This is a genomic window from Streptomyces sp. TRM49041 (genome assembly GCF_008271805.1).
Taxonomy (GTDB): Bacteria; Actinomycetota; Actinomycetes; order Streptomycetales; family Streptomycetaceae; genus Streptomyces.
In genome coordinates this window covers 56,433-111,047 of the sequence record NZ_VSRY01000171.1, presented here as the reverse complement: position 1 = coordinate 111,047, position 54,615 = coordinate 56,433, and the positions used below count along the sequence as shown (strand labels likewise).

At 71.9% G+C, this 54,615-nt stretch carries 55 protein-coding genes and 5 pseudogenes (2 of these 60 running past the window's edge); 38 read left to right on the top strand and 22 right to left on the bottom strand.

Annotated features, from left to right (window positions below; genetic code table 11):
- Both FVS66_RS31715 and FVS66_RS31710 read left to right on the top strand, forming a co-directional pair.
- Positions 1-593: the 3' portion of a LacI family DNA-binding transcriptional regulator gene (locus FVS66_RS31715; protein ID WP_149184704.1), read on the top strand. 436 nt of this gene lie to the left of the window's left edge; 593 of the gene's 1,029 nt are visible here — the last part of the coding sequence; its start codon lies beyond the left edge, outside the window; the stop codon is at positions 591-593.
- Between the two features lie 235 nt (positions 594-828).
- On the top strand, positions 829-1,125 hold the full coding sequence (locus tag FVS66_RS31710; protein ID WP_149184703.1) for a DUF3303 family protein: 297 nt from the start codon (positions 829-831) through the stop codon (positions 1,123-1,125).
- Positions 1,126-1,328: 203 nt separating this feature from the next.
- On the opposite strand, the gene FVS66_RS31705 is transcribed toward FVS66_RS31710, so the two are convergent.
- The gene (locus FVS66_RS31705; RefSeq protein ID WP_399226701.1) at positions 1,329-1,721 is read right to left on the bottom strand and encodes a VOC family protein; all 393 of its coding nucleotides are present in this window, start codon (positions 1,719-1,721) and stop codon (positions 1,329-1,331) included.
- A gap of 377 nt (positions 1,722-2,098) precedes the next feature.
- Positions 2,099-3,001 carry an NAD(P)-binding domain-containing protein gene (locus tag FVS66_RS31700; RefSeq protein WP_149184702.1) on the bottom strand — a complete coding sequence of 301 codons (903 nt, stop codon included), beginning with the start codon at positions 2,999-3,001 and terminating at the stop codon, positions 2,099-2,101.
- A 136-nt stretch (positions 3,002-3,137) separates the two neighbouring features.
- On the opposite strand from FVS66_RS31700, the gene FVS66_RS31695 reads away from it, so the two are divergent.
- A complete protein-coding gene (locus FVS66_RS31695) occupies positions 3,138-3,503 on the top strand; it encodes a helix-turn-helix domain-containing protein (protein WP_149184701.1) in 366 nt (121 codons plus the stop codon).
- A 10-nt stretch (positions 3,504-3,513) separates the two neighbouring features.
- Here the strand turns inward: FVS66_RS31695 and FVS66_RS31690 are convergent, their stop codons facing one another.
- The gene (locus tag FVS66_RS31690) at positions 3,514-3,996 is read right to left on the bottom strand and encodes a hypothetical protein (protein ID WP_149184700.1); all 483 of its coding nucleotides are present in this window, start codon (positions 3,994-3,996) and stop codon (positions 3,514-3,516) included.
- Between the two features lie 334 nt (positions 3,997-4,330).
- Between FVS66_RS31690 and FVS66_RS31685 the strand changes: the two are divergent.
- Positions 4,331-4,898 (top strand): annotated as a pseudogene (locus tag FVS66_RS31685) (flavoprotein).
- A gap of 137 nt (positions 4,899-5,035) precedes the next feature.
- Positions 5,036-5,266: a helix-turn-helix transcriptional regulator gene (locus FVS66_RS31680; RefSeq protein WP_149184699.1), complete on the top strand. Its 231-nt coding sequence runs from the start codon at positions 5,036-5,038 to the stop codon at positions 5,264-5,266.
- Between the two features lie 52 nt (positions 5,267-5,318).
- Here FVS66_RS31680 and FVS66_RS31675 read toward each other — a convergent pair whose 3' ends face one another.
- Together FVS66_RS31675 and FVS66_RS31670 are read right to left on the bottom strand one after the other, a co-directional pair.
- Positions 5,319-5,507, bottom strand: a complete 189-nt coding sequence (locus FVS66_RS31675; protein ID WP_149184698.1) for a hypothetical protein — start codon at positions 5,505-5,507, stop codon at positions 5,319-5,321.
- Positions 5,504-5,665: a DUF397 domain-containing protein gene (locus tag FVS66_RS31670; protein WP_149184697.1), complete on the bottom strand. Its 162-nt coding sequence runs from the start codon at positions 5,663-5,665 to the stop codon at positions 5,504-5,506. Before FVS66_RS31670 ends, FVS66_RS31675 begins: the two co-directional genes overlap by 4 nt.
- 36 nt (positions 5,666-5,701) lie before the next feature.
- Between FVS66_RS31670 and FVS66_RS31665 the strand changes: the two are divergent.
- Positions 5,702-6,589 (top strand): annotated as a pseudogene (locus FVS66_RS31665) (transcriptional regulator); the annotation flags it as partial.
- Here the strand turns inward: FVS66_RS31665 and FVS66_RS31660 are convergent.
- The 4 genes from FVS66_RS31660 to FVS66_RS31645 all read right to left on the bottom strand — a co-directional run bounded on the left by FVS66_RS31660 (position 6,570) and on the right by FVS66_RS31645 (position 11,276).
- On the bottom strand, positions 6,570-7,232 hold the full coding sequence (locus tag FVS66_RS31660) for an HAD family hydrolase (protein WP_149184696.1): 663 nt from the start codon (positions 7,230-7,232) through the stop codon (positions 6,570-6,572). The pseudogene FVS66_RS31665 and the gene FVS66_RS31660 sit on opposite strands and share 20 nt — an antisense overlap.
- Before the next feature lie 537 nt (positions 7,233-7,769).
- Positions 7,770-9,236 (bottom strand): catalase, encoded by a 1,467-nt coding sequence (locus FVS66_RS31655; protein ID WP_149184695.1) that lies wholly within the window; start codon positions 9,234-9,236, stop codon positions 7,770-7,772.
- A 233-nt stretch (positions 9,237-9,469) separates the two neighbouring features.
- Positions 9,470-10,384, bottom strand: a complete 915-nt coding sequence (locus FVS66_RS31650; protein ID WP_149184694.1) for a 2-hydroxy-3-oxopropionate reductase — start codon at positions 10,382-10,384, stop codon at positions 9,470-9,472.
- A 34-nt stretch (positions 10,385-10,418) separates the two neighbouring features.
- Positions 10,419-11,276, bottom strand: a complete 858-nt coding sequence (locus FVS66_RS31645; protein WP_149184693.1) for a TIM barrel protein — start codon at positions 11,274-11,276, stop codon at positions 10,419-10,421.
- A 129-nt stretch (positions 11,277-11,405) separates the two neighbouring features.
- Here FVS66_RS31645 and FVS66_RS31640 point away from each other — a divergent pair, with 129 nt between their 5' ends.
- The 7 genes from FVS66_RS31640 (at position 11,406) to FVS66_RS31610 (ending at position 17,344) form a co-directional block, all read left to right on the top strand.
- Positions 11,406-11,660 carry a hypothetical protein gene (locus FVS66_RS31640; RefSeq protein ID WP_149184692.1) on the top strand — a complete coding sequence of 85 codons (255 nt, stop codon included), beginning with the start codon at positions 11,406-11,408 and terminating at the stop codon, positions 11,658-11,660.
- Positions 11,661-11,713: 53 nt separating this feature from the next.
- Positions 11,714-12,034 (top strand): helix-turn-helix domain-containing protein, encoded by a 321-nt coding sequence (locus FVS66_RS31635; protein ID WP_399226736.1) that lies wholly within the window; start codon positions 11,714-11,716, stop codon positions 12,032-12,034.
- 145 nt (positions 12,035-12,179) lie between these two features.
- The gene (gene uraD, locus FVS66_RS31630; RefSeq protein ID WP_149184690.1) at positions 12,180-12,695 is read left to right on the top strand and encodes a 2-oxo-4-hydroxy-4-carboxy-5-ureidoimidazoline decarboxylase; all 516 of its coding nucleotides are present in this window, start codon (positions 12,180-12,182) and stop codon (positions 12,693-12,695) included.
- Positions 12,692-13,081 (top strand): hydroxyisourate hydrolase, encoded by a 390-nt coding sequence (gene uraH / locus FVS66_RS31625; protein ID WP_149184689.1) that lies wholly within the window; start codon positions 12,692-12,694, stop codon positions 13,079-13,081. Before uraD ends, uraH begins: the two co-directional genes overlap by 4 nt.
- A gap of 8 nt (positions 13,082-13,089) precedes the next feature.
- Positions 13,090-14,013 (top strand): factor-independent urate hydroxylase, encoded by a 924-nt coding sequence (gene pucL / locus FVS66_RS31620; protein ID WP_149184688.1) that lies wholly within the window; start codon positions 13,090-13,092, stop codon positions 14,011-14,013.
- 180 nt (positions 14,014-14,193) lie between these two features.
- Complete coding sequence (locus FVS66_RS31615) at positions 14,194-15,582, top strand: 8-oxoguanine deaminase (RefSeq protein WP_149184687.1); 1,389 nt, start codon at positions 14,194-14,196, stop codon at positions 15,580-15,582.
- Positions 15,583-15,982: 400 nt separating this feature from the next.
- Positions 15,983-17,344, top strand: coding sequence for a nucleobase:cation symporter-2 family protein (locus FVS66_RS31610; protein ID WP_149184798.1), 1,362 nt, complete (start codon positions 15,983-15,985; stop codon positions 17,342-17,344).
- Between the two features lie 31 nt (positions 17,345-17,375).
- Here FVS66_RS31610 and FVS66_RS31605 read toward each other — a convergent pair whose 3' ends face one another.
- Both FVS66_RS31605 and FVS66_RS31600 read right to left on the bottom strand, forming a co-directional pair.
- Positions 17,376-17,969 carry a 3'-5' exoribonuclease domain-containing protein gene (locus FVS66_RS31605; protein ID WP_149184686.1) on the bottom strand — a complete coding sequence of 198 codons (594 nt, stop codon included), beginning with the start codon at positions 17,967-17,969 and terminating at the stop codon, positions 17,376-17,378.
- Between the two features lie 43 nt (positions 17,970-18,012).
- The gene (locus tag FVS66_RS31600; RefSeq protein WP_149184685.1) at positions 18,013-18,615 is read right to left on the bottom strand and encodes a TIGR03086 family metal-binding protein; all 603 of its coding nucleotides are present in this window, start codon (positions 18,613-18,615) and stop codon (positions 18,013-18,015) included.
- Positions 18,616-18,743: 128 nt separating this feature from the next.
- Between FVS66_RS31600 and FVS66_RS31595 the strand changes: the two genes are divergently transcribed.
- A complete protein-coding gene (locus FVS66_RS31595; protein WP_149184684.1) occupies positions 18,744-19,115 on the top strand; it encodes a hypothetical protein in 372 nt (123 codons plus the stop codon).
- Between the two features lie 112 nt (positions 19,116-19,227).
- On the opposite strand, the gene aceB is transcribed toward FVS66_RS31595, so the two are convergent.
- Both aceB and FVS66_RS31585 read right to left on the bottom strand, forming a co-directional pair.
- Complete coding sequence (gene aceB, locus FVS66_RS31590) at positions 19,228-20,850, bottom strand: malate synthase A (RefSeq protein ID WP_149184683.1); 1,623 nt, start codon at positions 20,848-20,850, stop codon at positions 19,228-19,230.
- 241 nt (positions 20,851-21,091) lie between these two features.
- Positions 21,092-21,772: a nucleotidyltransferase family protein gene (locus tag FVS66_RS31585; protein ID WP_149184682.1), complete on the bottom strand. Its 681-nt coding sequence runs from the start codon at positions 21,770-21,772 to the stop codon at positions 21,092-21,094.
- A 132-nt stretch (positions 21,773-21,904) separates the two neighbouring features.
- Between FVS66_RS31585 and FVS66_RS31580 the strand changes: the two genes are divergently transcribed.
- Both FVS66_RS31580 and FVS66_RS31575 read left to right on the top strand, forming a co-directional pair.
- Positions 21,905-23,827 carry a serine/threonine-protein kinase gene (locus FVS66_RS31580; protein WP_149184681.1) on the top strand — a complete coding sequence of 641 codons (1,923 nt, stop codon included), beginning with the start codon at positions 21,905-21,907 and terminating at the stop codon, positions 23,825-23,827.
- 6 nt (positions 23,828-23,833) lie between these two features.
- The gene (locus FVS66_RS31575; RefSeq protein WP_149184680.1) at positions 23,834-24,139 is read left to right on the top strand and encodes a DUF5955 family protein; all 306 of its coding nucleotides are present in this window, start codon (positions 23,834-23,836) and stop codon (positions 24,137-24,139) included.
- Between the two features lie 107 nt (positions 24,140-24,246).
- On the opposite strand, the gene FVS66_RS31570 is transcribed toward FVS66_RS31575, so the two are convergent.
- Both FVS66_RS31570 and FVS66_RS31565 read right to left on the bottom strand, forming a co-directional pair.
- On the bottom strand, positions 24,247-24,879 hold the full coding sequence (locus FVS66_RS31570) for a response regulator transcription factor (RefSeq protein WP_149184679.1): 633 nt from the start codon (positions 24,877-24,879) through the stop codon (positions 24,247-24,249).
- Entirely contained in the window at positions 24,876-26,429 is a 1,554-nt protein-coding gene (locus FVS66_RS31565) for a sensor histidine kinase (RefSeq protein ID WP_149184678.1), read from the bottom strand. Before FVS66_RS31565 ends, FVS66_RS31570 begins: the two co-directional genes overlap by 4 nt.
- Before the next feature lie 112 nt (positions 26,430-26,541).
- On the opposite strand from FVS66_RS31565, the gene FVS66_RS31560 reads away from it, so the two are divergent.
- Together FVS66_RS31560 and FVS66_RS31555 are read left to right on the top strand one after the other, a co-directional pair.
- Positions 26,542-27,633: an ABC transporter permease gene (locus tag FVS66_RS31560; protein WP_149184677.1), complete on the top strand. Its 1,092-nt coding sequence runs from the start codon at positions 26,542-26,544 to the stop codon at positions 27,631-27,633.
- Positions 27,630-28,310, top strand: coding sequence for an ABC transporter ATP-binding protein (locus FVS66_RS31555; protein ID WP_149184676.1), 681 nt, complete (start codon positions 27,630-27,632; stop codon positions 28,308-28,310). Before FVS66_RS31560 ends, FVS66_RS31555 begins: the two co-directional genes overlap by 4 nt.
- A 155-nt stretch (positions 28,311-28,465) precedes the next feature.
- Here FVS66_RS31555 and FVS66_RS31550 read toward each other — a convergent pair whose 3' ends face one another.
- Positions 28,466-29,275 (bottom strand): IclR family transcriptional regulator, encoded by an 810-nt coding sequence (locus tag FVS66_RS31550; protein WP_149184675.1) that lies wholly within the window; start codon positions 29,273-29,275, stop codon positions 28,466-28,468.
- A gap of 293 nt (positions 29,276-29,568) precedes the next feature.
- On the opposite strand from FVS66_RS31550, the gene allB reads away from it, so the two are divergent.
- The 5 genes and pseudogenes from allB (at position 29,569) to FVS66_RS31525 (ending at position 33,668) form a co-directional block, all read left to right on the top strand.
- Positions 29,569-30,981, top strand: a complete 1,413-nt coding sequence (allB, locus tag FVS66_RS31545; RefSeq protein ID WP_149184674.1) for an allantoinase AllB — start codon at positions 29,569-29,571, stop codon at positions 30,979-30,981.
- Positions 30,982-30,986: 5 nt separating this feature from the next.
- The gene (gene alc / locus FVS66_RS31540; protein WP_149184673.1) at positions 30,987-32,123 is read left to right on the top strand and encodes an allantoicase; all 1,137 of its coding nucleotides are present in this window, start codon (positions 30,987-30,989) and stop codon (positions 32,121-32,123) included.
- A gap of 194 nt (positions 32,124-32,317) precedes the next feature.
- Positions 32,318-32,950 carry a dihydrofolate reductase family protein gene (locus tag FVS66_RS31535; protein WP_149184672.1) on the top strand — a complete coding sequence of 211 codons (633 nt, stop codon included), beginning with the start codon at positions 32,318-32,320 and terminating at the stop codon, positions 32,948-32,950.
- 88 nt (positions 32,951-33,038) lie between these two features.
- Positions 33,039-33,218: pseudogene (locus tag FVS66_RS31530) on the top strand (response regulator transcription factor); the annotation flags it as partial.
- A gap of 9 nt (positions 33,219-33,227) precedes the next feature.
- Positions 33,228-33,668, top strand: coding sequence for a PaaI family thioesterase (locus FVS66_RS31525; protein ID WP_149184671.1), 441 nt, complete (start codon positions 33,228-33,230; stop codon positions 33,666-33,668).
- A 26-nt stretch (positions 33,669-33,694) separates the two neighbouring features.
- Here the strand turns inward: FVS66_RS31525 and FVS66_RS31520 are convergent, their stop codons facing one another.
- Positions 33,695-34,711, bottom strand: coding sequence for a Gfo/Idh/MocA family oxidoreductase (locus FVS66_RS31520; RefSeq protein ID WP_149184670.1), 1,017 nt, complete (start codon positions 34,709-34,711; stop codon positions 33,695-33,697).
- Positions 34,712-34,813: 102 nt separating this feature from the next.
- On the opposite strand from FVS66_RS31520, the gene FVS66_RS31515 reads away from it, so the two are divergent.
- From FVS66_RS31515 to FVS66_RS31490, 6 genes are all read left to right on the top strand, one after another.
- Positions 34,814-35,587, top strand: coding sequence for a GntR family transcriptional regulator (locus tag FVS66_RS31515; protein WP_187645779.1), 774 nt, complete (start codon positions 34,814-34,816; stop codon positions 35,585-35,587).
- A gap of 131 nt (positions 35,588-35,718) precedes the next feature.
- Positions 35,719-36,738 carry a substrate-binding domain-containing protein gene (locus FVS66_RS31510; protein ID WP_149184669.1) on the top strand — a complete coding sequence of 340 codons (1,020 nt, stop codon included), beginning with the start codon at positions 35,719-35,721 and terminating at the stop codon, positions 36,736-36,738.
- Positions 36,735-37,790, top strand: a complete 1,056-nt coding sequence (locus FVS66_RS31505; RefSeq protein WP_149184668.1) for an ABC transporter permease — start codon at positions 36,735-36,737, stop codon at positions 37,788-37,790. The genes FVS66_RS31510 and FVS66_RS31505 overlap by 4 nt, the downstream gene beginning before the upstream one ends.
- On the top strand, positions 37,787-38,668 hold the full coding sequence (locus tag FVS66_RS31500) for an ATP-binding cassette domain-containing protein (RefSeq protein ID WP_149184667.1): 882 nt from the start codon (positions 37,787-37,789) through the stop codon (positions 38,666-38,668). The genes FVS66_RS31505 and FVS66_RS31500 overlap by 4 nt, the downstream gene beginning before the upstream one ends.
- A complete protein-coding gene (locus FVS66_RS31495; protein WP_149184666.1) occupies positions 38,665-39,852 on the top strand; it encodes an ROK family glucokinase in 1,188 nt (395 codons plus the stop codon). The genes FVS66_RS31500 and FVS66_RS31495 overlap by 4 nt, the downstream gene beginning before the upstream one ends.
- Complete coding sequence (locus tag FVS66_RS31490) at positions 39,849-40,472, top strand: hypothetical protein (protein ID WP_262387312.1); 624 nt, start codon at positions 39,849-39,851, stop codon at positions 40,470-40,472. Before FVS66_RS31495 ends, FVS66_RS31490 begins: the two co-directional genes overlap by 4 nt.
- 144 nt (positions 40,473-40,616) lie before the next feature.
- On the opposite strand, the pseudogene FVS66_RS31485 reads toward FVS66_RS31490, so the two are convergent.
- Together FVS66_RS31485 and FVS66_RS31480 are read right to left on the bottom strand one after the other, a co-directional pair.
- Positions 40,617-40,901: pseudogene (locus FVS66_RS31485) on the bottom strand (isochorismatase family protein); the annotation flags it as partial.
- 126 nt (positions 40,902-41,027) lie between these two features.
- Positions 41,028-42,407 carry an MFS transporter gene (locus tag FVS66_RS31480; protein ID WP_187645793.1) on the bottom strand — a complete coding sequence of 460 codons (1,380 nt, stop codon included), beginning with the start codon at positions 42,405-42,407 and terminating at the stop codon, positions 41,028-41,030.
- A gap of 240 nt (positions 42,408-42,647) precedes the next feature.
- Between FVS66_RS31480 and FVS66_RS31475 the strand changes: the two genes are divergently transcribed.
- The 6 genes and pseudogenes from FVS66_RS31475 to FVS66_RS31450 all read left to right on the top strand — a co-directional run.
- On the top strand, positions 42,648-43,244 hold the full coding sequence (locus FVS66_RS31475) for a TetR family transcriptional regulator (RefSeq protein WP_187645778.1): 597 nt from the start codon (positions 42,648-42,650) through the stop codon (positions 43,242-43,244).
- A gap of 132 nt (positions 43,245-43,376) precedes the next feature.
- The gene (gene pcaC / locus FVS66_RS31470; RefSeq protein ID WP_149184664.1) at positions 43,377-44,720 is read left to right on the top strand and encodes a 4-carboxymuconolactone decarboxylase; all 1,344 of its coding nucleotides are present in this window, start codon (positions 43,377-43,379) and stop codon (positions 44,718-44,720) included.
- Positions 44,721-44,761: 41 nt separating this feature from the next.
- The gene (locus FVS66_RS31465; RefSeq protein ID WP_149184663.1) at positions 44,762-45,394 is read left to right on the top strand and encodes an MBL fold metallo-hydrolase; all 633 of its coding nucleotides are present in this window, start codon (positions 44,762-44,764) and stop codon (positions 45,392-45,394) included.
- 37 nt (positions 45,395-45,431) lie between these two features.
- On the top strand, positions 45,432-46,211 hold the full coding sequence (locus FVS66_RS31460; protein ID WP_149184662.1) for an exodeoxyribonuclease III: 780 nt from the start codon (positions 45,432-45,434) through the stop codon (positions 46,209-46,211).
- A 79-nt stretch (positions 46,212-46,290) separates the two neighbouring features.
- Positions 46,291-46,734: a DUF6278 family protein gene (locus tag FVS66_RS31455; RefSeq protein WP_149184661.1), complete on the top strand. Its 444-nt coding sequence runs from the start codon at positions 46,291-46,293 to the stop codon at positions 46,732-46,734.
- 132 nt (positions 46,735-46,866) lie between these two features.
- Positions 46,867-47,028 (top strand): annotated as a pseudogene (locus FVS66_RS31450) (ATP-binding cassette domain-containing protein); the annotation flags it as partial.
- A gap of 204 nt (positions 47,029-47,232) precedes the next feature.
- On the opposite strand, the gene FVS66_RS31445 reads toward FVS66_RS31450, so the two are convergent.
- Both FVS66_RS31445 and FVS66_RS31440 read right to left on the bottom strand, forming a co-directional pair.
- A complete protein-coding gene (locus FVS66_RS31445) occupies positions 47,233-48,879 on the bottom strand; it encodes a CocE/NonD family hydrolase (protein WP_149184659.1) in 1,647 nt (548 codons plus the stop codon).
- 117 nt (positions 48,880-48,996) lie between these two features.
- Positions 48,997-50,190, bottom strand: a complete 1,194-nt coding sequence (locus FVS66_RS31440; RefSeq protein WP_149184658.1) for an Ig-like domain-containing protein — start codon at positions 50,188-50,190, stop codon at positions 48,997-48,999.
- Positions 50,191-50,434: 244 nt separating this feature from the next.
- On the opposite strand from FVS66_RS31440, the gene FVS66_RS31435 reads away from it, so the two are divergent.
- Entirely contained in the window at positions 50,435-51,055 is a 621-nt protein-coding gene (locus FVS66_RS31435; RefSeq protein WP_149184657.1) for a hypothetical protein, read from the top strand.
- A 6-nt stretch (positions 51,056-51,061) separates the two neighbouring features.
- On the opposite strand, the gene FVS66_RS31430 is transcribed toward FVS66_RS31435, so the two are convergent.
- Complete coding sequence (locus tag FVS66_RS31430) at positions 51,062-51,853, bottom strand: hypothetical protein (protein ID WP_149184656.1); 792 nt, start codon at positions 51,851-51,853, stop codon at positions 51,062-51,064.
- Between the two features lie 81 nt (positions 51,854-51,934).
- Between FVS66_RS31430 and ggt the strand changes: the two genes are divergently transcribed.
- Together ggt and FVS66_RS31420 are read left to right on the top strand one after the other, a co-directional pair.
- Positions 51,935-53,770: a gamma-glutamyltransferase gene (ggt, locus tag FVS66_RS31425; protein ID WP_149184655.1), complete on the top strand. Its 1,836-nt coding sequence runs from the start codon at positions 51,935-51,937 to the stop codon at positions 53,768-53,770.
- Between the two features lie 162 nt (positions 53,771-53,932).
- Positions 53,933-54,615, top strand: the 5' portion of a protein-coding gene (locus FVS66_RS31420; protein ID WP_149184654.1) for a hypothetical protein. Its footprint extends 955 nt past the window's final position; the window shows 683 of its 1,638 coding nt (coding positions 1-683); it begins with the start codon at positions 53,933-53,935; its stop codon lies off the right edge, out of view.

The following is a 54,615-nucleotide window of genomic DNA, read 5'->3' as shown; positions in this document are numbered from 1 at the left end:
TGGTCCAGGAGCTGGGCATCCCCGCGGTCCTCAACGGCCGCCGCTCGGAGGCGGAGCCGGTGGCGTACGTGGACTCCGACAACGTCGGCGCGGGCCGCTCGGCGGTCGGCCACCTGGCGGTCCGGGGGCGTCGCCGGATCGCGACCATCACGGGCCCGCTCGACATGTACGTGGCCCGGTGCCGCCTCGACGGCTACCGCCAGGGCCTCACGGCGGCGGGCCTGGTGGCGGACGAGGACCTGGTCGCCTCGGCCGACTTCACCGAGGAGGGCGGCCGCCGCGCCATGCGTGACCTCCTGGAGCGCTGCCCCGACCTGGACGCGGTGTTCGCGGCGTCGGACGTCATGGCGGCGGGCGCCCGCGTGGCCCTGCGGGAGGCGGGCCGCCGGGTCCCGGACGACGTCGCCCTGATCGGCGTCGACGACTCGGCGGTGGCCCGACACATGGACCCGCCGCTCACGAGCGTCCGCCAGCCGATCGAGGAGATGGGCCGCGTGATGGCCCGGGTGCTCCTCCAGGAGATCGCGGGTACGGAGGAGGAGCCGCGCCAACTGGTGCTGCCGACAGCCCTGGTGATCCGCGAGTCGTCGTAGCGGCGGGCGCGGCGCGCCAAGGTCGCGGAAGACCTGGGTCCGGGACGTCGGCATCGGCCCCGGCGTGCGCCGCGCTGCCGGACGCCGGAAGCGGAGGGACCTCGGTCTGCGCCCTCCTGTGCGCCATATGCACCACGATGGTGGACCCCGGATGGCGGGGCGGGGGCGGGCATCGGACAGTGGGTGAGCAGGGCACCTGTCGAACCTGTCGAACCCCACCCGGAGGAGTACGCCGATGCGCATGATGCTGCGCGCCACGATGGAAACCGAGAAGTCCAGCCAGCTGATCAAGAGCGGCCGTATGCCCGAGGTCCTGAAGGCGATGCTGGACCAGCTCAAGCCGGAAGCGGCCTACTTCACGCCGGACAAGGGACGCCGGAGCTGCGTGATCGTCTTCGACATGGACGACCCCGCGCAGCTTCCTGTGATCACCGAGCCGTTGTTCGATCAGGCGGGCGCGGAGGTCACCGTGCAGCCGTGCATGAACCTTGAGGACCTCCAGCGCGGCCTGGGCGCCCTCGGCAACCAGTGAAACGGCCCGGACTGCTGGGGCGGGCCGTGAAGGTGCCGGCCGCGGCCACTCCTTGACGGCCGCGGCCGGCACCGTCGTGTCGTGTCGTGTCGTGGCGTTGCGGACGGCGAGCCTGTCCTCTGTCATCCGGCCCCGTCAGGCCCACTCGGTGCGCGTTCCCCGCTCGCACCTCCCTGTGCCGGCCGCCACGCGCGCGACACGCCTTATGCGGGGCGGGCGTACGGCCGGGTCATGATCTCCATGTTGTGGCCGTCGGGGTCGTCGAAGTAGGCGCCCCGGCCGCCGAAGAGCCGGTTGATCCGGTGCGGCTCGGAGTGGTTCGGGTCGGCGTAGTACGTGACATCCGCCGCCTTCAGACGGTCGATCATCGTGTCGAACTCCTCGTCCGGCACCAGGAACGCGTAGTGCTGCGGGGCCACCGGGGCGCCGTCCGGGCTCTCGTAGAAGTCGAGCGTCACGCCGTTCCCGGTATCCACCGGTATGAACGGCCCGAACGGGGCCCCGACCTCCAGCCCGAGGATCCCGGCGAGGAACCGGGCGGAGGCCCGCTTGTCGGAGGCGAACACGGCGGTGTGGTTGAGGTCTGCTGTCATCATGGTCCTTCACGTCGATGAGCGCGGCACGTACGCACGGACGCGCGCGTACAAGGCGCGGCGATGAAGTGCGGAAGAAGAAGAGAAGAAGAAAGAAGAGGAAGCGGAGGAATACCGCGCGCGACGCGCGCGACCACACCAAGGGCGGCCCTCTGGCCCGCCCCGCCCTCACGACGAGGCCGGGAACCTCACTCGCTCATGGCCCATGGCCGACCCGGCAGTCACGTCTTCGACCGTACCGCGGCACAGGGGCCGTCACCACATCATTTCGGTCAGCCTCCGCTGACCCTGCTGACCCCGCTGACCCCGCTGACCACCGCCTGCCGCCCGACGGTCCGGCGGCGACGCACCGGGCGGGCGACGGACCCGGTGCGGCCCCCTCAGCGGCCGTCGGTGCCGAGGAGTTCGACAGCGCCCGCGAGGTCCTCATCGCCGTGGCCGGCGGCGAGGCGGCGCTGCAGCAGGTCCAGGTACGGGGTCAGCAGCTCCGTGCTGGTGCCCTGCTCGCGTGCGGTGCGCAGCAGCGTGGCGCCGCCGGCGACCTGCATGGCGAGGTTGGAGACGACGTCCTTGGCGTAGTCGCCGCTCGCGATCTGCTCGGCGGTCTTGTGAGCCATGGGCGCCATGGCGGTGAGCCACGGCACCAGCAGCTCCGCCAGGTCCCCGGGGGCGATGTCCTCGCGGTGTATGAGCGCGAAGGCGTGCAGGACTCCGCCGAGCATGCCGTACAGGGCGCTCAGCAGGGCCACGTCGTGGAGCGCGGCGAAGCCCGGGTCCTCGCCGACGTAGGTCGTGGCGGCCGGGACTGCCAGAGTGCCCCGGTGCTCTTCGAAGAGCGCGGCCGAGCCGCTGTAGAAGACGTACGCGCCGGACTCCGGGACGCCGATCATCGGCGGCACCGCCATGATCCCCGCGTCCAGGAACCGGGCGCCCCCGGCCTCCGCCCAGGCGGCCCTGGCCCGGCCCTCGGCGGGCGTGCCGGTGGTCAGGTTCACCAGGTCGCGGCCGGTCAGGTCGGCGCCGTCGAGGGCTTCGCCGAGCGAGGCGTCGTCGAGCAGGCAGGCGACGACGAGCCGGTTCGCCGCCACCGCCTCGGCGGCGCTGCCGGCGACCCTCGCGCCCTCGGCCGCGAGTGCGGCGGTCCGGGCGGGGGTGCGGTTCCAGACGGTCACCGGGTGGCCGGCGGCCAGCCATGCGCGGCCGAGGGCGGTACCCATGTCGCCGGTGCCGAGCAGTGTCAGAGCGGGGCGGGGGGAGGCTGCGGAAGAAGGTGTGTCAGTCATGCCGTCTAGGCTGGTCCGAGGCGCGCGCACGCTCAAGTACCCACTTTGAAGTGGGTGGTTCCCTCAAGGGAAGCGTGCAGGTGGCAGCCGGACTGCAGCCGGGCAGGAACGGCAGAACGGCAGGAGGAGGGACGGAATGGCGACGATGCGGCGGCCGGAGCCGTACACATGCGGTGTCGACGCGGCGATGGATGTGATCGCGGGGAAGTGGAAGATCCTCATCCTCTGGGAGCTGCACACGCGGCCCTGCCGCTTCGGCGAGTTGCGCCGCCGCCTCCCGGGCGTGACGGAGAAGGTGCTCGCCTCGCACCTGAGGGAGATGGAGGCCGACGGTATCGTGCACCGCGAGGTGTACGACGAGGTGCCGCCCCGCGTCGAGTACTCGCTGACCCCGCGCGGGCTTGCCCTCAACACGGCGCTGGAGCCGCTGAACGCGTGGGGCGAGGAACACGTCCTCGCCGAGTCGGCGGCCGGGGCGACGCCCAGGGAGTCCGTTGCTTGACCGGCAGTCGTCACGGGCGCGCCGCGGGTCGCCGCCTGCGGTGGTACGCGACGGTCACGGCGATCAGCAGCAGCGGCCAAGCGAGCAGCGGCGCATAGCAGAGATGGAACACCACATCCTGTGCGGGTGACCCGACACTGAGGTCCCCGAATCCGGCGTACACGGCGTAACCGGACCACCCGAACCCCGCCAACAGCCCCGCGGCCCCCAACAGCGCGACCGCTACGGCGCCACGCGCCGGCACCCGCCACCCACCCGGCAACGGCACGACCTCACCCCACCCCCGCACGAGCCCCAACGTCAACAGCGCCAGCCCCTCGACGACGGCACTGAGCACCACGGCGTACGCGACATCCACCCCGTCCTCCGCCAACGGCACTCCAAGCCCCAACGCGACCCGCCACACCCCGGAGGGCAGGGTCACCAACGGCACCGCATGCGCGGCGAAGACAGCCCACCGCGGCACATTCGGAAGAGCACGCATCTTCAACATGCGCCCATACTGTCCGCGCGCCCGCGCCGACCGCGTCGCCGCAAGGGACGTATCCGACCCGGCCTCCTCCGCCACACGGCGGAGCCCCGCCTACGCCCGAAGCAGGGCTCGCCCCCCCGGTGCTTCACGAGGGAACCGTCATCAACTTGCCCCCCGCTTCGTCGTCTTCCCGGTACCGGAAGCAGGATGACGGCCCGGGAAGCCCGTCTGATACCGGCCTTCGTTCCTGACGCATCATCTGGAACAACACTCGCGAGCCGGATGGGCGTTGGAGCGTGAACCGCCCCTGAGGCCAGCCCGGTTCAGGGGCGGTTCCATGTGGTCAGATTGGGCTATGACGAGGACCCTCTACCTGTTCTGTTCCGCCGCCCCGCCCGTGTTCGACGTCGCCGGCGTCATCGAGGAAGCGCAGGCCCGTGGCTGGGACGTCTGCCTCGGCCTGACGCCGACGGCCGCCCACTGGCTGGAGCCCAGCCTGGACGGGCTGGCCGTGCTCACAGGGCGTCCCGTCCGGTACGACTACAGGCGGCCCGGCGAGCCGGACGGACTCGGACGTGTGGCCGCGGGCCGACGCGGTCCTCTTTGCGCCGACGACCTTCAACTCGGTCAACGCGTGGGCGCTCGGGTTGACCGGGACGTTCGTGGTGGGGGTTGTGGCGGAGGGGATCGGTACGGGTGTCCCGCTCGTGGCGGTGCCGTGCGTGAACGCGGCCTATGCGCAGCATCCGGCGTTCGACAGCTCCGTGGAGATCCTCCGGGACGCTGGCGTGACGGTGCTGTACGGGGAGGGCGGGTTCGTCCCGAACCAGCCGGGCCAGGGGCGCCCGCAGGAGTACCTGTGGGGCCTGGCCCTTGATGCTGTCGAGGAGGCGTGGAGTCGGCGGGAGGGCGCCGTCGGTTGACGCAGGGCATCACGAAGGCGCCCCCGCCCCCGGAGGTGGGACGGGGCGCCGGGATGCCCTCACGCTCCGGGTAGTCGTACGAGCCCGTCTACCCCTGCACGCAAACGATCAAGAACCATCGAGCGTGGACACGCGCCATGCTCCACCCCACCGCCCGACTGGTCCTCGACCGACGACGAGCTTTCGGCAACCAGATCCGGGCAGCGCGGCTCCACGCCAATCTCACCCAGCAGGGCATCAGCGAGCGCACCGGCATCGACCGATCGGTCATCATCTCCATCGGCACGGCTACAGCGCCCCACCATCCGACACCCTCGTCCTCATCGCCGACGCGATCGGTGTCCCCCCCCGCTGACCTCGTACGGTGAGGCCCCGGCCGGGCGCGGGGGTGGCGCCGGCCGGGGCGGTCAGCGGCGAGGGTCAGGTGGTCCCGGGCACGGCGGTGAGCTGTCCCTTCCGGGTGGCTCCTCCGCAGTCCTCGCACGACACGATCACCGCGCGCTCGTGGATGAGCGCGACGGTGTTGCGGCCTCGGCATTCACGGCACGGAGTCCTGTTCAACCGCTGCTGCACATACGCGAACGCCGCGCTGACCTGGTCGGCGTTCACGCGGACGCGGTGACGCCGGCCTGCTCCATCTCCGCGTCGGTGGCGCGGAGATGGTCGAACTCGCCGGCTGCGGCGCCGTCGAGGAACTTCGTGAACTCTGCCCGGGTGAAGTACAGCACGGGGCTGTTCTCGTCCTTGTCGTCGGACAGCGCGACCATGCGCGTGCCGTCCGGGACGTGCGGGTGCGGGTGGCGGCCGTCACAGTCTCACACCGCCGTCTGTACTGGTCCGTGGCCCCCGCCACCCTCCACCCCGCCGTCACCGCCCATGCCTCCCTCGGCTGGGCGCTGCTACCCGAGACCGCTGGCGCCACCCGCCAGGCCATCGCCGACGCCCTCGCCGAGACCTGCCTCCTCGCCGGCCGCGTCGAGTTCTTCGACCTGCGCGAGCCGGGCCAGGCCGGGGACACATACGTGCGTGCGCTCCAGGCCGCAGGCGAGGCTGACGACCCGCTGCTCGGCGCGGCAGTCCTCGCGCACTCCGCGTTCGTTCCAGGGTGGGCGGGCGACCGTGAGGCGGCTGCTGAGCGGATGCGGGCAGCCCGCGCCTACGCCCGGCGCGGCCCGGCGTCGGCTGACTTGCTGGCGTGGCTGGACGCGGTGGAGGCGGAGTGCGAGACCCGCTGTGGCAACACCCGCACGGCTCTGCACCTGATCGGGCACGCCGAGGACATCCTCACGGCGGGCTCCAGCCACACGAGTCCGGCGTGGCTGGACTGGTTCAGCCCGGTCCGCCTGGCCGCGTTCAAGGGCAATGTGCAGCTGCGCGCAGGGCACCTGCCGCAGGCGCGCGAGACGCTGCTCAGCGTCCTGAGCGACCTGCCGACCGAGGCCGACAAGCAGCGCACGGTCATCCTGGGCGACCTGGCTGCTGTCGAAGCGACGGCGGGGGAGCCGGACCGCGCGTGCGAATACGCGGTCCGGGCCCTCGATCAGCTCGATACGACGTGGTACGCCACCGGCATGGAACGAGTGCGGGAGGTGCGGCGGGCGCTGGCGCCGTGGCAGCACGAGCCATGCGTCCGTGACCTCGACGAGCGGCTGTACGGGTGGGGAACGACGCTCAGCGCCCTGGCTCGTTGAAGTCGGCGATCAGGCCTGGCAGTTCTGCGAGGCTCTCGACTCGGAAGGTCGGGAGCTTCACCGCCTCCTCGGTGTTCCACTGGATCGTCGCCCACGGGCCGCGGTGCACAAGCGCGGACTCCATCCCAGCCGCGGCCGCCGGCCGCAGGTCGTTGTCGACGCGGTCCCCGACGTAGAGGATCTCCGAGCTGTCGAACGGAACGACCTCGGCGACCCGGTGGAAGAACTCGGGGTCAGGCTTGCTGGCGCCCCAGTCGTCCGACGTGCCGATCAGGTCGACGTTCTTGATGAACAGCTCGCGCAGGAGCCTGCCAGCCCGCACGGTTTGGTTCCCGGCGATGCCGAGCCACAGGCCGTCGGCGCGGAGCTGCGCCAGGGCCGGGCGGACGTCCGGGTACAGGTCATCCTCGCCGAACCACTCCGGATGCCCGGCGGCGGCGCGCTTCTCGCGCTCGGCGTACAGGTCGAACCCTGGCCGGAACTCCTGAAACGTCTCGCGGTAGTCGCGGCCCTGGGCGATGACGGCGCCGAACATCGCGGCGAACGTGTGGCGCGGTACGCCGAGCCAGTCCGCCCACGTGCCGTACTCGCGGGTCTCGTCTACGAGGCACTCACAGACGTCGAACACCACAGCACGAATCATGGTCGGCAGCCTAGACGCGGCCCCGAACATGACGAAAGCGCCCCCTGTCGTCGCCCGTGCGCAGGGAGAACAGGGGGCGTCGTCGTGCAGGTCGGTGTCCGCAGCCTGGTACAGGGTGATCACGAGCGCGGCCACCGGCATCGCCACCGACGGCACACCCGCCGGCCCCGCCACCGGGCCAGGGCCTGCGCGACGGTGCGAACGGCGCGCTCGGCGGCGGCCGACTCGGCGCTCCGCGCTCGCGCCGCACAGATGAAACCGTCCGACGGCGCGAGGCTGGCGCGACAGGACGTTCGCGCCGCCGGACGGGGGCGGTGGGGAGGTGGGTTCGGGACCGCGGCGGTGCCGGCGGGGCGGGCGGGTGGCCTTCCTTCAGGTCAAGAAGACGCCCGCACACCCCTCGCCACCGCACTGGCGCGTACACCGCCGCGGCCCTCACCCTGTCCGTACCCGCGGCCACCCCTCATCCGGGCCACCGGACGGACGGCGTACGGCGGACGACCTCCCGTCGGCCGCCGTACGCCGCATGCGGGGCGGTCAGTCCTCGCGCAGGGCGCGGACCGCCTCCTCCACGCGCTTGCCGTAGTCCGGGTCGGCGGCGTGGAAGTGGGCGAGGTTCTTCTCGATGACGTCCTCGCGGGAGACCTGGGACAGGCCGCCCGCGATGTTCGCGACGAGCCGGCTCTTCTCGTCCTCCGACATCAGCCGGTACAGCTCACCGGCCTGGAAGAAGTCGTCGTCCTTGACGTGGGCCGGGGCCGCGTGGGTGCCGGTGTGGCCGGAGACCGCGAGAGCGGCGGACAGTGCCTGGTCCGTCTGGGACGGACCGGCGTACGAGTTGGGCTCGTAGTTCTTGTCGTGGCGCGAGCCGTTGCGGGTGGCCATGAAGCCGTCCCGGCCGTAGTTGTCGGCGGCGCCCCCGGGAACGGCCTTCGGGGCGTTCACCGGCAGCTGGGTGTGGTTGACACCGAGGCGGTAGCGGTGGGCGTCCGCGTAGGCGAAGAGGCGGCCCTGGAGCATCTTGTCCGGGGAAGGGCCGATGCCGGGCACGAAGTTGTTCGGGGAGAACGCGGCCTGCTCGACCTCGGCGAAGACGTTGTCCGGGTTGCGGTCGAGGACCAGCCGGCCGACCCGCCGCAGCGGGTGGTCGGCGTGCGGCCACACCTTGGTCAGGTCGAACGGGTTGAAGCGGTACTCCGCGGCCTGGGCCGCCGGCATGATCTGGACGTACAGCGTCCAGGACGGGTTCACACCGCGCTCGATGGCCTGGAGCAGGTCGGTCTGGTGCGAGTTGGCGTCCGTGCCGACGACCTCCGCGGCCTGCTCGGAGGAGAGGCAGCGGACGCCCTGGTTCGTCTTGAAGTGGTACTTGACGAAGAACGCCTCGCCCTGGGCGTTCGTCCACTGGTACGTGTGCGAGCCGTAGCCGTTCATGTGGCGGTACGACGCGGGGATGCCGCGGTCGCCCATCAGCCAGGTGATCTGGTGCGTGGCCTCGGGGGCGTGCGCCCAGAAGTCCCAGACGTTGTCCGGCTCCTGCCTGCCCGTGAACGGGTCGCGCTTCTGCGAGTGGATGAAGTCGGGGAACTTGACCGGGTCCTTGATGAAGAACACCGGGGTGTTGTTGCCGACGAGGTCGTAGTTGCCCTCCTCGGTGTAGAACTTCACCGCGAAACCGCGCGGGTCGCGGACGGCGTCCGCGCCGCCCAGCGAGTCGGCGACCGTAGAGAAGCGCAGGAACAGCTCGGTGCGCTTGCCGACCTCGGACAGGAAGTCCGCCTCCGTGTACGCGGTGACGTCGTCGGTCACCTCGAAGTGGCCGTAGGCGCCGGAGCCACGGGCGTGCACCACACGCTCCGGGATGCGCTCCCGGTTGAAGCGGGCGAGCTTCTCGATCAGGTGCTGGTCCTGCAGCAGGATCGGGCCACCGACACCGGCGGTGGCGGAGTTCTGGTTGTCGGCGACCGGGGCGCCGGACTCGGTCGTAAGCACGCGCTGGGCCATGTTGTCGGGTCGACCTTCCGTACAGGGGCTGCTGGCGGTCTCAGGAGCGTAGGTACGCTCCGAAGGTAGCGTCAACAGTTTGTTGAAATTGGAGGAGAGGGTTCCGGACGGCGCCGGCGCCTGGGCGCGACAGGACAGGTGTCAGCGCCGACGCCGCCGGAAGTCTGGCCCGGCCCGGGGCCGTGTCAGGGGCGGAGCGCCGGGTCGGGAGTCATGGGGTTACGGCCGCGCCGTCAGAGCCGGCCGCCGGAGAGCCGCTCGACGGCGCGCAGCAGGGCCGAGTGGTCAAGGCCGCCGTCGCCCTGGGCGCGCAGCGAGGCGACCAGCTGGGCGACCACGGCGCCGACCGGGAGGGCCGCACCGACGTTGCGGGCGGCGTCGGTGACGATGCCCATGTCCTTGTGGTGCAGGTCGATCCGGAAGCCCGGGGCGAAGTCGCGGTCGAGGAAGTTGTCCTTCTTGCGGGTCAGCACGGTCGAGCCGGCCAGGCCGCCGTTGAGGACGTCGAGCGCGGCCTTCAGGTCCACGCCGGACTTCTCCAGGAAGACCACGGCCTCGGCACATGCCTGGATGTTGACGGCGACGATCAGCTGGTTGGCGGCCTTCACCGTCTGGCCGGAGCCGTGCGGGCCGCACAGGACGATGGTCCTGCCCAGCGCCTCGAAGATCGGCTTCGCGGTGTCGAAGTCGGCCCGGTCGCCGCCCACCATGATGGACAGCACGGCCTCGACGGCGCCGGCCTCACCGCCGGACACCGGGGCGTCGAGCACCCGGATGCCCTTGGCGGCGGCGGCCTTCGCCAGGGCGACCGAGGTCTGCGGGGTGATCGACGACATGTCGATCAGCAGCGCACCCTCCTTGGCGTTCTCCAGGATGCCGTCGGGGCCGTACGCGATGGCCTCGACCTGCGGGGACGCCGGGACCATCGTGATGACGACGTCGGCGTCGCGCACCGCGTCGGCGATCGACGCGGCGGCGGTGCCGCCCGCCTCGGCGAGCCGGTCCAGCTTCTCCTGCTCCAGCGTGAAGCCGGTGACGGGGTAGCCGGCCTTCAGCAGGTTCTCGGACATGGGGGAGCCCATGATGCCGAGACCGATCCAGGCGATCGCCGGGCGGGCGGTCCGGGAGGAAGCGGCGAGCGTGCTCATGCGGGTACCTCTCTCAGAACTCTCGTACGTAAGGTCAGTCGGCCGCGCGCAGCGGCTGCGGCAGCCAGTCGAAGCCGTCCGCGCTCGGGCGGTCGCCGGCCTTATACTCCAGGCCGACCCAGCCGTCGTAGCCGCGCCCGCGCAGGCGGGTCAGCAGCCCGGAGAGGTCGAGCTCGCCGGTGCCCGGCGCGCCGCGGCCCGGGTTGTCGGCGATCTGGACATGGCCGGTCTTCGCGGCGTACGCGTCGATCACCGCTTCCAGGTCCTCGCCGTTCATCGACAGGTGGTAGAGGTCCAGCAGGAACCTGGCGTTGCCGAGCCCCGTGGCCGCGTTGACCTTGTCGACGACCTCGACCGCGGCCGGGGCGCTCACCAGCGGGTAGCGCGGCGACTCCGGCTGGTTGAGGGCCTCGATCAGCAGGGTCGCGCCGATCCGGTCGGCGGCGCGGGCCGCCAGGACCAGGTTCTCCAGGGCGAGTTCGTCCTGGGCGGCCGGGTCGGCGCCGTCCACGCGGTTGCCGTACAGCGCGTTGAGCGCCTTGCAGCCGACCGAGGCGGCGAAGCCGGCAGCCACCTCGATGTTGGCGCGGAAGCGGTCCGACTCCTCACCGGGTACGGAGAGGGCGCCGCGGTCCGGGCCGGGCAGCTGCCCGGCGTAGAAGTTCAGCCCCACCAGCCGTGTGCCGGCGTCGTCCAGCGCCTTCTTCAGGGCGTCGAGCTCGCTCTGCGGCGGCGTGGGCGTCTCGATCCAGGGCCACCACAGCTCCACCGCGGTGAAGCCCGCCGCGGCGGCCGCCGCGGGGCGCTCCAGGAGCGGGAGCTCGGTGAAGAGGATCGACAGGTTCACATCGAAGCGCTGGGCCTTGCCTGCGTCTTCTGAAAAGCGGGCCATGAGGGGCGGCGCTCCTCCCGTATGGCGGAAGTTAATTTCTGCGTGATGGAAGAGTGCAAGTGGAGCGGGGTCCTTGTCAAGGGCCACCCGAGAGGTGGACGCCCCCGGCCGCGGCGTTACGGTGAGGTCATGGAGCGATTGAGGGTCGAGTTCACGACCGAACCGTTCGACCTCGACGAGGCGCCGGCCCACGCCGTCGTCGCCCGCGAGGTCATCCAGGGCGCCGAGCTGGACGCCGTCGACGTCGGCCCCTTCGGCAATACGGCGGAAGGCCGTGCCGAAGCCGTGCTCACCGCGGTGGACGCCCTGCTGCGCCGCTCCCTGGAGGCCGGGGCGACCCGGGTCTCGCTCCAGGTGAACGTCGTCGGGAAGGACGAGAAGTGAGCGCATCCGGCGACCACCCGCTGATCACCGCGGTGAAGCCGCTCGTCGACGCCATGGGCGGACGGGTGCTTCCGCCCGGGCAGGCGGGCCCCGACGACGTGGTGCTCGCCTGGGAGGGCGAGGACGTCCTCGCCGTACGGCTGCCGCAGCTCGCCGACTCCCTGGAGCACATTCTGGCCGCTCTGGAGCGGCGGCACGGCATGCCGCTCGCCGAGCTGGACCGCAAGAGCAAGCAGGAGGTCGTCCGCGGCCTCGAGGCGCGCGGCGCCTTCTCCGTACGGCACGGCGTGGAGACGGTGGCCGGTGCGCTCGGCGTCAGCCGGTTCACCGTGTACAACTACCTGAACAGGGAGAATGCCGCCAAGGGCAAGTAGAACCGAGGTCGTCGCCCGGGTGTCCGGGCGGCGGCTTTCATGTCACACAGATTTTTCAACAAAGTGTTGACGGGGTGCCGTCGCAGGGCGTTAGCTGTCCGCAGCCCGTCAGACGCACAGCGAGAAACAGCCACGGAGGCTCCCCGTGACTTCGAGTACCTCGACACCGGGCCTCACCCGGTTCAACACCTCCGCGGACGGCGACGCGCTAGCCGCGCTGCACGAGGTGTGCGCCAGCTCGGCATGGGGCGGCACACTGCTCGCCCGGCGCCCGTACGCCACGGCCGACGACCTCCTCCGCGCCGGCGAGGCCGCCATGGCGGAGCTGACCGCCGAGGACCTGGCCGAGGCGATGGCCGGACACGCGCCGATCGGCCGCCCGAAGGCCGGGGACCCCACGTCCGCCCGCGAACAGCGCGGGATGGCCGGCGCCTCCGAGCAGCTGAAGGCCGACATGCTCGAACTGAACCTGGCGTACCAGGAGAAGTTCGGCCACGTCTTCCTCATCTGCGCCACCGGCCTTACCGGCGAGCAGATGCGCGACGCGGTCCGCGAGCGGATCGAGAACACGCCCGAGCAGGAGCGGGAGATCGTCCGCACCGAACTGGGCAAGATCAACCGGATCCGCCTGACCCGCCTAGTGGAGGAAGATCCCGCATGAGTACGCACACCACCGCGTCGGTGTCCACACACATCCTGGACACCAGTGCCGGCCGCCCCGCCGAGGGCGTCGCCATCTCCCTCGCGGCCCGCGCCGGCCGCGACGCGGAGTGGGCGGCTCTCGGCGGCTCCGCGACCGACGCGGACGGGCGGTGCAAGGACCTTCCGGCCCTGCCGGAAGGTACGACCCATGTACGCCTCGACTTCGAGACCGAGGCGTACTTCGTCAAGAAGCAAGCCGAGGCACAGCAGGACGCCCCCGCGACACGGGACAGCGGCGTGTTCTTCCCCGAGGTGGCGATCACCTTCGCCGTCGTACCGGGCGAGCACTACCACGTACCGCTGCTGCTCAACCCGTTCGGCTACTCCGTTTACCGAGGGAGCTAGCAGCCACCATGCCCACGATTCTCGGCCAGAACCAGTACGGGAAGTCGGAGAACCGCGTCGTAAAGATCACGCGGGACGGCGCGACCCACCACATCAAGGACCTGAACGTCTCGGTCGCCCTCTCCGGTGACATGGACGACGTCCACTACTCCGGCTCGAACGCCAACGTCCTCCCCACGGACACCACCAAGAACACGGTGTACGCGTTCGCCAAGGAGTACGGCATCGAGTCCGCCGAGCAGTTCGGCATCCACCTCGCCCGGCACTTCGTGACCAGCCAGGAGCCCATCCACCAGGCGCGCATCCGGATCGAGGAGTACGCCTGGGAGCGCATCGCCACGTCCGACGCCAACTCGAAGTTCATCGGCTCCGACGAGGTCAGGCACTCCTTCGTCCGCCAGGGCCAGGAGACCCGCGTCACCGAGATCACCTACGACGGTGAGCACTGGCAGGTCATCTCGGGTCTGAAGGACCTCGTCGTCATGAACTCCACCAACTCGGAGTTCTGGGGGTACGTGAAGGACAAGTACACGACCCTCCAGGAGGCGTACGACCGCATCCTCGCGACGCAGGTCTCCGGCCGCTGGCGGTTCAACTGGACCGACGACGACCAGCGCATGCCCAACTGGGAGAAGTCCTACGCGCAGGTCAAGAAGCACATGCTCCAGGCCTTCGCCGAGACGTACTCGCTGTCGCTGCAGCAGACGCTGTACCAGATGGGCTCGCGGATCATCAACAACCGCTCGGAGATCGACGAAGTACGCTTCAGCCTCCCGAACAAGCACCACTTCCTCGTGGACCTGGAGCCGTTCGGGCTCAAGAACGACAACGAGGTGTACTTCGCGGCGGACCGCCCGTACGGCCTGATCGAGGCCACCATCCTGCGGGACGGCGCGGACGCGCGTATCCCGGTCGACATGACCAACCTCTGACCCGGTCGGCCGTCCGCCCCGCCTCGGCGGGTCGGGACGGACGGCCCTCCCTCCCCCTCCCTCCCCACGCTCGCGTCATCACCCACTCGGCACCCGCAGCCGCCCGGCCGCGGCACTCAAATCCTCCTAGGGTCCTGCCGTGCCCACTCTCGCCACCTGTAAGAAGAAGGACGCACCGCCATGGCACCTTCGGCAGCAGCCCAGCGCATCGTGATCGAGAACTGCGCGATCGCGACCGTCGACGCCCAGGACACCGAGTACGCCTCGGGTCACGTCGTCATCGCGGACAACAGGATCGAGTCGATCGGTGCGGGACAGGCCCCCGACGGCCTGACGGACGTGGCCCGCCGTATCGACGGCACCGGTCACCTCGTCACCCCCGGCCTGGTCAACACCCACCACCACTTCTACCAGTGGATCACCCGCGGCCTCGCCACCGACCACAACCTCTTCGACTGGCTCGTCGCCCTCTACCCGACGTGGGCGCGGATCGACGAGCCGATGGTGTACTCGGCGGCCCAGGGCTCCCTCGCGATGATGGCCCGCGGCGGCGTCACCACCGCCATGGACCACCACTACGTCTTCCCGCACGGCTCCCGCGACCTCTCCGGCGCGATCATCCGTGCCGCGTCCGAGATGGGCGTCCGCTTCACCCTCGCCCGCGGTTCCATGGACCGCAGCGTGAAGGACGGCGGCCTGCCGCCGGACTTCGCGGTCGAGACCCTCGAAGGCGCGCTCGCCGGCACCGAGGAGACCGTCAAGAAGCACCACGACGCCTCCTTCGACGCGATGACCCAGGTCGCCGTCGCACCCTGCTCGCCCTTCTCCGTCTCCACCGAACTGCTGAAGCAGGGCGCCGAGCTCGCCCGCCGGCTGGGCGTGCGCATGCACACCCACGGTTCCGAGACCGTGGAGGAGGAGCGGTTCTGCAAGGAACTGTTCGGCCTCGGCCCCACCGACTACTTCGAGTCGACCGGCTGGCTCGGCGAGGACGTGTGGATGGCGCACTGCGTCCATATGAACGACTCCGACATCGAGGCGTTCGCCCGTACGAAGACCGGCGTCGCCCACTGCCCGTCGTCCAACGCCCGCCTCGCCGCCGGCATCGCCCGCGTACCCGACATGCTCAAGGCCGGAGTCCCGGTCGGCCTCGGCGTCGACGGCACCGCCTCCAACGAGTCCGGCGAACTCCACACCGAGCTGCGCAACGCCCTGCTCATCAACCGGCTCGGCGCCCACCGCGAGGCCGCCCTCAACGCCCGCCAGGCACTGCGCCTCGGCACCTACGGCGGCGCCCAGGTCCTCGGCCGCGCCGGCCAGATCGGCTCCCTGGAGCCGGGCAAGCTCGCCGACCTCGTGCTGTGGAGGCTGGACACCCTCGCCCACGCCTCCATCGCCGACCCGGTCACCGCACTCGTCTTCGGCGCGGCGGCCCCGGTCACCGCGTCGTTCGTCAACGGCAAGCAGATCGTCGAGAACAACCGGCTGCTGACCGCCGACGAGGACGCCATCGCGCGTTCCACCCGGGACGAGGCCCAGCGCCTCGCCCGTATCGCCGCCCAGGGCTGAGCCCCGGCGTCGATCCACGAAGTCCGGCCGAGGGGGACGGCCCTCGGCCGGTCGCCGTGAACCCGAGCGGGGTACACGGCAGCCGGACCGGGGGGTGGCGTACCACACCGGCACGTCACCCCCCGGAACGGTGATGCGCGCCCGCACGCGATCCCTCTGCCTTCCGCACCACCCCCCACGTACCACCTCCCGCATCATCCGAAGCACCTCCATGAAACCCGCGTCGCCGCCGACGCGTTACCCGACCGGAGGAATCGCCGTGGCAGCCACGCCGAGGTCAGACAACGATGCAGGCAACCCCACCACCGGCCCCACCGACCCCGCTCCCACCGCTCCCACCGAACCTGCCGAACCCGCCGACCGGAAACATCCGGTCGACGAGACACTCCCGCCTCTGAAGATGCTCACCAGCGGCCTCCAGCACGTGGCCGCCATGTACGCGGGTGTGGTCGCCCCGCCGCTGATCGTCGGCGCCGCCGTCGGTCTCTCCGCCACCGAACTCACCTTCCTCACCGGCGCCAGCCTCTTCACCGCCGGCCTCGCCACCTTTCTCCAGACCCTCGGCATCTGGACGATCGGCGCCCGGCTGCCGTTCGTCAACGGCGTCACCTTCGCCGGTGTCGCGCCCATGCTCGCCATCGTCGACACGACCGACGACAAGGCGGACGCGCTGCCCGTCATCTTCGGCGCGATCATCGTGGCGGGCGCGCTGGGCTTCCTGGCGGCCCCGTGGTTCAGCAGACTGGTCCGCTTCTTCCCGCCGGTCGTCACCGGCACGGTCATCACCCTCATCGGTGTGTCGCTCCTGCCCGTGGCCTTCGGCTGGGCCCAGGGCCCGAACCCGGGAGCGGACGACTACGGCTCGACGACGTACCTCACCCTCGCGGCGGTGACCCTGGCCGTCGTCCTCCTGCTGCGCCGTTTCACGCGCGGCTTCGTGAAGCAGATCGCGGTCCTCATCGGCCTGGTCCTGGGCACGCTCATCGCCATACCGTTCGGTGTCACGGACTTCGGCCCGGTGGCCGAGGCGTCCCTCGTCGGCTTCCCGACCCCGTTCCACTTCGGCGCCCCGCAGTTCGCGGTGGCCGCGATCATCTCCATGTGCGTGGTCATGCTGGTCTCGATGACCGAGTCGACCGCCGACATGCTGGCGCTCGGCGAGATCGTCGAGAAGCCGGCGGACGAGAAGACCATCGCGGCCGGTCTGCGCGCCGACACCCTGGGATCCGCCCTGAGCCCGCTCTTCAACGGCTTCATGTGCAGCGCCTTCGCCCAGAACATCGGCCTGGTCGCGATGACACGGATCCGCAGCCGCTTCGTGGTGGCGGCAGGGGGCGGCTTTCTCCTGCTGATGGGCCTGTGCCCGGTCGCCGCGTCGCTCATCGCGGTCGTCCCGCGCCCGGTGCTGGGCGGCGCGGGCGTCGTCCTCTTCGGCTCGGTCGCCGCCAGCGGTATCCAGACGCTCGTCAGGGCGGGCCTGGAGAAGGACAACAACGTCCTGATCGTCGCGGTGTCGCTGGCCGTCGGGATCATCCCGATCACGGCGCCGGACTTCTACCACGCCTTCCCGGAGACCGCGAAGATCATCCTGGACTCCGGCATCTCGACGGGCTGCGTCGCCGCGGTCCTCCTGAACCTGGTCTTCAACCACATCGGTGCCGACGGCCGCCGAGAGTCCGACGACGTGACGGCCCCGATGGAGCCGGGCGACGGGATCTCCGAGGCGAGGACGGCGGCCGAGGCGGCCTCCGCACCACACTGACGAGTGGCGTCGTGGCCCGGGGGGCGGGGATTCAGACCCCGGCCCCGGGCCACGCCATCAGATTGCTGAAGAGCTCGGCCTGCTCGATCGCGTCGTCGAGGGCGTGATGCGTGTGCCGCCGCCGGGACAGCAGCCCGGCCGGCATGGTCCGCTTGGCGACGGCCCTGAGCGGAAGGCGCGACTTGGTCGCGTAGAGCGTCTTCATGTCGAGGCACCCGGAGTGCCCGAACGGGCTCTCGCCCGTGAACCGCATCAGGTACCAGTAGAGGAACATCCAGTCGTACGACGCGGGGTACCCGCACATCACCGGCTGGGCGCCCTGGCTCACGTCCCGGACCCAGGCGCCGAACTCCCGCATCGCGACGGCGGGTTCGGCACCCTCGTCCGCCAGCCGCGCCCGGTCGAGGCCGCTCACGGCGAGCGCCTCGGGCACGAAGTCGTCGCCGATCGGCCGCAGTTCACGGTAGAAGGTGGCGGCCTCCGGGTCGGCCGGAGTGTACCCGTCGGCGTCCTGCCGCCCGGCGACGGCGGCGCCGAGACTCAGCATCGAGTAGGGCCCGGGGATGGGCCCGTCGGCCTCGATGTCGACGGAGATGTACAGGCTGGGGCGGGGACGGTGAGCCATGCCCGGCAGCATGCCACGCGGCCGGACGGCTGCGCGCGGTGGCCTACCCGGCGGCCGCCGCCCGCCACCCCGGCTGTCGCCCGCTCAGTCCGACGACCCGGTCGAGCAGCGGTGCCTCGTCCGGTACGGGCACGGGCGGCCCGAACAGCCCCTCGCTCCCGCACCCGTCCGCGGTGGGCGCCAGCAGGCCGTAGGACACCACCAGCTCCTCCCGGCCGGGCTCGTACGCCTGACCGGTCGCCCGTGCCAGGTCCCAGCCGTGGATCTGCACCTCGTTGAACGCGATCACCCCGGCCACCGGCCCCGGCAGCTCGATGCCGCCCGCACGCGTCATGCCCTCCCACGCCCCGGGCTCCCGCCACGCCTCGGCCAGCTCGCCGAGCCGACGGGGCACCGTCGTACGCCACCCCTCCTCCAGCACCGGCGGCGAGGCCCCGGGGTCGGTGTCGGTGGTAGGCCCGAGGTCCTTGCGCGCCGCGTCCCGGAACACCAGGGCGAGCCCGCCGATATGGGCGAGCAGCTCCCGTACCGCGTAGTCGGGACAGGGCGTGGGCAGAGCGAGCTGCCGGTCCTCGATGCGCCGAACCAGCTCGGCGACGCGGCGGGCGGGGGGCGTGAGGTCGACGATCTCGACAGGTGTCTCCATACGAGTACAGACCCCGCAGCGCCGGAGAACTCATCGCGCCCCCTCATACGGAGGGCGGTCGCGGCCCGTCCCACAGGATGACGCGAACAGGCCGGACAACGGCACACCGGATTCGGGGAAGGACGTCCATGTCCCGCACACGCAAGGCCCTCGCCGCCACGCTCGGCGCCCTCACCATGACGGCCGCCGCCCTGGCCACCGGCGGCAGCGCGAGCGCGGCCGAACAGGCCAGTCCCTGCTGGCGCAAGTCGGGCAGCCACACCTACTGGTGCTACAACGTCGCCGGCGCGCCCGTGTACTCCGCGAGCGACTACAGGACGATCGTGGGCCATATGCACTCGAACCCGTCGTGGTTCACGTGCAAGTACGAGTTCGGCCCGAACCACGGTGGCCCGCACCCCACGCGCTGGCTGTTCACCCAGGCGGACAACGGCGCCTGGGGCCACATGAACGACAACGACATCTACAGCGAGACCAACCCCGTACCCACCTGCCCCTGAACGCCGCCCCTGAACGCCGCCCCTGAACGCCGCCCCTGAACGCCGCCGCCCCCTGGCGCCGTGCGGCACCAGGGGGCGGCGGGCCCGGGGAGGGACTGCCGGCTGTGTGTGGTCAGCCGGGCAGCTGCTCGTAGGCCGGAAGGGTGAGGAAGTCCGCGTAGTCCTCGTCCAGGGCAACCTTCAGCAGCAGGTCGTGGGCCTGCTGCCACCTGCCGGCCGCGAAGGCGTCCTCACCGAGTTCCGTGCGGATCGCGGCCAGTTCCTCGGCGGCGACCTCGCGGGCCAGCTCCGGGGTGGCGCGCTCGCCGTTCTCGAAGACGACGCCTGCGTTGATCCACTGCCAGATCTGGGAGCGGGAGATCTCGGCGGTGGCGGCGTCCTCCATGAGGTTGAAGATGGCCACCGCGCCGAGGCCGCGGAGCCATGCCTCGATGTAGCGGATGCCGACCTGGACGGCGTTGACCAGGCCCTCGTAGGTCGGCTTGGCGGTCAGCGAGTCGATGGCGATCAGCTCGGCGGCCTTGACGTCGACGTCCTCGCGGAGGCGGTCCTTCTGGTTCGGCCTGGCGCCCAGCACCGCGTCGAAGCTCGCCATCGCGATCGGGACGAGGTCGGGGTGGGCGACCCAGGAGCCGTCGAAGCCGTCCGCCGCCTCGCGGTCCTTGTCGGCCTTGACCTTCTCGAAGGCGACCTTGTTGACCTCGGCGTCCCGCCGGGACGGGATGAACGCCGCCATGCCGCCGATCGCGTGCGCGCCGCGCTTGTGGCAGGTGCGGACCAGCAGTTCCGTGTACGCGCGCATGAACGGGGCCGTCATCGTGACCGCGTTGCGGTCCGGGAGGACGAACTTCTGCCCGCCGTCACGGAAGTTCTTGACGATGGAGAAGAGGTAGTCCCAGCGGCCCGCGTTGAGTCCGGAGGCGTGGTCGCGGAGTTCGTAGAGGATCTCCTCCATCTCGTACGCCGCCGTGATCGTCTCGATGAGGACCGTGGCGCGGACCGTGCCCTGCGGGATGCCGACGTAGTCCTGGGCGAAGACGAAGATGTCGTTCCAGAGACGGGCCTCCAGGTGCGACTCCGTCTTCGGGAGGTAGAAGTACGGGCCCTTGCCCAGGGCGATGAGGCGCTTGGCGTTGTGGAAGAAGTAGAGGCCGAAGTCGACCAGGGCGCCGGGCACCGGGCGGCCGTCGAGGCGCAGATGGCGCTCCTCCAGGTGCCAGCCGCGCGGGCGCATGACGACCGTGGCCAGTTCGTCGTTCGGGCGCAGTGCGTACGACTTGCCGGTGCGCCCGTCGGTGAAGTCGATCTTCCGCTCGTACGCGTCGATCAGGTTGAGCTGGCCGAGGACCACGTTCTCCCATGTGGGGGCGGACGCGTCCTCGAAGTCCGCGAGCCAGACCCTCGCGCCCGAGTTGAGCGCGTTGACGGTCATCTTGCGGTCGGTCGGACCGGTGATCTCCACACGGCGGTCGTCGAGCGCGGCCGGTGCCGGGGCGACCCGCCAGCTGTCGTCCTCCCGGATCTGTGCGGTCTCCGGGAGGAAGTCGAGCGTGCTGGTACGGGCGATCTCGGCGCGGCGCTCGGCGCGGCGGGCGAGGAGCTCGTCACGCCGCGGGGTGAACCGCCGGTGCAGCTCCGCCACGAAGGCCAGGGCGGCGTCGGTGAGCACCTCCTCCTGCCGGGGCAGGGGCTCGGCTTCGACGATGGCCAGCGGAGACGGCGCTGGTGCGGACATGAGCTGTCACTTCCTTCAGCGGGCTTGCGATGGCGGTGGTGGGGTGCGGCCGCCGGGCCCACACGGATGGCACTGAGTGCCGCGTGAGCCAGGGATGCGGTCGCGGGCGCCTTCGGACGTACTAACGCTTCTGAGCAGTGGATAGTAGTTTCCTCATGGTGGAAGTTCAATGGTTTGTTGATGTCGAGATTCTTTGGGTCGACACAACGTGGCGCTCGGTGCCGCGCCGTGCACACGGCGTTCACCCCGTCCCCTCAAGGTGCGCCAGATCCGCCGCCGTGTCGATGTCGTACGGCTCCGCCACGTCCGAACAGGGCACCAGGGTGATCTCCGCCTCGTGCGCCCGCAGATAGGCCCGCGCCCCCCGGTCGCCCTCCGCGCTCGCCGCCACCTCCACCCACCGGTCGGCGCCCAGCAGCACCGGATGCCCACGCTTCCCGTCGTACGACGCCGAGACCAGCGACCCGCGCCCGCGGTACGCCCCCGACACCCGCGCCATCGCCGCCGCGCCGATCCCCGGCTGGTCCACCAGCGCCACCAGAGCCGCGTCCGCCCCGCCGCCCGCCAGGGACGCCAGCCCGGCGCGCAGCGACGACCCCATGCCCCGCTCCCACTCCGGGTTGTCGACCAGTACGCACCCCTCCAGCGCCGCCCGCTCCCGTACGGTCTCCGCCGCGGCGCCCAGTACCACGTGGACCACCCCGCAGCCGCCCGCCCGCAGCGCGGCCACCCCGTGCTCCACCAGCGGCCTTCCCCGGTGCTCCAGGAGCGCCTTCGGGCGCCCGCCGAGCCGGCGCCCGCCGCCGGCCGCGAGCAGCAGACCGGCGATCAGGGGCGGGGCCGTCCCGGTTCCGCCGCCGCTTCCGGGGTCGGTGTCGGTTTCGGTGCTGGTCGCGGTGTCTTCCGTACTCGTGCCTTCCATGGGGAGTGCATACCGCACACGCTCACGCGTGGAGCGGAAGCACCCCCCTTGGATAGGGTGCGGGTCCGGCACGGAAGTGCCATCGACGTACGCACTGTGCGCGCGTGAATTCCTTTCAGGAGACATGGATTGATGAGTGGTGGTCCGCACCATGGGGGAACTGTCTTCCAGCCGCTGGAGGAGGACGACCCGCGTTCCGTAGCCGGATACCGGCTCGCCGCGCGCCTCGGCGCCGGCGGTATGGGCAAGGTCTATCTGTCGTACACGCCCGGGGGCCGCCCCGTCGCCATCAAGGTGATCCGGCCCGACTTCGCCCAGGACGCCGAGTTCCGGCGCCGCTTCGCCCAGGAGGTCCAGTCCGCGCAGCGCGTCCAGGGCCTCTACACCGCGCCCGTCATCGACGCGGACACCGACGCCCGCGAACCGTGGCTCGCCACCGCTTACGTCCCCGGGCCCTCCCTCGCCGACGCCGTTCAGAAGCACGGGCCCATGCCGGTCGACACCGTGCTTCTGCTCGTCGCCGGCATCGCCGAGGCCCTCCAGGTCATCCACGGCGCGGGCATCGTCCATCGCGACCTCAAGCCCGGCAACGTGCTCCTCGCCTCCGACGGCCCGCGCGTCATCGACTTCGGCATCGCCCGGGCCGCCGACGCGACCTCGCTCACCAGCAGCGGTGTCACCATCGGCACGCCGTCGTTCATGGCGCCCGAGCAGGCCGCCGGCTCCACGGTCACCCCCGCGACGGACATCTTCGCGCTCGGCCAGGTCGCCGCGTACGCCGCCGTGGGCAGCCCCGCGTTCGGCGAGGGCACGTCGCACGGCGTCCTGTACCGGATCGTGCACGAGGAGCCCTCGCTGGACGGACTCCCCGAAGAGCTGCGGGAGCTGGTCTCGCGCTGCCTGGCGAAGGAGCCGGACGAGCGGCCCTCCGTCGCCGACGTTCTGTCGATGTGTCAGAACGCGAGTGACCAGACGGCGCTGCGCCGCCCCGACGAGTGGCTGCCGGGCGCCGTCGCCGCGGACATCACCACCCGCGCCGCCGCCCCCGCCCCGGCCGCGTCCACCACCCCGCCGCCGGCCACACCGCCCGCCGCCACGGCCCCGGCCACGCCGCCGCAGCCACTCGCCGCCGGCCCGACGCCCGGGGGCGTTCCCGGTCAGGCTCCCGCTGGCGGTGCGGTGCCGACGCACCCGGCCACCGCCCACGCCGCACCCTCCCCGGCGCCGCAGGGCTTCGGCCCGCCGCCCACCATGGGCCTCGGCCAGCCCCAGGCGCCCGCGCAGCACCCGTACACGCACCCGGTCGTCGGCGCCGCCACGCCCTACGCGCCCACCGGCCCCGCGACGCCCGCCCCGGTGCCGACGCCCGCGCCCGCGCCGAAGCGGAAGTCCCGCGCCGGCCTCATCGCGCTCGCCGCGATCGTCGCCTTCGCCGTCGCGGGCGGCGTCACCGCGTACACCCTCCTCAAGGAGAAGGACGACCGCACCAACCAGTCCCAGGGCGACGACGGGGCCGCCCCCAGCGCCTCCGGCACCCCGTCCGCCGACACCGGTACGGGCGCCGACCCCACCGGCGACGGCGAAGGAACCGGCACGGGCGCCGACGCGGGTGCGGGCGGCGGTACGCCATCGGAGAGCGGCACCCCCGACGGCGGGCCCGCCACACCGCCGCAGCCCGTCGATTACAAGGGCATCGACCTCACCGAGGGGTACGAACTCTCCCTCGCCGACGACCCGGTGAAGCCCAAGGACGACGGCGGCGACATCCGCTACGGCGTCTCCGGCATCTCCGTGTCGAGCAGCGGCGGCCGCCTCGTCCTCCTGCGCAACGGGCAGCAGGGCACGCTGGAGAGCTGCATGAACGAGACCCGGTACACCACCTCCATCCGGGACTCGCAGATGACCAAGGGCTCCCGGATCTGTCTGCAGAACGGCGCCGGTGACGTCGCGCTCCTGACCGTGCTCGGCTTCTCGCCGCAGTCCGACCCGAGTGACTACATCAGCCTCGACGTGACCGTGTGGCGCAGCGCGATGGACGTCGAGCAGTCGAGCTGACCGACCGTGACGAGCGACGCCGATCCGAGAGTCGCGCGGCTGAGTACCGCCGTCTCCCGGCTCCGGCGTGAGCTCGCGGCGTTACGGGGCGAGCTGACCGACCGAGGCATCGCCGAGGACGAGCTCGCCGTGCTCGCCGCCATGGCCCTGGGTGGCCTGCCGCCGGAGCCGCACCGGCTCCGGCGGTCGCTGCTGCTGATCGCGGGCGCGATCGGTTCGGTCAGCGCGCTGGCCGCCGCGCTGACCGACGTGCGGTCCGCGATCGACCAGTTCGGCGACCCGCCCCGGTCCGGTTCTCCCCGCCCCTCATGACGAGCAGCGGCACCTTGGACGGCGCCGGAGTCCTCCAGAGCGTCGTCCAGCCGGTGGGCGCTCGCCGCTGCCCGTGAAGCCGGAACGAAACCGGCCCGGGCGGGCGGCTAGCGCCGGAGGAGACCGCGTGTCCGGGCCTCGGCCACCGCGGCCGTGCGGGACTCGACGTCCAGCTTCGCGAAGACGTGGACCAGGTGCGACTTCACCGTGGCCTGGCTCAGGAAGAGCCGCTTGCTGATCTGCTGGTTCGAGAGTCCCTCGCCGACCAGCTCCAGCACCTCCAGCTCACGCCTCGTCAGCGTCTCCGCAGGGGTGCGCATCCGGTGCATCAGGCGGTGCGCGACCGCCGGGGCGAGCGCGGACCGGCCCGCCGCGGCCGTGCGTACCGCCGCCGCCAGCTCCTCCGGCGGCGCGTCCTTCAGCAGATAGCCGCTCGCGCCCGCCTCCACCGCCGCCAGGATGTCCGCGTCCGTGTCGTATGTCGTGAGCACCAGCACCCTCGGTGCCTCCCCGCCGCGCGTGGTGATCGCGGCCGTGGCCGCCGAGCCGTGCATGCCCCCGGGCCCGAACTGCAGGTCCATCAGGACCACGTCCACCCCGCCCGCCGCCGCCCGCTCCACGGCCGCCTCCGCCGTCGCGGCCTCGGCCACCACCGTGAAGTCCGGCTCGGTGTCCAGGACGGCGCGCAGGCCCGCCCGTACGACGGGGTGGTCGTCGGCGAGCAGCAGACGGATCGTCATTCCTGGTCTCCCGATATGAGGGGCAGGGGGAGGGGGAGGGTGACGGCCACGGCCGTGCCCTGGCCCCGCGCCGACTCCACAGCGAAGGTGCCGCCCAGCGACTCGGCCCGCGCCCGCATCGCCGGCAGCCCGAACCCGCCGTCCGCCGACGGCACGCACACCGCGGGGTCGAAGCCCCTGCCGTCGTCGACCACGTCGAGCGTGACGGAGGAGTCCATGAAGGTCAGCGTGACCCGCGCCTGCTCGGCCGCCGCGTGCCGCACCGTGTTGGCGAGCGCCGACTGCGCGATCCGCAACAGCGCCACCTCGTACGGCGTCGGCAGCGCGACGGGCGTTCCGGTGACCGAGAACCGCAGACGGGGGCCGTGTCCGTCGGTGGAGGTGGAGGTGGCGGTGGCGGCGCTGGTGGCGGCCGCGGCGCCGGCGCGGGCCCCGTCGGCGCGGGCCCCGGGTGCGCCGCCGACAACGCCCGTCGTCTCTTCCCCCGCGCCGTCGTCGCCGCCAGGGGCGGGCGGGTGGACGGCTGTGTGGTCTGCGCGGGCGGTACTGGGACGGTTCCTGGGCGGGACTCCGGGGGTGGGCTCGCCGGCGGCCGCGGGGTTCCCTTCCGGGCCGCCATAGTGGCCGGTCCCGTGCGCGACGCGGGCAGTGCCTTCATGGGTGCCCGCGACGGTACCGGCGGCCGTGACCCCGGCGCCGGTACGGTCGGCGGCCGGTCCTGCCCCCGTCCCCGGCTCGCACAGGCGACGCAGGGCTGCCACCAGCGACCCCTGTTCCAGGTCCGGCGGCGTCAGCGCGTGTACGAAGCGGCGGGCTTCCGCCAGGTTGTCCTGGGCGGCCCGGCGGGCCCGGTCGATGTGGGGTGCGGCGGGGGAGCCGGCGGGCAGGGCGCGCTCCGCCGCGCGCAGCAGCAGCTGAATCGAGGAGAGGCCCTGGGCCAGGGTGTCGTGGATCTCGCGGGCGAGGCGCTCCCGCTCGGCCAGGGTGCCCGCGTGGCGCTCGGCGGCGGCCAGCTCCGCGCGGGTCGACACCAGTTCCTCGATCAGCCGGCGGCGGCGCTCGTTCTCCCGGTACAGCGCCTGGTAGCCCAGTACGGTCGCCACCGCCACCCCCGCGCCCAGCAGCGGCCCGACGAACACGCCCGGGTTGAGCGGCGCCCCATGGCCCACGTACGCCAGGATCGCGGCGCCCGCCGTCACGGCGACGGCCGGCAGGGCGCGCCGCGCGGGGAGGAGGTGCAGCTGGAGGAAGTACAGCGGGAACGCCGCCCACAGCCCGTCCGGCGTCAGCACCAGCAGCACCAGCCACGCCGCGCACAAGGCGCCGAGCCAGACCGTCGCAGCCGTCTGCGAAGCGCGTACGGAACGCAGCGCGGAGCCCGTCGCGTACACCGCGCCCATCACGACCGCCGCCACCGTCACCGCCACCGCGCGCGGAGCGTCGCCGACCGCCACCGCCCGTACCGCCGCCAGCGTCAGCAGGCCCGCCATCAGCAGATGCAGGCACAGGCGCAGGGCGCGCAGGGCGGGGGTGAGGGAGCGTGGGTCCATGACCCGTCCAGCGTAGGCGGCCCGGGTGGGTGCGCCCTCAACCGAAAGTTTGATGCCGTGCCCATCCGTGGCGCGATGCCCGCGCCCGGGGGCCGCCGCCAGGCTGGTGACCATGTTCGTGGCATGGAGAGATCTGCGATTCGCCAAAGGGCGGTTCGCGCTGATGGGCACGGTGATCGTACTGATCACACTGCTCGTGGGACTGCTGTCCGGGCTGACGGCCGGCCTCGCGCGGGAGAACATCTCGGCGATCACCGGGCTGCCCGCCGACCGGCTGGCCTTCGCGGCGCCGCCGTCCGGCCGGGAGGTGTCGTTCACCGCCTCGGCGGTGCCGGAACGCGCGTGGCGGGTGTGGGCGGCGCGGCCGGGGGTGACCTCCGCCGAGCCCGTCGGGATCAGCACCCTCAACGCGGCCGCCGGGGAGCGGGCCGCCGCGGTCTCCGTGTTCGGCACCGATCCGACCGCGCGGATCGCGCCCGGCAGCGCCCGGCCGGCCACCGGTCGGGCGGTCCTGTCCCGGTCGGCGGCCGAGGAGCTGGGCGTAGGGCCCGGCGACGCCGTACGCCTCGGCGCGAGCCGGCAGGTCACCGTCGCGGCGGTCGCGGGCGACGCCTCGTACAGCCATACGCCGGTGGTGTGGACGACCCTCGACGACTGGCAGGGGCTCGGCCGGGCGGAAGCAGGCGGGCAGGTGAGACAGGCGACCGTCGTCGCGCTGCGCGGCTCCGGCGATGTCGACTACGCGGCGGGCGACCGCGCGGCGGCGACCGAGAGCCGGACGATCGAAGGGGCGCTCACCGCCATAGGGTCCTACCAGGCGGAGAACGGGTCCCTGCAGCTGATGCGCGGGTTCCTGTTCGTGATCTCGGCGCTGGTCACCGGGGCGTTCTTCACCGTGTGGACCATCCAGCGGAGCGGTGACGTGGCCGTGCTGAAGGCCCTCGGCGCCTCGACGGCGTATCTCCTGCGGGACGCGCTCGGCCAGGCCGTGGTGATGCTGGGCGCCGGGACGCTGCTCGGGACCGGGCTCGCCGCGGGGGTGGGCGTCCTCGTCAGCGGCGGTGACGTGCCGTTCGTGCTGGAGCCGCTGACCGTGCTGGGCCCCGCCGCCGTGATGATCGCGCTCGGTGTGCTGGGCGCGGCGCTGTCCATCCGGCGGATCACCGCCGTCGACCCTCTCACCGCGCTGGGGAGCGCCCGATGACCCTGCTTCTGGACGATGTGACGCTCACGTACCCGGACGGCGACGGCCGGCTGACCGCGCTGGACGCGGTCGGGCTGGAGGTGGCCGGGGGCGAACTGGTCGCCGTGGTCGGCCCGTCCGGCTCCGGCAAGTCCAGCCTCCTGGCGGTCGCCGCGACGCTGGTGACGCCGGACCGGGGGCGGGTGGTCGTGGACGGGACGGACACGGGGGTGCTCGACCGGGCGGGCAAGGCCGCGCTGCGGCGCGCTCGTGTAGGGATCGTCTTCCAGCAGCCGAACCTGCTGCCGTCCCTGACCGCGGCCGAGCAGGTCGAGGTCATGGCCCACCTGTCGGGGCGGCGCGGGGACGTACGCCGACGGGCACTGGACCTGCTGGACGCCGTGGGGCTGGCCGACCAGTCCGGGCGGCGCCCGCACCAGTTGTCCGGCGGTCAGCGCCAGCGGATCAACATCGCCCGCGCTCTGATGAACGACCCGGCACTTCTCCTGGTCGACGAGCCGACCAGCGCGCTGGACCACGAGCGGGGGGCGGCGGTGCTGGAGCTCCTCTCCGACCTGACCCGCACCCGGGGAGTGGCAACCCTCCTGGTCACCCACGACCCGGCCCACCTCCACCACGCCAACCACGTGGTCACGGTCAGGGACGGCCACTTGACGACGACCGCAGTACAGGTCTGACCACCTGCGGGGGCCGACCCCGCGCGGCCCCGACGGCGAGTGGTGTCCACCCCGCCGGTGGGGCGCGGTCAGGTGCGGTGGGGCCCGGTGGGGCCCGGTGGGGTGCGGTGGGGTGCGGTGGGGTGGGACCGCGGTGGGGGCCTGGGCCCCACCGCCTAGCTCTGCGGCGCGGACGTGCTGGTCAGAACCGTGGACAGTTCTCGGGCGACGCCCTGCAGGATGGGGACGATCTTGTCCGTCGCCGCCTCCGTGACGCGTCCCGCGGGGCCGGAGATGGAGATCGCCGCCGGGGTGGGCGAGTCGGGCACCGACACGGCGAGACAGCGGACCCCTATCTCCTGCTCGTTGTCGTCGACGGCGTATCCCGTCGCCCGCACCTGTCGCAGCGCGTCGAGAAATCCCTCAGGCGTGGTGATGGTCTTCTCCGTCGCGGCGGGCATCCCGGTACGGGCCAGGAGCGCCCGCACCTCCTCCGGCGGAGTGTGGGCGAGCAGCGCCTTGCCGACGCCCGTCGAGTGCGGCAGCACCCGCCGCCCCACCTCGGTGAACATCCGCATCGAGTGCTTGGACGGCACCTGCGCGACGTACACGATCTCGTCCCCGTCGAGCAGCGCCATGTTCGCGGTCTCGCCGGTCTCCTCGACGAGGCGTGCCAGGTACGGCCGCGCCCAGGTGCCGAGCAGGCGGGACGCGGACTCGCCGAGGCGGATCAGCCGGGGCCCCAGGGCGTAGCGGCGGTTGGCCTGCTGGCGGACGTACCCGCAGGCGACGAGCGTGCGCATCAGCCGGTGGATGGTGGGCAGCGGCAGCCCGCTGCTGGAGGAGAGCTCGCTGAGCCCGACCTCGCCCCCGGCGTCGGCCATCCGCTCCAGAAGGTCGAAGGCACGCTCAAGGGACTGGACGCCACCGGTCCCGGCGGCGGGCTTGGCGGCGGCGTCGGTGGTGCTGGCGTTGGACGTCGGCACGTCAACGGTCCTTTCGAGGCGGATGGACAAGGCAGCAGCCTACCGGGCCCTCCCGGTCGGCACATGGCCAGTGCCCGGGCATTCCTGCCGGTCAGGTCGTGTTTGTCCGTGTGTCCGCGGTGGTGCGCGGGCGGCCGTCAGCCCCTCCTCTGTGCGGAGCTACGTTCTTCTCTGCGAAATTGTATTTCCACTCTGTGGAAACTGCCAAGTGCGACCGGCCGGCCCGGGCCGCCCTTGACGTCATGCGACAGGCGGGTGAAGACTCCTTCAACAGTTCGTTGAAGCTGGCCGAAATGGATGGGAATGACGGAAATACCGGGAATGGGGAGATTGTGGATGTGAAACTGGTGCTGCGCTCGACCCGCGTCGTCACCCCCGAAGGCATGCGCGCCGCAGCCGTCGCCGTGGCCGACGGCGCCATCGCCGCCGTCCTGCCGTACGACGCCGGGGTACCCGCCGGGGCCCGGCTGGAGGACGTCGGCGACGACGTCGTACTCCCCGGCCTGGTCGACACGCACGTCCATGTGAACGACCCCGGCCGCACCGAGTGGGAGGGCTTCTGGACCGCCACCCGCGCCGCGGCCGCCGGCGGCATCACCACCCTGCTCGACATGCCCCTCAACTCGCTGCCGCCGACCACCACGGTGGAGAACCTGCGGGTCAAGCAGGACGTCGCCCGCCCCAAGGCGCACATCGACGTCGGCTTCTGGGGCGGCGCGCTCCCGGACAACGTCAAGGACCTGCGGCCGCTGCACGACGCCGGTGTCTTCGGCTTCAAGTGCTTCCTGTCGCCGTCCGGCGTCGACGAGTTCCCGCAGCTGGACCAGGAACAGCTCGCCGCCTCCCTCGCCGAGATCGCCGGCTTCGGCGGGCTGATGATCGTGCACGCCGAGGACCCGCACCACCTCGACGCCGCCCCGCGGAAGAGCTCCGCGAAGTACGCCGACTTCCTCGCCTCGCGGCCCCGCGACGCCGAGAACACCGCGATCGCGAACCTCGTGGAGCAGGCCCGCCGCCTCGACGCCCGCGTCCATGTCCTGCACCTCTCCTCCAGCGACGCGCTGCCGCTCATCGCCGAGGCCCGGCGCGAGGGCGTACGCGTCACCGTCGAGACCTGTCCGCACTTCCTCACCCTCACCGCCGAGGAAGTGCCCGACGGCGCCACCGAGTTCAAGTGCTGCCCGCCCATCCGGGAGGCCGCCAACCAGGACGCGCTCTGGGCCGGCCTCGCCGACGGCACCATCGACTGCGTCGTCTCCGACCACTCGCCGTGCACCGCCGAACTCAAGACCCCCGACTTCTCCACCGCCTGGGGCGGTATCTCCTCCCTCCAGCTCGGCCTGCCCGCCATCTGGACCGAGGCCCGCCGTCGCGGCCACACCCTCGACGACGTCGCCCGCTGGATGTCCACCGCCCCCGCCGCCCTCGCGGGCCTGGAGCGCAAGGGAGCCATCGAGGCGGGTCGCGACGCCGACTTCGCCGTCCTCGCCCCCGACCGGACCTTCACCGTCGACCCGGCGCGGCTGCACCACCGCAACCGGGTCACCGCCTACGCGGGCCGCACCCTGTACGGCGTCGTCACCTCCACCTGGCTGCGCGGCGTACGCATCGCCGACCGCGGCCGGCCCTCCCCCGAGCTCTCCACTGCGTTCGAGCAGGGGGAACCCCCGTCGCCCAACGGGCTACTGCTCGAAAGGAACAAGTGAACTCCGTGACCGACACCGGTACCGACTCCACCGGCATACCCTGCTTCACCGGAGACGCCCGCCCGTACGGCGGCGGCGACCCGTACGCCGACTACCGCACAGCCGACTTCCCCTTCACCGGCCTCGCCGACCTCGCCGACCGGCGCCTCGGCGCGGGCGTCGTCGCCGCCAACGACGAGTTCTTCGCCGAGCGCGAGAACCTCCTCAAGCCCGAGCCCGCCGAGTTCGACCCCGAGCACTTCGGCCACAAGGGCAAGGTCATGGACGGGTGGGAGACCCGGCGGCGGCGTGGCGTCTCCGCCGGGCAGCCGCACCCCGCGCACGACGACCACGACTGGGCGCTGGTACGGCTCGGCGCGCCCGGAGTCGTACGCGGCATCGTCGTCGACACCGCCCACTTCCGCGGCAACTACCCGCAGGCCGTCTCCATCGAGGGCGCCTCGGTACCCGGTTCCCCGTCGCCCGAGGAGCTCCTCGGCCCGGACGTCGAGTGGACCACCCTCGTCCCGCGCACCGCGATCGGCGGGCACGCGGCGAATGGTTTCTCCATCGACATGGAGCGGCGCTTCACACACCTGCGCGTCAACCAGCACCCCGACGGCGGCATCGCCCGCCTCCGCGTGTACGGCGAGGTGGCCCCCGACCCGGCATGGCTCGGTGTGCTCGGCACCTTCGACGTCGCCGCCCTGGAGAACGGCGGCAGCGTCGAGGACGCCTCCGACCGCTTCTACTCGCCGGCCACCAACACCATCCAGCCCGGACGCTCCCGCAAGATGGACGACGGCTGGGAGACCCGCCGCCGCCGCGACAAGGGCAACGACTGGATCCGCTACCGGCTCACCGAGCAGGCCGAGATCCGCGCCGTCGAGATCGACACCGCCTACCTGAAGGGCAACAGCGCGGGCTGGGCCGCCCTCTCCGTATGTGACGGCGAGAACGGCGGGTGGACCGAGTTCCTGCCCCGGACCCGGCTCCAGCCCGACACCAGCCACCGCTTCGTACTGCCGACCCCGGCCGTGGGCACCCACGTCCGGATCGACATCTACCCCGACGGCGGCATCTCCCGGCTCCGCCTCTTCGGCTCCCTGACGGAGGAGGGCGCAAAGCGTCTCACCACCCGTCACCAGGAACTGGGCGGCTGACCCACACCCCCGGCCCGGGCAGCGACGGCACCTGCCCGTACGGCGGGCGGGGCACACCGGCCCGACAGCACCGGTACGCCCCGCCCGCCCACTGCTCCGCCGGTGGGACACGGCAGCTGTGTCGCCGCCCACCGATGAGTTCCGTGACTCAGGAGGGTCTGAGCTTGTGACGGACCCGACGAAAGGCGCGTGCCATGGCTCAGCTCACCCTCACCACCTTCCTCTCCCTCGACGGCGTCATGCAGGCGCCGGGCGGCCGCGACGAGGACCGCAGCGACGGCTTCGAGTACGGCGGCTGGCTCGTCCCGTTCGCGGACGAGGACATGGGCCGGTTCATGACCGAGGTCTTCGGGCGGGTCGACGCCTTCCTGCTCGGCCGCCGTACGTACGAGATCTTCGCCTCGTACTGGCCGCAGGTCACCGACCCGGACGACCCCGTCGCGAGCCGCCTCAACAACCTGCCGAAACACGTCGTGTCCCGCACCCTGGGCAAGGCGGAGTGGCACAACTCCCACCTCGTGACCGGCGACCTCGTGGAGGAGGTCACCCGGCTCAAGGAGGGGCCGGGCCGCGAGATCCAGGTCCACGGCAGCGGCCGGCTCGCGCAGAGCCTCATCACCCACGGCCTGGTCGACGAGTACCACCTGCTCGTCTTCCCCGTCTTCCTCGGCAAGGGCCGCAGGCTGTTCCCCGACGGCGGCACCCCGACCGCCTTCGAACTGACCGGCCACCGCACCACGAAGGCCGGGGCCACCATCCAGACGTACCGCCCGACGGGCAGGGCCCGGTTCGGCACGTTCGGCCTCCCGGACGAGGGCCGGGGCTAGGGAGTGTCCGGCGGATCATGCCGACATCCGAGCCGGGTGCCCTTGTCCTGCTGGTGAGCGGGGTCCGGTGCGTGCAGGTGCAAGGCGCGCCCTCGCCGTCGGCCGGGGCCGCTCCAACGCGGAGATCGCCGCGACGCCCTACCTGAGCGTCCCCACGGTGAAGGCCCACGTCTCCCGCGTCCTCGCGAAGCTCGGTCTCGACAACCGTGTGCAGATCGCCCTGTTGGTGCACGACGCGGGCCTTCTGGACGCCGGGGGCGGCGCATAGGGTGACGCCATGGCCGATCACGCCCTCGACCTCGCCCGGAAGGTCCTCGACAGCCAGCCCTTCAGCCGGCTCGTCGGCGCCCGCGTCACCGCCTTCGCCGACGGCGAGGCGGTCCTGGAGGTGGACGTCCGCCCGGAACTGCACCAGCAGAACGGCTTCCTCCACGGCGGTGTCATCTCGTACGCCGCCGACAACGCGATCACCTTCGCCGCGGGCACCGTGCTCGGCCCGGCGGTGCTGACCGCCGGGTTCTCCGTCCAGTACGTTCGCCCGGGCGTCGGGCGGACCCTCGTCGCCCGCGCCTCGGTCGTCCACGCGGGCCGCCGCCAGGCCGTCGTCCGCTGCGACCTGCTGACCCGTGACCAGGAGGGCGGCGCGGAGAACCTGTGCGCGGTCGCGCAGGGCACCGTACTGTCCGCGGCGCAGCGGGAAGGACCGTCGGACGGCTGACGGGCCGCCCGCTGAGGGCCGCCCGCTCAGGACGCCGTAGCGAGCCCGGGGATCTCGTCGAGCCGTACCGGGCGGCGCTGCCGGCGCGACAGCTCGCACGCCTCGGCGATCCGCAGCGCCTCCAGGGCCTGCCGCCCGTCGCAGGGGTTGTCCCGCTCGCCCAGCACCAACCGTACGAAGGCGTCCAGCTCCGCCTCGTACGCCGGGGCGAACCGCTCCAGGAACCCCGTCCACGGGCGGCTCGCGGCCGGAGGGCCGAGCGGTTCGGTCGAGGTGATCGGGGTGCGGTCGTCCAGGCCCACGGCGAGCTGGTCCAGTTCTCCCGCGAGCTCCATCCGTACGTCGTACCCGGCGCCGTTGTAACGGGTCGCCGTCGCCGTGGCGAGGGTGCCGTCGTCGAGGGTGAGCAGCACGGCGGCCGTGTCGACGTCGTCCGCCTCCCGGAACATCACCGCGCCCGCGTCCGACCCGGTCGCGTACACGTCCACGACCTCGCGGCCGGTGACCCAGCGCACCATGTCGAAGTCATGGACCAGGCAGTCGCGGTAGAGGCCGCCCGAGAGCGGCAGATAGGCGGCGGGCGGCGGCGCCGGGTCGGAGGTGACGGCCCGTACGGTGTGCAGCCGGCCGAGCCGCCCGGCGCGCACCGCGTCCCGGGCCGCCCGGTACCCGGCGTCGAACCGGCGCATGAAGCCGAGCTGGAGGAGGGTCCCGGCGGCCGCGACCTCGCTCAGGGCGCGCAGCGTACCGGGCAGGTCGGCGGCGACGGGCTTCTCGCAGAAGGCGGGCAGCCCGGCGCGCGCGGCGCGGGTGAGGAGCTCGGCGTGGGCGGACGTGGCCGAGGCGATCACCACGGCGTCCACGCCCCACGCGAAGACCTCGTCGGCGGTCGGCGCCGCCGTCGCCCCGATGGCCCGCGCGACCAGCGCCGCCCGCTCGGCGTCCACGTCGGTGACGACGAGGCCGCCCACATGCGCGTGGCGACTGAGCACCTTCGCATGGAAAGTGCCAATTCGCCCGGTTCCAATGATTCCGATACGCATGTCCCAAAGTGGGGCATGGTCAGGCCCCTATGTCAAGCATTTGTCCTGACAATCTGACTTCACAACTTCCCGTCATCATTTTGATGCGGATACGCTCGCCCCGTGCCCAAGCAGACCCGCGAAGAGACCGGTTCCGTCGTAGAGCTGCCGCTCGGCGTCGACCGCACCAGCCCCGTCCCGCTCTACTTCCAGCTCTCCCAGCAGCTGGAGGCGGCCATCGAGAACGGCGCGCTCACCCCCGGCAGCCTGCTCGGCAACGAGATCGAGCTGGCGAACCGGCTGGGCCTGTCCCGCCCCACCGTCCGCCAGGCCATCCAGGCGCTCGTCGAGAAGGGCCTGCTCGTCCGGCGCCGCGGCGTCGGCACCCAGGTCGTGCACAGCCAGGTCAGGCGCCCTCTGGAGCTCAGCAGCCTCTACGACGATCTGGAGGCGGCCGGACAGCGCCCGGCCACCCGACTCCTCGACCACCGTGTCGAACCGGCGAGCGCCGAGGTCGCCGCCGCGCTCGGCGTGCCCGAGGGCAGCGACGTGCTGTACGTGGAGCGGCTGCGCAGTGCCCACGGCGAGCCCATGGCGCGCCTCCGCAACCACCTGCCGCCCGGGCTGATCGACGCCGACGCGGACCGGCTGGAGTCCACCGGCCTCTACCGCCTCATGCGCGCCGCGGGCATCACCCTGCACAGCGCCCGCCAGTCCATCGGCGCCCGCGCCGCCACCGCGGCGGAGGCCGAGCTCCTCGGGGAGGCCGCGGGCGCGCCGGTGCTGACCATGGAGCGCACCACGTTCGACGACACCGGCCGCCCTGTCGAGTTCGGCTCCCACATCTACCGCTCCTCGCGCTACGCCTTCGAGTTCCAGCTCCTCGTCCGCCCGTAGAGGTTCCGCCGCCGCGCCCCCGGTGACCACCCGGCCAGGTCCCATGACCGATACTTGGCGGTCGGGACGGGACGAAACGCCCAGCCCGGACGGAGCAGACAGCACAGCGAGCAGCGAAGAGGTACGGCGTCGTGGCAAGGGTTCGGACAGGAGCACGTGCGGTCGCCGCCGTGCTGGCGGCGGCGCTGGGAGTGACCCTGACGGCCTGCAGTGCCACCGGCGGCAAGCGCGCCGAGGACGCCCGCAAGGCCGCCGCGGCGGCCGCGGAGGGCCGTGCGAACGTCGGCACACCCCGCTGGACCATCGCCATGGTCACCCACTCGGGCGACGGCGACACCTTCTGGGACATCGTCCAGAAGGGCGCCCGCCAGGCCGCCGCCAAGGACAACATCAACTTCCTCTACGCGCACAGTGACGAGGGCCAGCAGCAGGCGCAGCTCGTCGACTCGTACGTCGACAAGAGGGTCGACGGACTGATCGTCACCCTCGCCAAGCCCGACGCGCTCAAGGCGGCCGTCGCGCGCGCCGTCGCCGCGGGCATCCCCGTCGTCACCGTGAACTCCGGCTCCGAGCAGTCCAAGGCGTACGGCGCCCTCACCCACATCGGCCAGGACGAGACCGTCGCCGGCCAGGCCGTCGGCGACGAGCTCGACCGGCGCGGCCGCGAGAAGGCCCTCTGCGTCCTCCACGAACAGGGCAACGTCGGCCACGAGCAGCGCTGCGCCGGTGTCCGCGAGACCTTCGACGGCGACCTCCAGAACCTGTACGTCGACGGCACCAACATGCCCGACGTCCAGGCGTCCATCGAGGCCAAGCTGCAGAGCGACCCGGCCATCGACGCCGTCGTCACCCTCGGCGCGCCGTTCGCCGACGCGGCCGCCCGGGCCAGGCGCACCGCCGGCTCCCGTGCCGAGATCGACACCTTCGACCTCAACGCCAAGGTCGCCGCCGGGCTCCGGAACGGCACCCTCGGCTTCGCCGTCGACCAGCAGCCCTACCTCCAGGGCTACGAGGCCGTCGACCTGCTCTGGCTCTACCGCTACAACGCCGACGTGCTGGGCGGCGGCCGTCCCGTCCTCACCGGCCCGCAGATCATCTCCCAGAAGGACGCGGCCGCCCTGGCCGCGTACACGGAGCGGGGCACCCGGTGACCGCGACCGCCCCGCCCGTGCAGCAGGGTCCCGCCCACGACGAGCGGCTGCTCCCCGCCTCGCCCCTCAAGAAGCTGCTCACCCGGCCCGAACTCGGCTCGGTCGTCGGCGCCCTCGCAGTCTTCGTCTTCTTCGCCCTCGTGGCCGACGGCTTCCTGCGCGCCGCCAGCTTCGGCACCGTGCTCTACGCCGCGTCGACCATCGGCATCATGGCCGTACCCGTCGCCCTGCTCATGATCGGCGGCGAGTTCGACCTGTCGGCGGGCGTCCTCGTGACCACGTCCGCGCTGGTCTCGTCGATGTTCAGCTACCAGGCGACCGCCAACGTCTGGGTAGGTGTCGCCGTCTCCCTGCTGGTCACGCTGGCCATCGGCGTCTTCAACGGCTTCATGCTCACCCGCACCCGGCTGCCCAGCTTCATCATCACGCTCGGCACGTTCCTGATGCTGACCGGCCTCAATCTCGGCTTCACCAAACTCATCAGCGGCACCGTCTCCACCAAGACGATCGCCGACATGGAGGGCTTCGCGTCCGCCCGCGCCCTCTTCGCCTCCGAGGCCACCGTGGGCGGCGCCACCCTCAAGGTCACCGTTCTGTGGTGGTTCGGCCTCGTCGCCGTCGCCACCTGGATCCTGCTCCGCACCCGCTTCGGCAACTGGATCTTCGCGGTCGGCGGCAACGCCGAGGCCGCCCGCGCCGTCGGCGTCCCCGTCCGCCGTACGAAGATCCTCCTCTATACGGGCGTCGGCTTCGCGGCCTGGGTCTCCGGCCAGCACCTGCTGTTCTCCTTCGACGTCGTCCAGTCCGGCGAAGGCGTCGGCAACGAGCTGATCTACATCATCGCGGCCGTCATCGGCGGCTGCCTGATCACCGGCGGCTACGGCTCCGCCATCGGCGCCGCCGTCGGCGCGTTCATCTTCGGCATGACCGGCAAGGGCATCGTCTACGCCGAGTGGAACCCCGACTGGTTCAAGTTCTTCCTCGGAGCGATGCTCCTTCTCGCGACCCTGCTCAACGCCTGGGTCCGCAAGCGCGCGGAGGCCACCGCATGACGACCGGGACGACCTCGCCGCTCGTGGAACTCGACGGCGTCAGCAAGTACTACGGCACCGTCCGCGCCCTGGAGGACGTCTCCCTCCAGGTCCACGCCGGCGAGATCACCTGCGTACTCGGCGACAACGGCGCCGGCAAGTCCACCCTCATCAAGATCATCGCCGGGCTGCACGGCCACGACGCCGGAACCCTCCGTATCGACGGCGAGGAGACCACCCTCTCCTCCCCGCGCGAAGCCCTGGACCTCGGCATCGCCACCGTCTACCAGGACCTCGCCGTCGTCCCCCTCATGCCCGTGTGGCGGAACTTCTTCCTCGGCTCGGAACCCATCACCGGCACCGGCCCCTTCAAGCGCCTCGATGTCGCCCGCATGCGCGAGACCACCCGTGCCGAGCTGCTCCGCATGGGCATCGACCTGCGCGACGTCGACCAGCCCATCGGCACCCTCTCCGGCGGCGAACGGCAGTGTGTCGCCATCGCGCGCGCCATCCACTTCGGCGCCAAGGTCATCGTCCTCGACGAGCCCACCGCCGCCCTCGGTGTCAAACAGTCCGGCGTCGTCCTCAAGTACGTGGCCGCCGCCCGTGACGCCGGCCTCGGCGTGGTTCTCATCACCCACAACCCCCACCACGCCTATCTCGTCGGCGACCGCTTCGTCCTCCTGAAACGCGGCGCCATGGCGGGCAGCCACACCAAGGACTCCGTCACTCTGGACGAACTGACCCGCCAGATGGCGGGCGGCAGCGACCTGGAGGCGCTCCGACACGAACTGGAACGCGTACCCGCGCCTGGCAGAATCGGGAGCGGCGGGCACCGTCCGCCGCCGGCCCCGCACCACGGCCGGCCCACCGACCCGCAGGGACGACAGGACCCGTGAGTACGCACCGCGACACCCACCGCGTCCCGGAACGCGGCACCGCCCTGCGCACCATCGGCAGCCGCGAACGCCGCTCCCACCTCACCGCGCCGCGTGTCCCCACCGTCGGTATCGACATCGGCGGTACGAAGGTGATGGCAGGCGTGGTCGACGCCGACGGCGTCATCCTGGAGAAGGTCCGCGCCGAGACCCCGGACAAGTCGAAGAGCCCCAAGGTCGTCGAGGACACCATCGTCGAACTCGTCCTCGACCTGTCCGACCGGCATGACGTCCACGCCGTCGGCATCGGCGCCGCCGGCTGGGTCGACGCCGACCGCAGCCGCGTCCTGTTCGCCCCGCACCTCGCCTGGCGCAACGAGCCGCTGCGCGACTCCCTCCAGGGCCGGCTCGCCGTTCCCGTCATGGTCGACAACGACGCCAACACCGCCGCCTGGGCCGAGTGGCGGTTCGGGGCGGGACGCGGCGAGGACCACCTCGTCATGATCACCCTCGGCACCGGTATCGGCGGCGCCATCCTGGAGGACGGCCGCGTCAAACGCGGCAAGTACGGCGTCGCCGGCGAGTTCGGCCATATGCAGGTCGTGCCCGGGGGCCACCGCTGCCCGTGCGGCAACCGCGGCTGCTGGGAGCAGTACAGCTCCGGCAACGCACTCGTCCGCGAGGCCCGGGAACTCGCCGCCGCCGACTCCCCGGTGGCGTACAACATCATAGAACGTGTCAAGGGGAACATCCCCGACATCACCGGCCCCCTCATCACCGAGCTGGCCCGCGAGGGCGACGCCATGTGCGTCGAACTCCTCCAGGACATCGGCCAGTGGCTCGGTGTCGGCATCGCCAACCTGGCCGCCGCCCTCGACCCGTCCTGCTTTGTGATCGGCGGTGGCGTCAGCGCCGCCGACGACCTGCTCATCGGCCCCGCCCGGGACGCCTTCCGCCGCCACCTCACCGGCCGCGGCTACCGCCCCGAAGCCCGCATCGCCAAGGCCCAGCTCGGCCCCGAGGCCGGTATGGTCGGGGCGGCCGACCTCGCCCGGCTGGTCGCCCGCCGCTTCCGCCGCGCCAACCGCCGTCGCGTCGAGCGCTACGAACGGTACGAGCGCTACGCGCAGGCGTTCCGGAACGGCGGCGCCGGCCGCACCACACGTGCCCGCAGCCGGAGCACCACCCAGGAACCCGAGTCATGACCCTCACAGACCCGCCCGAGAGCCCGACGACCCCTACGACCCCGACGACCCCGACCAGCTCGACGACCACCGGCACCCCCGAGGCGCCCTCCGGCGAGACCCGCCGCGAGACCGTCCGCCGCCGCTGGTTCACCGCCCTCGTGATCGTCCTGCTCATCGGCATCCCCGCCGGCTATCTGGCGATCTCCGCCGAGCAGAGCCGCTCCAGCGGCCGCGACAAGGAGGCCGAGTCCTCCGTGACCGGCCTCCAGGACAGCTGGCCCTCCAAGATGAAGCGCCGCGTCTTCGAGGTGCCGATCCCCGCGAGATCCCGGGACGTCGCCTACTTCGAGACGAGCAACTGGAAGTCCAGCAGGCTCTACGTCCAGTTCACCACCACGGGAGCCGGCCTGGACGTCTTCCTGGAGAAGGCCGGCACCAGCCGATCCGAGCTGGGGGCAGGCGAGATCACCGTCAGCGGGCGCGACGCCGACGTCGTCGGCTGGGCGTTCCGGCCCGACCACGACTGGTCCGGCACCACCCAACACCGGGAGCGGCCCCGGCCCACCCGGGACATCACCGTCGACCTCACCGACCCGGCCGCTCCCCGCGTCTACGTCGTCTCCACCACCACGCCCTGACCCTTCGGGCACTCTGTCCGCGGCCGTCTCACGAGCACGTCGAGCGTGGCGGGCCCGGTCGCCTCCGGGCGGTGCAGCAGCGCGAATGGGGCGGCCGGGGGGCCGGCACCCGGTCGAGCAGCTCCGCGGTCGTCTCGTTCGCGTTCATACGTTCACCGCGTGCGCGTCGGCCGGCACGGTCGCGGCCGACGGTTCCAGTGCGGCGACGACGGTGCCGGTAGTGGCGACCACGGCGCAGCGCTGGGCCGCGTACTCCATGGCGAGGCGGTGGTCGTCGCCGGAGAAGTCCGCGACGGCGTCGGTCACCAGGAACGGCTGGATGTCGTGGTTCGATGCCCCGAGCGCGGTCGTCAACACGCCGACATGCGCGTACACAACGCAGATGACGAGCTGGCCGAGGCCCTGTTCGCGCAGCCACTGGAGCAGTCCGGAGCGGAGGAAGGCGCTGTAGCGCCACCTGGTGAAGACCGCCGTCCCGCGGAGCGGGCGCGAGTGGCCCGACGACTTCGCGGTCGGCCGGGTCGACCCGGGTGGCCCCGGTGGCCGGGCCCGCGGTTACTTCACCTCCTGGCGCGGCACCCAGCGCACAGCCAGGTACCCGAGGGCCAGCGTGAGCAGGCTCGCCACGGCGATCGCCACGTGCATGCCCGAAACGAAGGCCTCCTTGGCCTCCCGTGCCGCGGCCGCGGCGAGCCCCGGTGTGTCCAGGGTCTCGTCCAGGGTGCCGGCGACGTCCGGCCCGAGGATCCGGAAGCACACCGCCGCCAGCGAGCCGAGCAGCGAGATGCCCAGGGCGTTCCCCAGCTCGTTGCTCATCTCGGCGATCGACGCGGCCGACCCGGCGCGCTCCGTCGGTACCGCCGCAACGGCGGTCTCCGCGACGAGACTGAAGGACAGGCCGTAGCCGATGCCCGCGATCATCGTGGAGGCGATGAATGCCGCCACGCCTCCGCCGACGCCGGTGAGCAGCATGAGCAGCAGGCCGGTACCCATGGCGAAGTGCGAGGCGATGAGGGCGGCGCGCTTGCCGATGCGGTCGACGATCGCACTGGTCCCGATACAGGTCACGGTGAGTACGGCCGCACCGGGCATGGCCAGCAGCGCCGCGGTGAGGACGCTGTAGCCGAGGACCGACTGGAGGTAGACACCGCCGAGGTAGCCCGCCGCGGCCCAGGCCACCAGCGAGAGCAGACCGGTGAGGATCGCGACGGTGAAGACGCGGTCGCGGAAGAGCCTCAGGTCGAGCAGCGGCTGTTCCAGGGTGAACTGCCTGCGTACGAAGAGCACCACGACCGCCAGGCCGACGCCTCCGATGGCCAGCTGTGCTCCCGAAAAACCTTCCGCCGCGGCGGACTTGATCGAGTACACGGTCATCAGGATGCCCACCGCGGACAGCACGACGCTCAGCGCGTCGACCCGCCCGGGGCTCGTCTCGCGCACCTCCTTCAGCAGCACGGGTGCGAAGGCGAGGAACAGGATGACGACCGGGATGTTGATCAGGAAGACGGATCCCCAGTCGAAGCGGCTCAGCAGCAGGCCGCCGACGATGGGACCGATCGCGAAGCCCGCCGCGAACGTCGCCGCGAAGATGCCGATCGCCTGGGCCCGCTGCTTCGGGTTGAGGAAGATGTTGCTGATGATCGCCAAGCCCGAGGGCAGCAGCGTCGCACCGCCGAGCCCCATGAGCGCGCGGCAGACGATGAGAGTCTCCGGGTTCGGGGAGAGCGCGGCTCCCACCGAACCGGCTCCGAACACCACCGCGCCCGCCAGGAGGAACTTGAGCCGGCCGTAGCGGTCACCGAGGTTGCCGAACGCGATGAGCAGCGACGCGACCACGAAGCCGTAGATGTCGAGAATCCACAGGGCCTGGTCCGTGGTGGGTGTGATCGCGGAGGTGATGCTCGGCATCGCGAGGTAGAGCACGGAGCCGTCCATCGCGACAAGAGCCACCGGACCGAGCACGATCAGGAGGCCCAGCCAGGCGCGCCGGTCGGCGCGCTCCGCGACTAAATCGAGGGAAGTCACGAGCAACCTTTCAGGGGAAAGTGCGGAGTTGTCCACGCAGAGTTGGTCGCTTACGCACCCTTTTCGCGTACGCTGTACGCAAAAAGACGCGTACGGTGTACGCGTATTTTCATGCGTACGCTGTACCCATGTCGTTGGTTAGACTACAGCATGGCCATCAAGACGCAAGGCAGGCAGGCGGGTTCACCAGGGCTCACGCGACGCGCCATCGTCGCCGCCGCGATTCGTATCGCCGACGCGGAGGGCATCGCCGCACTCTCCATGCGACGTCTGGCGAACGACCTCGACTCGGGCGTCATGTCGCTGTACCGGCACATCGCCAACAAGGACGAACTGCTCACCGCGATCACCCGCGCGGTCTGCGACGAACACCCGTACCCCACCCCTCCTCCGCCGCACTGGCGCGATGCGGTGCGCCTCGCGGCCGAACTCGACTGGGAGGTCTACCGGAAGCATCCGTGGACCCTGGTGACCCAGGCGTCCGCACGCCACTTCTCGGACACGACGTGTCTCGACTGGATGACGGACGCGCTCGCCGAACTCACCGACGACCCCGAGCTCGCGCGCTCGCTCACGCTCACCGTGTGGTCGTATGTGCAGGGTGCGTCCATCCAGCGCGTGGCGCAGCAGCTGCTTCCCGGCGACGGCGAGCCCGAGCCCTCTCCGATCAGGCCCACGGAGGAGGACTTCGCGGTCGGACTCGAGATCCTGCTGGACGGCTTCGAGCGGCGAGTGACGGGCTCCTAGCGCGGACCCCGGTGGTGTCCCGCCCTCCGAGACGTGGAGGACTCGCGTCCGGCGGCGGAAGCCTGGGGGAGGTTCGGCGGTCCCCGCGGACCTCGGGCAGTGCGACACCCCGAGATGTGGGAGCGTGAGCGGGTGAGTGAGAGTACGACGAACACCCTGCGATACCGCCTCGACGGGCCGGAAGACGCACCTGTCCTGATCCTGGGGCCGTCGCTCGGTACCACCTGGCACATGTGGGACCGCCAGATACCCGAGCTGACCACGCGCTGGCGCGTCATCCGCTTCGACCTGCCCGGCCACGGCGGCGCCCCCGCCGAACCCGTCTCCTCGGTGCGCGAGCTCACCGACCGGCTCCTCGCCACCCTCGACGGACTCGGCGTCCAGCGCTTCGGGTACGGCGGGATCGCCCTCGGCGCCGCGGTGGGTGCCGATCTCGCGCTGCGCGCACCGCACCGGCTGGCCTGTCTCGCCCTCGTCGCCGCCTCGCCCCGGTTCGGCACCGCCGACGAGTTCCGCCAGCGCGGGGTGATCGTCCGCGCCAACGGCCTCGACCCCATGGCCCGGATCGCTCCCGAGCAGTGGTTCACGGAGACCTTCGCCGCCGCCCAGCCCGCGATCGTCGACTGGGCCGTACAGATGGTGCGCACCACCGACACCGGCTGCTACATCGCCGCGTGCGAGGCACTCGCCGCGTTCGACGTGCGCGCCGACCTCGGCAGGATCGGCGTCCCCACCCTCGTCCTCGTCGGCTCGGACGACCGTGTCACCGGACCGGCCGAGGCCCGCACCCTCGTCGCCGGCATACCGGATGCGCGGCTCGCGGTCGTGCCCGACGCGGCCCACCTCGCGCCCGTCGAACAGCCCGCCGCCGTCACCGACCTTCTCGTACGGCACTTCTCCAGCGCCTGGCACGACACCCTTGTGGGCATCCCGGTACCGCCCCAGGTCGCGCCGCCCTTCGCCCCGACCCCCGCCGCGTCACCCGCCGCCGTGCCCACCGCGCCCACCACGCCCACGTCGCCCACCCCGCCCGCCTCGTCGGGCGAGCCCGTGCCGGCGGCCGCCCCGGCGCCGGTGCAGGCCGCCGCCCACCGCCCCGACCCGTACGACGCGGGCCTGAAGATCCGCCGCGAGGTCCTCGGCGACGCCCATGTGGACCGTGCCCTCGCCGCCGCCGACGACTTCACGCACGACTTCCAGGAGCTGGTCACCCGGTACGCGTGGGGCGAGGTCTGGACCCGCGACGGACTCGACCGCCGCACCCGCAGCTGCGTCACCCTCACCGCCCTGGCCGCCCGCGGCCACCTCGACGAACTCGCGTTCCACACCCGGGCCGCGCTCCGCAACGGGCTGACCCCCACGGAGATCCGCGAGGTCCTGCTCCAGACCGCGGTCTACTGCGGCGTCCCGGCCGCCAACGCCGCCTTCCGTGTGGCCGCCCGGGTCATCCGGGAGGAAACCACCCTGGAAGCCTGAGCGCATTCCTCCCGGGCGGCCGCGCGGGGCAGGATGGGGTCATGAAGCTGACCAAGAAGTCCCATGCCTGTGTGCGGCTGGAGAAGGACGGCCGGACCCTCGTCATCGACCCGGGCGGGTTCAGCGAGGAGGACGCGGCGCTCGGCGCCGACGCGATCCTCGTCACGCACGAGCACCCGGACCACTTCGACGAGGGGCGCCTGCGAGCGGGCCTGGAGGCCAACCCGGCCGCCGAGATCTGGACGCTCCGCAGCGTCGCCGAGCAGCTGGCGGCCGCCTTCCCCGGCCGCGTCCACACCGTCGGCGACGGCGACACCTTCACCGCGGCGGGTTTCGACGTCGAGGTCCACGGCGAGCTGCACGCCGTCATCCACCCGGACATCCCCCGCATCACCAATGTCGGCTACCTCGTCGACGGCGCCGTCTTCCACCCCGGCGACGCGCTCACCGTGCCCGGGCGGCCCGTCGAGACACTGTTCCTGCCGGTCATGGCGCCCTGGAACAAGATCTCCGAGGTCATCGACTACGTCCGCGAGGTCAAGCCGCGGCGCGCCATCGACATCCACGACGCGCTGCTCACTCCGCTCGCCCGGCCGATCTACGACCGGCAGATCGGCGCCCTCGGCGGCACCGACCACCGCCGGCTGACCCCGGGTGCGTACACCGAGCTGTGAGGTCCGGCTGTCGGACCCCGCCGTTAGGCTGTCCGACATGCGTATCGCCACCTGGAACGTCAATTCGGTCACCGCTCGGCTGCCGCGGCTGCTGGCCTGGCTGGAGAGCAGCGGCACGGACGTGCTGTGCCTCCAGGAGACCAAGTGCACCGCCGAGCAGTTCCCCGCCGCCGAGCTGGGCGAGCTGGGCTACGAGTCGGTGGTGAACGCCAACGGCCGGTGGAACGGCGTGGCCCTGGTCTCCCGCGTGGGCTTCGACGACGTCGTCCAGGGCCTGCCGGGCGGACCGGAGTACGAGGGCGCGCAGGAGCCGCGGGCGATCTCGGCGACCTGCGGCCCCGTCCGCGTCTGGTCGGTGTACGTGCCGAACGGCCGCGAGGTCGCCCATGAGCACTACGCGTACAAGCTCCGCTGGCTGGAGGCACTCCAGGGCGCGGTCGCCCAGGACGCGGCGGGCCCGCGCCCCTTCGCGGTGCTCGGCGACTTCAACATCGCGCCCACCGACGACGACGTCTTCGACCCCGCCCAGTTCGAGGGCTCCACGCATGTCACGGCGCCCGAGCGGGCCGCGCTGGAGGGGCTCCGGGGCGTCGGCCTCGGCGACATCGTGCCGCGCCCCCTGAAGTACGACCACCCGTTCACCTACTGGGACTACCGCCAGCTCTGCTTCCCCAAGAACCGCGGCATGCGCATCGATCTGGTGTACGGCAACAAGCCGTTCGCCGACGCGGTCAAGGACAGCTACGTCGACCGCGAGGAGCGCAAGGGCAAGGGCGCGTCGGACCACGCACCGGTCGTCGTCGACCTGGACGTCTAGATCGCGTCCGGGGGGCCGGCGCATCCGCCCGGCGTGTGCCCCGTAGTGCGCGGGCACGGCGGGTGCGACGCTGGGCGGTATGAACATCCCTTTCCTGGACTCCTGGCGCAAGCGGCGCGGCGGCGGACAGGCCAAGACACTCGCCTCCGCCTTCGAGACGAACCCGGAGGGCGTCGCCGGCCTGCTCTCCGAGTGCGCCCTGCTGCGCTCCCGGGCCCAGGAGGCGGGTGTCCTGCTCGACGACACCTCACGCTCCCTGGAGGCCCTCGACCAGCTGCCGCCGCGGTGGCGCGAGGACCCCGAGGAGCTGCCATGGGTGGGCAACGACGCCGGCCTCTACCTCGGCACGGTCATCGTCCGTACGGTGCCGGGCGCCGCCTGGGATGTGCTGCCCGGCGGCCGCGCGGTGGTCAGGCTCGTATCGGGCCGCGAGATCGATGTCGTCGGCGCGGGACTCGACTGGGCGATCACCGGTTCGCCCGAACTCTCGCAGGTGTACGGGGAAGCTTCCGAAGGGAGATAGCGCGCCATTCCGCAAAATCATGCTTCATCATCAAATACCGCTAATGCCCGATTGTCGTGTCGGGCGTGAAGTGCCTTTCCCTACTGGATAGTTTGCGCTGACGTCGACACCTGGGAATGAGGCAGGCAGCGTATGGCCCTCGATCCGCCGATCGAGCTGCGGGACGTCAACGAGTTCTACGGCGAACCGCGCGTCCTCCGGGACATCGATCTCACCGCCGGCCGCGGCGAGGTGGTCGTCGTCATCGGCCCCTCGGGCTCCGGCACGTCGACGCTGTGCCGGACCGCCGACCGGGCGGTCCCGCAGAACGTCTCCCTCGTCCCCGACCCGAGAAGTGAACGCGCCCGGGACTTCCTCTCCAAGATCCTCGAACACTGACCGGGCCCCGGCCTCCGGCGGCCCGTGCCCGTGCTCCGACCGGACCACCCGAAACCGCCGCCACCTCCCGCGAGGGGAGATGGCGGTAAGGGCCCGAGCCCGCCCGGCAGCGGCCGGAGATCACTGCTCGCGCAGCGGAACCGACAGGTACGAGGGGTCGGACCGCGGCGAGGAGAAGGTCAGTCGCGCGCCGGACGGGTTGTGCTCGATGTACAACGGGTCGACGGTGTCGATCACCAGGGCGAGCCGGTGCCCGGCCGGCACGTCGTACGCCGTGGAGAACAGTTCCAGGTCCACGGTGAACGGCTCACCGGGCGTCCGCCCGTGGAAGGTGTACGGGGCGTTGCTCACCAGCTTGCCGATGCCGAGCGGTCCGACGTCGTACAGGTATGCCACCAGGGTGCCGCTCCCCTTGGTGCTGGTGACGGTGGTGTGCAGCGCCGCCGTCCCGCGGACGTGCTGCGCGGCGGCGTACCGCTCGGACTGCCACACGGTGGCGAAGGAGCGGGGGAGCAGCGGCACCGACACCGTCGGCGGCAGCCGGAGGAACTGGTCGAGCGTGTTGGACAGGAGGACGGCGCCCCCGTTGGCGCCCGAGTCGACGTTGGCGTAGATCCGCCGGTCGCCGCCGAGGGTGATGCGCCGCTCGCGTGCGCCGACCGACTCCCAGTCGGCGTAGCCCTCGTAGCCCTCGTAGCCCGCGGAGGTGCGGGACCTGAGCTGGACCGGGTGCTCGCGGTCGACGCCGTTGTCGGCGCCCTTGAGGTGGTGGTCGAACCAGCGGTGGGCGCTGGTCCAGGTGTCGTTGGGCAGGCCGAGGAGGCCGGTGGCCTCGGCGGTGGCGTGGTCGCCCGGGCGGAGTTCCAGGCGCTTGGGGCCGGTGAGCTTCTCGTAGAACGACGCGTACTGGTTGGGCGGGAAGATCGTGTCGCCCCAGGCGTTGCCGAGCATGACGGCGGCGCCGTTGGCGTTGATCCGGTCGACGTAGGCGGCGGGGGAGCGCTTGCGCCCCCAGTCGAGCATCTCCTGCTCCTTTTCCAGGTTCGAGGAGAGGAAGTCGGTGAGGATCCGCCGGAGCTCGGCGCTCGGACGGCCGGTGAGATAGCCGGCGCCGCCGAGCAGTGCGGCGGCCTGGAGGTGCTGTGTACGGCCGCTGTAGATGGATTCGATGAGGTCGGCCCAGCCGCTCAGCGCGACCACGGCCTTGATCCGCTGGTCGTGCGCGGCGGCGAGGAGGCTGATCCCGGCGCCGTAGGAGACCCCCGCCATGCCGATGCGGCCGGGGTCGGCGGGGGTGTGGGCGAGGGCCCAGTCGATGACCTTGGAGGCGTCGGCGATGTCGGGCGGCCCGGCGACCTCGATGTGGCCGCCGGACTGCCAGAAGCCGCGGGTGTTGTAGCTGACGACGACATACCCGGCGTCGGCGAGCTCGCGGGCCTGGGCGACGTACTCGATCTGCGGCATGGCCCAGCTGGTGGGCAGCACGATGACCGGGTGGCGGCGGGTGCCGTCGGCGTCGGCGGGGGTGACGACGTTGGCCTTGAGGACGGTGCCGCCGTCCCCGGCGATGTCGACGAACCGTATACGGCTCGCCTCGGCGGTCCCGAGGGCATCGGTGGTGCCGGTGGTGGCTTCTGTGACGTCGGTGGCGGACGTGGTGGTCTGGGCAGTGGCGGCCGGGGCGAGCCCGAAGGCCGCCCCGGCCGCCAGTACGGCCGCGGCGGTGCCGCCGGCCGCGGTCCGCATGGCTGTGCGCGCGTGTCCCACGGGTCACTCCTCGCTCGCGTCGCTCGCGTTGGTTGAAAAGTGACCCGAAGGTAACCGCAAGGGCTTACCGGGGGTAACTCCCCGGTAAGTTACGTGACGGTAACAATTGGTGGTGGCTCAGCGCAGGGCGCTCTTCGTCTGCCACTCCGCCCAGGACAGATTCCACTCGCCGTAGCCGTTGTTGACCGCCTGTGTGCCCTTGGCGTCGTCGCCCTCGACCTCGAACGGGTCGCCCACCTGCACCTGGTCGTACACCCACTTGGCGTCCGCGTCCGTCATGCCGATGCACCCGGAGCTGCGGTTGGCGCTGCCCATGTGCCCGGCGTTCCAGGGCGCGGCGTGCGCGTACATCCCGGACCAGGTCAGCCGCATCGAGTAGTCCACCATCTTGTCGTACGCGTCGCCCAGTCCGACCGTCTCGGAGCGCATGTTGATCGTGCCCTCCTTCGACATCAGCACGGTCTTCCCGCGCCAGGACGCCTTCTCGCCGCCGGGCGTACCGGCCGACATCGGGATGTCCTTGACGAGCTGTCCGTCCCGCATCAGCTTCAGCCGGTGGTTGTCCAGGTCGACCTTGACCACCTGGTTCTTCCCGATCGTGAACCCGGTCACGTAGTCCCGGACGAACCAGCCGCCGTCGGGGCCGGAGTCCACGCCGTTGAGCCGGGCCTCCAGGGCGACCTCGGTACCCGGCTTCCAGTACTCCTTGGGCCGCCAGTCGATCCGGTCCTTGCCGGACCAGTCCTGCATCCAGCCCCAGGAGCCCTCGGTGCTGTTCGAGGTGGTGACCTTGAGGGCCTTCTCCACCGCTGCCTTGTTCTTGACCGGGTGGTCGAAGACGATCGACAGCGGCTGGGCTATGCCGACGGTGGTGTTCTTGCCGGGGGCGAGGTTCAGCTTGTTGACCTTCTCGGGCGCGGCCGTCGCGAAGTCCGCCTTCGCGGTGCCGCCGTTCGCGTCGCGTGCCTCGACCGTGTAGCCGGTGCCGGGGGCCGCGTTGCGGGCCGAGGTCCAGGACCTGCCGTCGGCGGACACTTCACCGTCGAGTGTGGCGCCCTTGGAGTCGGTCACGGTGACCCGGGTGAGCCTGCCGTCGGCGAGGGTCACCTTGACGGGCCCGCCCGGCTTCGCCTGCTTGCCGGTCAGATTCACCGAGATCCGCGTCTCGGGCTTGGCCTTTCCGTCCTGGCCGGCGTCGCCGGACGAGGAGCCGCTGCCGCCGCCCGAACACGCGGTCAGGGCCGCGGTCAGAACCGCGGTACCGGCGAGGGCGGTGGTGCGGAGCGCGTTACGGGCATATGTGCGGCTCAACTGGGAAACCTCCGATGCGTTCTCTGTCCCTGGGAGAGAGGGCGAACGGAGGGTTCGGGTTGCCGAGAATCGGAGGATTTCCGCAGACGTCGGATGTGACGAGCCCGACGGCGGGCCGGTGTCCCGGCCGGCTGTCGGCGGAACGGTACAGCATCGTCCGCCATGTGTAACAGAGTTGGCGCCCGGGTGCGAGATCGGATTGAGTGGACACCGGCAATCCACTGGACGAATGAAGGGAAGTCGCGTGTCCGGTGAACTTCGGGGGATCGCGGCAGCGGTGGCACTGGCGGCGGTGCTGACCGGCTGCGGAAGCGGCGGCGACGGGGGCGGGGTCTGGGGAGGGCAGGACGAGAAGCCCGCGTCCCTGGACTCCACGCAGATGCTGATGGCCCTGCCCAGCAAGCTCTCGGCGCCGGACGGGTGGAAGGGCCGGGACCCCGTCGTGAAGACGGGTGAGCGGGCCCTGGACATCTGCCAGAACGACACCGAGTCGAACTGCGCCGGAGTGGTGGCCGTCGGCACCACCCGCCTCTTCATGAGCGGGGAGTCGAGCAAGAAGATCAGGTACGGCCTCTACTCCTTCGACACGCCGCAGAACGCCGGCGTGGCCATGAAGGGCACGGTCGCCGAGGAACGGAAGGACGCCGGAAGCGCCGCCAGGGACCTGAACGTCGATGTCGGCGCCGACGCGACGGAGGCTTTCGCCGACGGCGACAACGACTGCGAGGTCATCATGCGGGTCGGCTCGGTGGTCATCCGGATGCAGGGCGTCGAGGTGAGCGACGAGCCGACGGTGCGGAAGTTCGCACAGCTCCAGGTCGAACGGGTCAGGCAGGCGTCGGCCGGGCAGAACCCGGACGCCTGACCGCGGTCAGCTCTCGCCCCCGTCCGAGGCCGAGGCGGCAGCCGTGGCCGGGGCGGCAGCCGCTGTCGAGGCAGCGGCGCCGGCCTCGGCCTCGGCGGGTGCCGGGCGCATCGCGGACCTGGTCACATCGGCCACCAGCTCGACGACGTCGGGTCCGTACGCCTGCGAGTTGACGACCTTCAGCAGCAGCACGAACGGGCCGCGCCCGTACTTGCGGGCCAGCTTCTCCTGGTGGCGGACGAGGTAGCGGGCGGCGGCCTGGTTCGTTATGGCCATCTGGCCGCAGAACAGGAAGACGGGGTGCCGGCCCTCACCGGCGGTGAGCCGGGCCAGGACCACGTACTCCGTGAGGCCCTTCTCCGCCCGGTACAGGTCCTCGCCGATCCGGTACACGTCGGGCCTCTTGCCCGGCTGCTCCTCCAGCCGCAGGCCCGGCAGCAGCGTACGGAGGTGCGCGCCCATCCGGTCGTTCGAGACGGGGCCGCCGAGGCAGAACTCCGTACGGTCCCCGAAGCCCTGCACGGCGTTGTCGTGACGCACGACACGGGCGTGGGCGTCGCAGTCCCGGATCAGCGTGGACAGTTCGAGCAGCGCGAATACGTCGTGGCGGGACACGCCGTCGCCGCCCGCCTCGCGGTTGACGACGAGCAGGCACTCCGAGTTGGTCGGCAGCCCGTAGAAGGACTGCTTCCGGCGCAGCCTGCGGCGGGCGAGTGCCGCACGCGCCAGCCATCCGAGCGATGCGCTGAGCCCGCTGGCGGCCACGCCGAGCACGATGTTCCACAGATCCTCGTCCATGGGCGCGCATGCTAGCGGTCCTGGCACGGCGGGTGGAGTGAAGTTACGCTGCGCGGACGGCCGTTGACTGGAGGTATCCGCATGCGTCGGTCCACCGTACGGAACGTCTCACTCGCCGCGGTCACCGCGACGGTCCTGGCGGTCGGCGCGGCGGCACCGCCGACGGGTGCGGCCCGGCCGGGACCGGCGCCGGCCGGCGCCGCGTCCACCCCCGCCAAGGAGCCGGTCGCCGTCGGATACGGCGGGGCCGTGGCGAGCGTGGACGCCGACGCCTCGGCGGTCGGCATCGAGGTCCTGCGCGCGGGTGGCAACGCCGTGGACGCCGCTGTGGCGACCGCCGCGGCCCTCGGCGTCACCGAGCCGTACTCCGCCGGCATCGGCGGGGGCGGCTACTTCGTCCACTACGACGCGCGCACCCGTACGGTCCACACCATCGACGGCCGCGAGACCGCGCCCCGCTCGGCGGACGCGTCCCTGTTCCTGGAGAACGGCGAGCCCATCCCCTTCGCGGAGGGTATGACGAGCGGCCTGAGCGTCGGCACGCCCGGCACCCCGGCCACCTGGGACACCGCCCTGGACGCCTGGGGCACGAAGCGGCTCAAGGAACTGCTGAAGCCCGCCGAGCGGCTGGCCCGCGACGGCTTCGTCGTCGACGAGACGTTCCGCGAGCAGACCCGGTCCAACGAGGCACGGTTCCGGGACTTCCCGGCGAGCGCGGACCTCTTCCTGCCCGGCGGCGCACTCCCGGTCGTCGGCTCGGTCATGAAGAACCCCGACCTTGCCCGTACATACGAGAAGCTCGGCCGCCAGGGCACCAGGGCGCTGTACCGGGGCGGCCTGGCACACGACATCGTCCGCACGGTCCGCAACCCGCCGGTAAGGGCGGGCGCCACGAGGACCGTACGGGCAGGTGACCTGACGGTGCGGGACCTCGCGGAGTACGGGACGGTGTGGCGGCGCCCGACCAGGGTCGGGTACCGGGGGCTCGACGTGTACGGCATGGCGCCGTCGTCGTCGGGCGGCACGACGGTGGGCGAGGCGCTGAACATCCTGGAGGGCACGGACCTCCGGGCCGCCTCCCAGGAGACATATCTGCACCGCTTGATCGAGGCGAGCAGGATCGCCTTCGCGGACCGGGGGCGATGGGTCGGCGACCCGGCGTACGAGGACGTGCCGGTGAAGGGGCTGCTGTCGCAGCGGTTCGCGGACACGCGGGCGTGCCTCATCAAGGACGACAGGGTGCTGGCCGGCCCGCTGGCCCCCGGCGACCCGCGCGACCCGGTGCCGTGCGCGCCGGGCGGGACGGCGGCCCCGACGACGTACGAGGGCGAGAACACCACGCATCTGACGGTCTCCGACCGGTGGGGGAACGTGGTCGCGTACACCCTGACCATCGAGTCGACGGGCGGCAGCGGCATCACGGTGCCGGGCCGGGGGTTCCTCCTCAACAACGAGCTGACCGACTTCTCCTTCGCTCCCGCGAACCCGGCCGTCCACGACCCGAACCTGCCGGGCCCCGGCAAGCGCCCGCGCTCCTCCATGTCCCCGACGATCGTCCTGGACCGCCACGCCCGTCCCGTCCTCGCACTCGGCTCACCGGGCGGCGCGACCATCATCACGACGGTCCTGCAGACACTCACGGGCGTCGTCGACCGCGGCCTGGCGCTGCCCGACGCGATCGCGGCCCCGCGCGCCAGCCAGCGCAACCAGCCGACGACGGACCTCGAGCCGGCTCTCTACCACACACCCCTGCGCACCCGGCTCGCCTCCCTGGGCCACACCTTCCGGGAAACCCGGGAGATCGGCGCGGCCACCGGTGTCCAACGCCTCCCGGACGGCCGCTGGCTCGCGGCCGCCGAGCAGACCCGGAGGGGCGGCGGATCGGCGATGGTCGTCCACCCGGCGGGCGGGCGGTAGGGCGCGCCGCGCCGGACGCGTGGCCGGCGGACCTTACAGCGGTGGCCCCGGGCTACCCGGGAGTTCGGTTCCGGGCGGAAAACTCGCCGTAGCCGGGACGTAACACAGCTGGGATCGAATGCCTCGGGACCGGAGTTCCAGTCAGTGGGGACAGGGACATACATGACGGAGCATCAACCAGCTGAGGCCAAAGCCGCGTTCACGCACTGGCTGAGGGAGCTGACGGCGCTGCTCGACCAGGGCGGCGGCTGGTACGGGGTCTTCCTGCAGCGTGACCCGGACGGGATACGGGCGTGCCTGGACGGTGCCGAGATCCCGCCGTGGGACGTCGTCGAATCGCTGCTGCACGACTTCGCCGCCGCCCGCGGGGACGACACCGCGCGGGAGCAGACGGTACGGGCACGGAGTCTCCACGCCGCGGCCGCCACCGCCCACGACCACCGTCCCGGCGGCCGGTCCGCGCTGGACGCCCGGCTGGACCTGATGCTGCGGGAGCAGGCGGGGGCGGCCGGGCGCAGCCGGGAGCTGGTCGGTCTGCTGGCCGCGACGGCCGAGGGCTCGGCCGACGCCGAGCACCTCGCCCACGAGCTGGCCTGGCTGCGCGACGACCATGCGCGCGCGACCGCCCGGATCGCCGAACTCCGCGCCCGCCTCGCCGCTCTGCCGCCCGTGCCCCCTCCCGGCGGCCCGCAGCACGCGTTCGCGCCCGAGCGGGGCGGGGCGGCCGCGGCCCCCGCCCAGGCCACTCCCGAGGAGGGGGCGTCGACGCCCTGGCCGGGGCCGGCGGCCCCGTCCGGCACGCCCCACGCACCCGGGTGGGACCGGGGGCCCGGAGCACCGGCGCC

Excerpts from the sequence above, each read along its gene's own strand:
- FVS66_RS31710 (WP_149184703.1), top strand. The coding sequence starts at position 829 with ATGCGCATGATGCTGCGCGCCACGATGGAAACCGAGAAGTCCAGCCAG.
- FVS66_RS31705 (WP_399226701.1), bottom strand. The coding sequence starts at position 1,721 with ATGATGACAGCAGACCTCAACCACACCGCCGTGTTCGCCTCCGACAAG.
- FVS66_RS31700 (WP_149184702.1), bottom strand. The coding sequence starts at position 3,001 with ATGACTGACACACCTTCTTCCGCAGCCTCCCCCCGCCCCGCTCTGACA.
- FVS66_RS31695 (WP_149184701.1), top strand. The coding sequence starts at position 3,138 with ATGGCGACGATGCGGCGGCCGGAGCCGTACACATGCGGTGTCGACGCG.
- FVS66_RS31690 (WP_149184700.1), bottom strand. The coding sequence starts at position 3,996 with ATGTTGAAGATGCGTGCTCTTCCGAATGTGCCGCGGTGGGCTGTCTTC.
- FVS66_RS31680 (WP_149184699.1), top strand. The coding sequence starts at position 5,036 with ATGCTCCACCCCACCGCCCGACTGGTCCTCGACCGACGACGAGCTTTC.
- FVS66_RS31670 (WP_149184697.1), bottom strand. The coding sequence starts at position 5,665 with ATGGTCGCGCTGTCCGACGACAAGGACGAGAACAGCCCCGTGCTGTAC.
- FVS66_RS31660 (WP_149184696.1), bottom strand. The coding sequence starts at position 7,232 with ATGATTCGTGCTGTGGTGTTCGACGTCTGTGAGTGCCTCGTAGACGAG.
- FVS66_RS31655 (WP_149184695.1), bottom strand. The coding sequence starts at position 9,236 with ATGGCCCAGCGCGTGCTTACGACCGAGTCCGGCGCCCCGGTCGCCGAC.
- FVS66_RS31650 (WP_149184694.1), bottom strand. The coding sequence starts at position 10,384 with ATGAGCACGCTCGCCGCTTCCTCCCGGACCGCCCGCCCGGCGATCGCC.
- FVS66_RS31645 (WP_149184693.1), bottom strand. The coding sequence starts at position 11,276 with ATGGCCCGCTTTTCAGAAGACGCAGGCAAGGCCCAGCGCTTCGATGTG.
- FVS66_RS31640 (WP_149184692.1), top strand. The coding sequence starts at position 11,406 with ATGGAGCGATTGAGGGTCGAGTTCACGACCGAACCGTTCGACCTCGAC.
- FVS66_RS31635 (WP_399226736.1), top strand. The coding sequence starts at position 11,714 with ATGGGCGGACGGGTGCTTCCGCCCGGGCAGGCGGGCCCCGACGACGTG.
- uraH (WP_149184689.1), top strand. The coding sequence starts at position 12,692 with ATGAGTACGCACACCACCGCGTCGGTGTCCACACACATCCTGGACACC.
- pucL (WP_149184688.1), top strand. The coding sequence starts at position 13,090 with ATGCCCACGATTCTCGGCCAGAACCAGTACGGGAAGTCGGAGAACCGC.
- FVS66_RS31615 (WP_149184687.1), top strand. The coding sequence starts at position 14,194 with ATGGCACCTTCGGCAGCAGCCCAGCGCATCGTGATCGAGAACTGCGCG.
- FVS66_RS31610 (WP_149184798.1), top strand. The coding sequence starts at position 15,983 with ATGCTCACCAGCGGCCTCCAGCACGTGGCCGCCATGTACGCGGGTGTG.
- FVS66_RS31605 (WP_149184686.1), bottom strand. The coding sequence starts at position 17,969 with ATGGCTCACCGTCCCCGCCCCAGCCTGTACATCTCCGTCGACATCGAG.
- FVS66_RS31600 (WP_149184685.1), bottom strand. The coding sequence starts at position 18,615 with ATGGAGACACCTGTCGAGATCGTCGACCTCACGCCCCCCGCCCGCCGC.
- FVS66_RS31595 (WP_149184684.1), top strand. The coding sequence starts at position 18,744 with ATGTCCCGCACACGCAAGGCCCTCGCCGCCACGCTCGGCGCCCTCACC.
- aceB (WP_149184683.1), bottom strand. The coding sequence starts at position 20,850 with ATGTCCGCACCAGCGCCGTCTCCGCTGGCCATCGTCGAAGCCGAGCCC.
- FVS66_RS31585 (WP_149184682.1), bottom strand. The coding sequence starts at position 21,772 with ATGGAAGGCACGAGTACGGAAGACACCGCGACCAGCACCGAAACCGAC.
- FVS66_RS31580 (WP_149184681.1), top strand. The coding sequence starts at position 21,905 with ATGAGTGGTGGTCCGCACCATGGGGGAACTGTCTTCCAGCCGCTGGAG.
- FVS66_RS31570 (WP_149184679.1), bottom strand. The coding sequence starts at position 24,879 with ATGACGATCCGTCTGCTGCTCGCCGACGACCACCCCGTCGTACGGGCG.
- FVS66_RS31565 (WP_149184678.1), bottom strand. The coding sequence starts at position 26,429 with ATGGACCCACGCTCCCTCACCCCCGCCCTGCGCGCCCTGCGCCTGTGC.
- FVS66_RS31560 (WP_149184677.1), top strand. The coding sequence starts at position 26,542 with ATGTTCGTGGCATGGAGAGATCTGCGATTCGCCAAAGGGCGGTTCGCG.
- FVS66_RS31555 (WP_149184676.1), top strand. The coding sequence starts at position 27,630 with ATGACCCTGCTTCTGGACGATGTGACGCTCACGTACCCGGACGGCGAC.
- allB (WP_149184674.1), top strand. The coding sequence starts at position 29,569 with ATGGATGGGAATGACGGAAATACCGGGAATGGGGAGATTGTGGATGTG.
- FVS66_RS31535 (WP_149184672.1), top strand. The coding sequence starts at position 32,318 with ATGGCTCAGCTCACCCTCACCACCTTCCTCTCCCTCGACGGCGTCATG.
- FVS66_RS31525 (WP_149184671.1), top strand. The coding sequence starts at position 33,228 with ATGGCCGATCACGCCCTCGACCTCGCCCGGAAGGTCCTCGACAGCCAG.
- FVS66_RS31520 (WP_149184670.1), bottom strand. The coding sequence starts at position 34,711 with ATGCGTATCGGAATCATTGGAACCGGGCGAATTGGCACTTTCCATGCG.
- FVS66_RS31500 (WP_149184667.1), top strand. The coding sequence starts at position 37,787 with ATGACGACCGGGACGACCTCGCCGCTCGTGGAACTCGACGGCGTCAGC.
- FVS66_RS31490 (WP_262387312.1), top strand. The coding sequence starts at position 39,849 with ATGACCCTCACAGACCCGCCCGAGAGCCCGACGACCCCTACGACCCCG.
- FVS66_RS31480 (WP_187645793.1), bottom strand. The coding sequence starts at position 42,407 with ATGGACGGCTCCGTGCTCTACCTCGCGATGCCGAGCATCACCTCCGCG.
- FVS66_RS31475 (WP_187645778.1), top strand. The coding sequence starts at position 42,648 with ATGGCCATCAAGACGCAAGGCAGGCAGGCGGGTTCACCAGGGCTCACG.
- FVS66_RS31465 (WP_149184663.1), top strand. The coding sequence starts at position 44,762 with ATGAAGCTGACCAAGAAGTCCCATGCCTGTGTGCGGCTGGAGAAGGAC.
- FVS66_RS31460 (WP_149184662.1), top strand. The coding sequence starts at position 45,432 with ATGCGTATCGCCACCTGGAACGTCAATTCGGTCACCGCTCGGCTGCCG.
- FVS66_RS31455 (WP_149184661.1), top strand. The coding sequence starts at position 46,291 with ATGAACATCCCTTTCCTGGACTCCTGGCGCAAGCGGCGCGGCGGCGGA.
- FVS66_RS31430 (WP_149184656.1), bottom strand. The coding sequence starts at position 51,853 with ATGGACGAGGATCTGTGGAACATCGTGCTCGGCGTGGCCGCCAGCGGG.
- ggt (WP_149184655.1), top strand. The coding sequence starts at position 51,935 with ATGCGTCGGTCCACCGTACGGAACGTCTCACTCGCCGCGGTCACCGCG.